Source organism: Lichenibacterium ramalinae (assembly GCF_004137085.1).
In the GTDB taxonomy this organism is placed as follows: Bacteria; Pseudomonadota; Alphaproteobacteria; order Rhizobiales; family Beijerinckiaceae; genus Lichenihabitans; species Lichenihabitans ramalinae.
The window spans coordinates 1-55,553 of the sequence record NZ_QYBC01000002.1; the positions used below are offsets into that span (position 1 = coordinate 1).

Genomic DNA, 55,553 nt, shown 5'->3' on the forward strand with positions numbered 1-55,553 from the left:
GGCTACGGGGTGCAGCGGGTCTACACGGACGACCGCTCGCTCGACGAGACGATGACGGTGCGCGACCGCGACGTCGTGCTGGTGCCGCGCGGATACCACCCCGTCGGGGCGGCGCACGGCTATACGCTCTTCTACCTCAACGTGATGGCGGGGCCGCGGCGCAGCTGGCGCTTCCACAACGACCCCGACCACGCCTGGCTCACGACGGCGTGACGCCTCACCCGGCGCTGGGGCGGCGCGTCGGCGCCGTCACGAAGGCGGCGTTGCCGTAGGCGCCGAAGACCACAGGCCGGGCCGTGACGCCGAGCGCGGAACGGATCTCGGCGAGGGCGCGGTGTTCGGCGGGGTGGATCACGCCGTCGGCCGGGATGATGGCGCGGCACAGGCGCACCAGCGCGGAGCAGATCCGCGTCCGCCCCGCGATGCGGGCCAGCTTCTCGCGCGCCATCTCGGCGCCCACCTCCGGGTCGAAGCGGAAGTTGGCCTCGTGGGTGGCGAGCTCGTCGAGCACGGCCGCGCGGTCGAAGGTCGCCAGGGCGGCATCCTCCTCCAACAGCGACAGGAACCGGCTGCGTTCGGCGACGGCCATCTCGCCGTCGGCGTGGGTGATGAGCGCGACGCCGGCGATCAGGGCATCCCGAAACGCCGGCTCGCGGAACTCCGCGGCATCGGCGGCGAGATCGGACGGCGGACGGGGGGAGCGGTAAGCCAACGAAACCTCCAAGGATCGACATGGGGGCTGGGCGAGGGCGCCGTCGTGGCGGGAGGCTGGCCCCGGACCCCGACGGAGCGGCGACGGGGGTTCGGAACCCCGCGTCTCGCGCAGACTGATCCGACATCACGCCGCCCGACGGTGCGGACGGCGCCAGAGGGGCCCGGTTCAGTGGGTCGAATCTGTCGCCGCCGGGCCGGCGGATCAAGATGGAAGCGGATTACATCTCGTCCATGCGGGCGGGCGTCACTGGCCGGACCAGATCTTCCGGTAGGCGTCGCGGTATCCGTTGGCCGGGTCGTAGAGGTTCTTGGGGCCGCCGTCGAAAGCGATGTTGGCCGCCGTGACGAGGTGGACGCCGCCGACGTAGCCCGACCAGGGTTGCTTGGCGAAGGCGCGGTTCAACTCGTCGACGAGTTGCCAGCCCTGCTCCTGCAGGGGCTCCGGCACGGTCGCGACCTGGTACTGCTGGGCGCGGATGCGCTGGAACGCCGATTCCGAGCCGTCGCCCGCCGAGATGTTGTGGGGCGCGTCGGTGCCGGCCTGGCCCGCCGCCGCGAGCGAGGCCGCCATGAAGTCATAGTAGAGGTCGTTCACCGCCAGCGAATAGGTCCATTTCGCGCCGAAGCGCTGCAGCAGCGACGTGGTCAGCTGCGGCATGCGCGTCGAGGCCTCGGTCATGGGCGAGTCTTCGAGGGTCAGCACCGTGCAGCCCGCGCATTTCTTGATGTCGGCCTCCATCATGCGGGCCTTGCCGATCGCCATCTCGTAGTTGGAATCGCCGAAGATCACCACGCCGGCCTTGCCGCCCGACTCCACGATGGCGAGGTCGGCCGCCGTCTGCGCGACATCGGAGATGCGGGTGTTGACGTTGGCGAACATGCCGGTCTTGGGGTCGGGGCCCGGCGCCACCGTGGCGTGCCAGCCCACATAGGGGATGCCGGCCTGTTTCAGCCCGTCGAGCGCGGCATTCTGCTCGATGGCGTCGAAGCCCCCCACCACGATGCCGTCGGGCTTCAGCGCGATGGCCTGGTTCAGCGCCGCCGTACGGGCCGAGATGTCGCCGCGGCCGTCGAGCACGCGAACCGTCCAGCCGATGGCCTTGCCGGCCTCCTCGACGCCGCGCGACACGCCCTCGGTGCCGCCGTTGCGCATGTCGCCCGCGAGGTAGATGACGGTCTTGCCCGGCACGGCCTTGGGGCCGGTGGTGGGGCCGTCCCAGGTGCCGGCCGCCTGGGTGGCCTTGGCGACCCGGGCCTTGGCGTCGGCCAGTTCGTCGGCGTGCGCGGCACTCGCCAGCACGGCCAGGGCGCAGGCGCCCCCGAGCAGAATCGTCCTCATGCGTGGTTTCCCCCTACGGCGCGCGCCGGTTCGGCGCGGCATCCGGATCTCGTGCCCGGTGGCCGGGAGGGTCGTGGTTCACAGGGTGGCTGTCAATGCGTCGCCCGCCACGGACCGCGGACCGCCGGGGTCTCGCGCGCCTTCGCCCGAGGCGGCGTCGAAGCGGCGTTGCGCGGCGGCGATCTCGGGGTGGTGCCGGTGCGCCCAGGCCCCCAGCGCCTCCACGGGCTCCCACAGGGAACGGCCGAGGCCCGTCAGCGCATAGTCGACGCGCGGCGGCATGGTGGCGAAGACCGTCCGGGTCACGAGGCCGTCCCGCTCCAGTCCCCGCAGCGTCAGGCTCAGCATCCGCTGCGAGATGCCGCCGATGTCGCGCTTGAGGTCGTTGAACCGCCGCGGGCCGGGCCCCAGCGCCCGCACGATGAGCACGCTCCACTTGTCGCCGACCCGGGCCAGCACGGGCGCCACCGCGGCGCAGGCCGGCGCATCGCGGCCGCCGCGCGGCGGCACGGTATCACGGCTGTCATCAGGTCCCATGAATGTGCCTCCTTGCGCGGGATTCCGCCCGCCAGCATAAGACTGCGGTTACGATCTGTAACCATGAGACACGCCATGAAGCTCCTCCACATCGACAGCTCCATCCTCGGCGACGCTTCCGTCAGCCGGGCTATCTCGGCCGCCATCGTCGCCTCGCTGAAGGCGGCCCACCCCGGCATCGCCGTCACCTACCGGGACCTCGGCGCGACGCCGATCCCGCATCTGTCGGGCGCCTATCTGGCCGGCCAGAGCGCCGACGTGAAGCACGACCAGGCCCTGCAGGAGGACGTCGCGCTCGGCGGCCAGGCGCTGGCCGAGTTCCTCGACGCCGACATCGTCGTGGTCGGGGCTCCGATGTACAATTTCGCCGTGCCGAGCCAGCTCAAGGCCTGGATCGACCGCATCCTCGTGGCCGGCAAGACCTTCCGCTACACCGCGTCGGGGGCCGAGGGCCTCGTCCACGGCAAGCGCGTCATCCTCGCGGTGTCGCGCGGCGGCATCTACGAGGGCACGGCGGCGGCGGCCGTCGAGCACCAGGAGTCCTGGCTCAAGGCGGTGTTGGGCTTCATCGGCGTCACCGACGTCGAGGTGATCCGCGCCGAAGGCATCGCCTACGGCCCGGAGCATCGCGAGAAGGCCCTCAAGGCCGCGCAGGACCAGGCCGCGGGCCTGAAGGCCGCGTGACGTCGCGGGTCCCGTCGTCGATGCAGCCCCTCGCCGAAGCGGCGTCCAGGGCTTAGAAGCGGGTCCGACGAATCCGCGCCGGCCGTCCGCGCCGGCGTGCAGCACGAGGCTCCGCATGCCCCCCTATCGCATCGCCGTGATCGGCATCGGCAAGATCGCCCGGGACGAACACCTGCCGTCCATCGCGCGCGACCCGCGGTTCACGCTGGCCGGCGTCGTGAGCGGCAGCGGCGCCAGCGTCCCGGGCGTGCCGACCTTCCGCGAGGCGGCGGCGCTCTATGCCGCCGTGCCGGACCTCGACGCCGTCGCGATCTGCACGCCGCCGGGCCCCCGCACCGCCCTGGTGCGCGAAGCGCTGGCGGCGGGCGTCCACGTCCTCATGGAGAAGCCCCCCACCCCCACGGTGGGCGAGCTGCGCGACCTCGCGGCCGTCGCCGAGCGGGCGAAGCGCGTGGTCTTCACCACTTGGCATTCGCAGTACAACGCGGCCGTCGAGGCCATGCGGGCGCGCCTCGCCGGGCAGAAGCTCGGGCGGCTGGCCATCACCTGGAAGGAGGACGTGCGCCGCTGGCACCCCGGCCAGGACTGGATCTGGCAATCGGCCGGCTTCGGGGTGTTCGACCCCGGCATCAACGCCCTGTCGATCCTGACCCGGATCATGCCGGAACCGGTCTTTGTCGACAGCGCCACGCTGCTCACCCCCGCCAACCGCGCCATGCCCATCGCGGCCACGATCGCCTTCACCAGCCCGGCCCTGGCCCCGGGCGGCACGCTGACGGCCGAATTCGACTGGCGCCAGACCGGCGAGCAGACCTGGGAGATCGCGGCCGACCTCGCGGGCGGCACGGCCCTGCGGCTGACCGGGGGCGGCACGACGCTCAGCGTCGACGGCACCGTGGTGGAGGACGCGCCCCGGCACGAATACGACCGGATCTACGCGCGTTTCGCCGACCTCCTCGCCGCCGGCACCAGCCTCGTCGACATGGCGCCCTTCGAGCTCGTCGCCGATGCCTTCATGGTGGGGCGGCGCGAGGCGGTCGAGCCCTTCCTGGATTGAGCGCCGGCCCGTGACGGTCGATGCCGACCACGAAGCGGGCGGACTCGCCCTCGCCATGCCGCTCGTGGCGCTGGCCGGCTGGGTGGACGCGCTCGGCGTCGTGCAGTGGCACGGGCTCTACGCGTCCTTCATGAGCGGCAATTCCACGGCGCTCGGGGCCGCCCCGACGGTCGGCGACTGGCATGCCGCCTGGGACGCCGGGCGGGCCGTGCTGGTCTTCGTCGCCGGGGCGGTGGCGGGCGAACTGATCGGCCCCGCCGCGCGGGCCTGGCGCGGCCCCGCCATCCTGGCTGCGGAAGCCGCCTGCCTGTGGCTCGCCGTCGCGGCCGAGCACGCCGGCTGGGGCCTGCCGGCGGTGGCGGGGGCGACGGGCCTCGCCATGGGGCTGCAGACCGCGGCGGTCCACAAGGTGGGCGGAACCGGCATCGCCCTCACCTACGTGACCGGGACGCTGGTGAGCCTCGGGCGCGGCATCGCGGCGGCGCTGCGCGGCACGGCACCCTGGCGCCGGGCCCTGCCCTTCGCGGGCTGCTGGCTGTCGCTCGTCGCGGGGGCGGCCGCGGGCGGGCTGGTGGCCCGCACGGCGCCCGGCGGGGCGCTCGGCATCGCGGCCGGGATCGCCACGGCCGCCGCGGTCCTGACGTCGGCCGGCGTGGCGGGGCGGCGCCGGGCACTGGCGTCGTGACTCCGGCGCAGGCCCCTGCGGCTCGGGCCCGCACGGCGTCAGCATCGTGCAGGGCACGATCGATGTCGCCGGGCGTGTCGCGGTGAGCGCCAGCGGCGCAGCGCTCGCCCATCGGGGCGCCGTCCATCCCGATGATTCCGTCGCGCTCGCGACGGCAGGATGGACATGGCGAGGCTCCTGTACCACTGTCCGGGCGCCGGAGCTCCGTCGGGGGAGCGCCCCGGGCCGATCCGTGGGCGACGGGTCGCGGCAGCCGGGGCGGCCGCCGCGCGGGACGCCGGAGGGACCGGCAGGACGGGGACGGCGCGTCCATCGTGACCGCGCCAGACGGTGAGCGGGCGGGCTGAGATATGTCAATGATGCTGACGTATTTTGCGGCACGGGAGACGGCCCTTGGCTGAGCCCGGCACCGGCCCGGAGCCCGCCGGTGAGGCTCCGCTCTTCGACCTGATCGAACTCTTCTTCTTCGCCTATCGCGACTTCACGGCCGATGCCGACCGGCAGCTCGAAGCGCTGCAGTTCGGACGGGCCCACCACAGGGTGCTGCATTTCGTGTACCGCAATCCGGGCCTGACGGTCGCGGCGCTGCTCGACATCCTCAAGATCACCAAGCAGAGCCTCAACCGCGTGATGAAGGACCTGACGGACGGCGGCTTCATCGAGGTGCGGACCGGCGTCAGCGACCGGCGCCGTCGCCTGCTGCAGGCCACGCCCGAAGGGTGCCGCCTCGCCCTCGACCTCGCCCGGCTGCATTCCGAGCGCTTCGAGCGGGCGCTGGCCCCCCTGCCCGACGCGGTGCGGCCCCAGGCCGTCGCCTTCCTGCTCGGCATGATCGACACGGCCGAGCGGCCGCAGGTCGAGGCCCTGGTCTGGGGGGCGCCACCGCCCGACCCCGATCGGCCCGCGGGGCGCGACGCCGGCCCGCACCGGCTCGGCGCCCGGGAGCAGGCGGCGTGAACGGCGCCTCGCTCGAGGAGCGCGCCGCCCCCCTGGCCGACGACGCCGCCCACCTCCTGCTGGTCGACGACGATCGCCGCATCCGGGAACTCCTGTCCCGGGTGCTCGGCAAGAACGGCTACCGCGTGACCCTGGCGGCCACGGCCGCCGAGGCCCGGGCGCAGTTGAAGTCCTTCGCCTTCGACCTGCTCGTCCTCGACGTCATGATGCCGGGCGAGACCGGCATCGCCCTCGCCGCCGACGTGCGCCGCACGTCGGAAGTGCCCATCCTGATGCTGACGGCGCTCGACGAGGCCGATGACCGCGTGCGCGGGCTCGAGGCCGGCGCCGACGACTATCTCGCCAAGCCCTACGAGCCGCGCGAGCTGCTGCTGCGGATCGCCTCGATCCTGCGGCGGGCCGCCCCCCGCCAGCCCAAGCCCGACGGCGTCGCGCGGTTCGGCCCCTTCGCGTTCCACCCCGAACGCGGCGAGCTGCGCCAGGGCGACGAGCCCATCCGCATCACCGACCGCGAGCGCGACATGCTGGCCATCCTCAGCGCGGCCGGCGGCGCCACCGTGTCGCGCGAGGACCTCGCCGGGCTCGCCGGCGCCGAAGGCGGCAACGAGCGCGCCGTGGACGTGCAGGTGAACCGCCTGCGCCGCAAGATCGAGAGCGACCCGGCCAACCCGGCCTTCCTGCAGACCGTGCGAGGGCTGGGCTATCGCCTCCTCCTCGATCCGTGACCTCCGGCCGACGCGCTTCTCGGACGGGACCGGCCCGGCGCCGGACCGCCCGGGGCCGCCCGCCGCCGAAGACCGCACCGAGCTCCCGGCTGCGGCCGCCGCCCCGCCCCGCGCCCGCCGGCGGCCGTGGTTCCGGGCCGTGCGGCTCATCGCCGACGCGCTGCCGAAGCGGCTCTATTCGCGGGCGCTGCTGATCCTCATCGTCCCCATGCTGCTGCTGCAATGCGTGGTGGCCTACTTCTTCATGGAGCGGCACTGGCAGTCGGTGACGTTCCGGCTGAGCCAGGCGCTGGTGCAGGACATCGCCGCCACCATCGACCTCTACCGCAGCCTGCCGGCGGGCGACCCGACGGAAGCCCTGGAGCGCATCGCGTCGAACCGGCTCGGGCTCGACGTCGACTTCCTGCCGCCCCAGCCGCTGCCGCCGGCCCTGCCCAAGCCCTTCCTGCAGCTGCTCGACCGCTCGCTGTCGAGCGAGATCCGCAAGCAGATCGGCCTGCCCTACTGGATCGACACGGTCGGGCGCTCGAACTTCATCGAGATCCGCATCCAGCTCGACACGGCGGTGCTGCGCGTCATCGCGCGCCGCTCGGCCGCCTATGCGTCGAACTCCTACATCTTCATCCTGTGGATGGTGGGCACGTCGCTGGTGCTGATCGTGATCGCCACGGCCTTCCTGCGCAACCAGATCCGGCCGATCCTGCGCCTCGCGGTGGCGGCCGAGAACCTCGGCAAGGGCCGGCTCATCGAATACCGGCCCAACGGCGCCACGGAAGTGCGGCGGGCCGGATACGCCTTCCTGGAGATGCGGCGGCGCATCGAGCGCGCCGTGGAACAGCGCACCACCATGCTGAACGGGGTCAGCCACGACCTTCGCACCGTTCTGACGCGCTTCAAGCTGTCGCTCGAACTCTTCGACGACGGGCCCGACGCCCAGGCCATGCACCGCGACATCGACGAGATGGGCCGCATGCTCGAAGCCTACCTCGCCTTCGCGCGGGGCGACGGCGGGGAATCCTCGGTGATGACCGACATGCGCGGGCTGATCGAGGAACTGCGGTCCGACGCCGAGCGCCACGGGCAGGCCACCACGGTCTCGGTCACGGGCGAGACCGGGGTGATCCTGCGCCCCGACAGTTTCAAGCGCTGCCTGTCCAACCTCGTGGGCAATGCCGGGCGCTACGGCTCCCGCACCGAGATCGTGGCGCGCCGCGACGACCGCTTCTTCACCATCCACGTCGACGACGACGGTCCCGGCATCCCGGCCGACAAGCGCGAGGACGTGTTCCGCCCCTTCTACCGGCTTGACGCGGCTCGCAACCAGGACCAGGGCGGCACGGGGCTGGGCCTCGCCATCGCGCGCGACATCGCGCGTTCGCACGGCGGCGACATCCAGCTCGGCGAAAGCCCGCTCGGCGGCCTGCGCGCCACCGTGCGGGTGCCCGTGTGACGGCAGCCCGTCGGCTCGCCACGCGTCCCGTGCCGGCGGCGACGCCACCTCACCCGCCCTCCTCCTCCGTCACGGCGCTTCGGGCCCGCTCAGCCCGAGGGAGGCGGGGGAGAAGCGGCGGAACCGGCCGCCGTGGGTCGAGGGCCGGGGACGCTTCCATCCTCGCCGGCCCCCCGGAGGGCGAGAAGTCCGGACAGGCCTAGCGCCACGGCGAGGACCACGCCGGACAAGGCCACGACGCCGTTCCAGCCCCCGTGCACAAAGGCCAGCCCCCCCGTCCAGCCGACGAGGCTCGAGCCCGTGTAGTAGCTGAAGAGGTAGAGGGAGGCGGCCTGGGCCCGGCCACCGCCGGCCGCGATGCCCACCCAGGCCGACGCCACCGTATGGGCGCCGTAGAACGCGAAGGTGAGCAGCGCCATGCCGAGCAGGATGACGACGACATTCGACGACAGGGTCAGCGCCGTGCCGGCCGCGAACAGCACCACCAGGGCGGGGAAGATGCGGCCGCGCCCGAGCCGGCCGGCGAGGTCGCCGACCCAGGCCGAGGAGGCGATGCCGACGAGGGCGATGGTGAAGATCAGGCCCACGGCGGTCTGGCTGAAGCCGTAGGGCGGCGCCATGAAGCGATAGCCGAGGTAGTTGTAGAGCGAGACGAAGACGCCGAGCAGCAGCATCCCTTCGAGGTAAAGAAGCACTTGCGTCGGATTGCGCAGGAGGCGCGCGAAGCCCGCCGCCAGGGCGCGCGGTCGCGGCGAGCCGCGACGGAAATGGCGCGACGGCGGCAGGGCGAGCACGAAGACGACGCTCGACAGCAGCGCCAGCGCCCCGATGACGAAGAGCCCCAGCCGCCAGGAGCCGAGATCGGTGAAGCCGCCCACGATCAGCCGGCCGGCCAGCGCCCCGAGCCCGGTCCCGCCGATGTAGAGGCCCATGGCGAGCCCGATGGAGCTGCGGTCCATCTCCTCGCCGACATAGGCCATGGCGGTGGCCGGCAGGCCGCTGAAGGCGATGCCGGCGAGCGCCCGGATCACCAGGAGGCTGGTCCAGTCCGGCGCGAAGGCCGAGCCGATCATCAGCGCCGACGAGGCGAACAGCGACAGCACCATGACGGGCTTGCGGCCGTAGACCTCCGACAGCGAACTCGCCACCAGCATGGCCACGGCGAGACACTGGGTCGTCGCCGACAGCGACAGGCTGGCGGTCGCGGCATTCACGCCGAAGTCGTGGCCCAGCACCGGCATGATGGGCTGGACGCAGTAGATCAGCGCGAAGGTGGTGAAGCCCGCCGCGAAGAGCGCCACGTTGGCGCGCACGAAGTCGCCGGTGCCTCGCTGGATGAAGCGTTCGACATCGTCGAGCGCTGCCGCCGCCGCTTGGGCCACGACGGCGAGATCGGGTTCGGATGGGGACATGCCGGCGTTCTGGGCCGCCCCGGGGTGCGTGGCAAGTCGGCGCCGGCCGCTCGCCCCCCACCTCGCCGCTGACGTCGACATCTGCTATTCTACGTCAGGCTCGATGCGAGCCGATGAGGAACGCCGCCGCATCGGCTCGTGACGCGGATCCTCGGACGGCGGTGCGGGGGGCGGCCGTGGATCCCACAGATTCGACCCTGATCGACGGCTTCTATGCAGCCGCCCTCGACGCCGATCTCTGGCCCGGCATCCTCGAGCGCCTGGCGGAAGCCTTCGGCGGGCGGCAGGCCACGCTCTATGCCCACGACCTTCGGCATCGCGGCTCCGACATCCAGGCGCAATGGGGCGTGGAGGCGGGGTTCGCTCGGTCCTACGTGGCCCATTTCGGCCAGGTGAACCCGTTCGTCGCGGGCGTCGCCCGGCTGGCCGTCGGGGTCTCGGCGGCGGCGGAGGACCTCGTCGCGGCCCGCCTCTACACGGAGTCCGAGTTCTTCCACGACTGGGTCCGCCCCCAAGGCTGCCGCGAGTTCCTGACCACGACCCTCGTCCGGGACGGCGGCGCCGTCACCGGCATCACGGTTCTCAGGGGCACGCGCGCCTTCTCGACGGAGGAGCGGCGCCGCTGGGACCTGCTCACGCCGCACGCGACCCGTGCCATGCAGGTCCACCGTCAGCTGCATCGCGCGAGGCTCCTGCGCGACGGGGCGCTCCAGGCCCTGGAGGCCCTGTCGGTCGGGGCGATCCTGGTCGACGAGCGGCCGCGGGTCCTGTTCGCGAACCGCTGGGCCGAGCGCTGCTGCGGCCGCGGCCGCGGGCTCGACATCCGGCAGGGATGGCTGCGCGGCGACACGCCGGCCGCGACCGAACGGCTCGCCGTCACGGTCCGCGCCGCCATCGCGAGCGCGGCGGAGCCCGTGCCGCGCCGCGGCGCCGTGCTCGTCATGCCCCGCGCCGCGGGTGCGGGCCTGCCGGTCCTGGTCAGCCCCCTCCAGGCGGGGATCCCGGCCGGCATCGACCGGCCGGTCGCGCTGGTCCTGGTCGGGGGGCCGCGCGGCCTGCGCGCCCGGCGCGAGGACGTCGCCCGGACCTTCGGCCTGACGCCGGCCGAGGCCGGAGTGCTCGTCGGGCTCGTCGACGGGCGATCGCTGTCCGACTATGCCGCGACGGCCGGCATCGCGGTCGAGACCGCTCGCAAGCACCTGCGGCACGTGCTGGCCAAGACCGGGACGGTCCGGCAGAGCGACGCGATCCGGCGGGTCCTCGAGGACCTGGTGCTGACCGCGGCATCGCCTTCGACGTCGGTGCTGGACGCGGGCGACGCGGATGGGTGAGGGCGGGGCGCGACCCGTCGCGCCGTCAGGGAACCGGCGGACGGTCGGCGACGCGAAGGTCGATCCATCGGTTCGGGCGAAACAGCATCGCGGCGGCGAACCACGGCAGGCTCGGGTGCGGGGCGCAGACGAGATGGACGTCCGCGGTCCCGACATCGACCACGATCGTCGGCGAACCGCACCAATCCACCGCGAGCCGCACCTCGTGGCGCCCCGCGCCGACGTCGCAGCGGAACGCCTCGCCCTGCCTCAGCGTCCCGATCCTGGTGTCGTCGACCAGGACCGAATAGATGCGGAGGCCGTCCGCGAAGGCGCGGCCCCGCGTGACCGTGATGCTCGCCATGGCTCCCCCTCCGGCAGGCGCTGGACCCCATCATGCCGCAACGAGCCGACGCCGGCCAATCCCGCCGAGGGCCGATCCGGCGCGGCCGACGCGGCGTCAGGACCCGTGACTGGACCGAACCTTCGCCCGAACGCCCCTGGCACCGTCGCGTGATCGCCGTCGGTTTCGAGGAAAGCGCAACCCTTTCACAAGGTGCTAGGCCCCCGGCCGGCTCTCCCCGCGCGGTGCGCGCCCGCGGGCGAGGGCCCGCAGCAGCAGCGCCACGGCCGCGGCGCCGAGCGCCAGGTCCAGCACCGACAGCGCGGCGCGGCCCTGCCACAGGCTGGCCGCCGCGAAAGCCGCCAGCGCGATATTGGTGACGAACACCCGGCCCAGCACTTCGCGCACGCCGCAGCCGCGCGCGGTGGCGACCTGGTAGAAGTGATGGCGGTGGGCTTCCCACACCCGGTCGCCGCGGCGCAGGCGCCACAGCAGCGTGAGGCCGCTGTCGGCGATGGGGTAGAGGACGAGCAGCACCGCAGCGACGAGGCCGCCGTGGCCGGCGAGATCGAACAGCGCATAGGCGGTCAGCAGCCCGACCGCGAGGCTGCCGACGTCGCCCAGGAACAGCCGGGCGACCGGCCTGTTGAAGGGCGCGAAGCCCAGCATCGCCCCGAGCAGGCACAGCGCCACCAGCCCGGCGGGGGCCGACAGCAGGCCGGCGAACCAGAACAGCGCCAGTGCGGCCGTGGCCGGGACGGCGTCGGCCACCGTCAGCCAGTCCATGCCGTCCATGAAATTGGTGAGGTTGACGAACCAGGCGCCGCCCACGACCAGCAACAGCCGCTCGGCGGCCAGCGGCAGCCAGGGCAGCACCCGGGCCCCTTCCGGAAGGGCCGAGACCGCGAGCCCCATGGCGATGAGCTGCAGGGCGAGGCGCGGCAGGGGCGGCAGCGGGTGGATGTCGTCGACCGTGCCGACGGCGCCGACCAGCAGGGCAGCCGCCAGCACGGTGGCGAGGCGGAGCGCGTCGCCGGGGCCGAGCGCGAGCGTCGAACCCGGCTCCGGCATCGCCGGGCCCCAGGCCGCGCCCCAGGCGGCGAGGGCCGCCGCGCCCGCCGCGGCGGCCGGCACGAGCGCCCCCAGCACGGCGATGCCGCCGCCCTGCGGGGTCGGGGTGCGGTGGGCGGACCGGGCGTTGGGGCGCGCCAGGGCGTAGCGCACCAGCAGCGGGTGGAGGAGGCGGACCAGGAGGGCGGCGCCGAGCGCCGTCGCCCCGACGAGGCCGAGCCCCGCCAGGACCGCCGCGACCCCGGGCGACGGGGCCGTCACGCGGCCGGCCCCGGCATCCGCCCAGGCCCCATCGAGACTTCCATCACGGCTCCCATGCATGTCGCGTCTTGTTGCCGTTCATCGATCGACCTTATATCAGCGCCAACCCCGCGACTGACCCAGAGCGCCCGATGCCCGGACATTTGTCCCCCCACCTCCGACGCCTCGAATCCGAGGCCATCCATATCATGCGTGAGGTGGTGGCCGAATTCCGCAAGCCGGTGATGCTGTATTCCATCGGCAAGGACTCGACCGCCATGCTGCATGTGGCGCAGAAGGCCTTCTACCCGGCGAAGCCGCCCTTCCCGCTGCTGCACGTCGACACGACCTGGAAGTTCCGCGAGATGATCGCGTTCCGGGACGAGGCCGCGAAACGGGCCGGCATGGAGCTCATCGTCCACATCAACCAGGACGGCGTCCGCCGCGGCATCTCGCCGGTCGCGTCGGGTTCGTCGGTCCACACCCAGGTGATGAAGACGGAAGGGCTGCGCCAGGCGCTCGACGAGCACGGGTTCGACGCCGCCTTCGGCGGGGCACGGCGCGACGAGGAGAAGAGCCGCGCCAAGGAGCGCATCTTCTCGCACCGGTCCGAGGCCCATGCCTGGGACCCCCGCAACCAGCGGCCGGAACTCTGGCACCTCTACAACACCCGCATCCGCCAGGGCGAGAGCATGCGGGTGTTCCCGCTGTCGAACTGGACCGAGTTCGACGTGTGGGACTACATCCAGGCCGAGGATATCCCGGTCGTGCCGCTGTACTTCGCCAAGGCACGCCCCGTTGTGCAGCGCGACGGCGCCCTCATCATGGTGGACGACGAGCGCCTGCCCCTGAAGAGCGGCGAGACGCCCGAGATGCGCCGGGTGCGCTTCCGCACGCTCGGCTGCTACCCGCTGACGGGCGCCGTCGAATCCGAGGCCGAGACGCTGGACGCCGTGCTGGCGGAGATGCGCGACTCGACCACGTCGGAGCGCCAGGGCCGGCTCATCGATTCGGACGAGGCCGGCTCTATGGAAAAGAAGAAGCGGGAAGGGTATTTCTGATGTCCGGCGACGCGAACCATTTCGCCCTCCCCACGCTGCGCTTCCTCACCTGCGGCTCGGTCGACGACGGCAAGTCGACGCTGATCGGACGCCTGCTCTACGAACAGAAGTCGATCTTCGACGACCAGCTCTCGGCGCTGGAGCGCGACTCCAAGAAGCACGGCACGGTCGGCGACGACATCGACTTCGCGCTGCTGGTGGACGGCCTCGAGGCCGAACGCGAGCAGGGCATCACCATCGACGTGGCCTACCGCTATTTTTCCACGAAGAAGCGCGCCTTCGTGGTGGCCGACACCCCGGGCCACGAGCAGTTCACCCGCAACATGGCGACGGGCGCCTCCAACGCCGACCTCGCCATCCTGCTGGTCGATGCGAGGAAAGGCCTGCTGCCGCAGACGCGCCGCCACGCCTACATCGTGTCGCTGCTCGGCATCCGCGACGTGGTGCTCGCCGTCAACAAGATCGACCTCGTCGGCCATGACCAGCACGTCTTCTCCGCCATCGTGCAGGACTTCGAAGCCTTCGCGGCGCGGCTCAACTTCCGCTCCGTCACGCCGATCCCCGTCTCGGCGCGCTACGGCGACAACCTGTCCGAGCCCTCGACCGCCATGCCCTGGTACACGGGGCCGACCCTGGTGGGCTTCCTCGAGACCGTGGAGGTGCGCGACGAGCGCGCCGCCGGCCCGTTCCGCCTGCCGGTCCAGTGGGTCAACCGGCCCGACCTCGACTTCCGCGGCTATGCCGGGACGATCGCGGGCGGGCGCGTGGCGCCGGGCGACGAGGTCGCGGTGTCGGCCTCGGGCCGCACGACCCGCGTCACCCGCGTGATCGCGTCCGGGGCGGAGGTCGAGGCCGCCGTCGCCGGCGATGCCGTGACGCTGACGCTCGCCGACGAGATCGACATCGCCCGCGGCGACCTGCTGGCCGACCCGAAGGCCCGCCCGCCCGTGGCGGACCAGTTTGCCGGCCACGTCATCTGGATGAGCGAGGAGCGCCTGCTGCCGGGCCGCTCCTACCTCATGAAGATGGCCACGAAGGTCGTGCCCGTCACGGTGACGGACCTGAAGCACCGGGTCGACATCAACTCGCTCGAACACAACGCGGCCAAGACGCTAGGCCTCAACGAGATCGGCTTCTGCAACTTCGCCGCCTCCTCGCCCATCGCCTTCGACCCCTACCGCGAGAACCGCGACACCGGCGCCTTCATCCTGATCGACCGCGCCACCAACGCCACGGCGGGGGCGGGCCTCGTCGACTTCGCGCTGCGCCGCGCCACCAACATCCACTACCAGGACCTCGCCGTCACCAAGCAGGCGCGCGCCGCCTTGAAGCACCAGAAGCCCGCCGTGCTGTGGTTCACCGGCCTGTCGGGCGCCGGCAAGTCGACCGTGGCCAATGCGGTCGAGACCAAGCTCCACGCCCGCGGCGTCCACACCGTGATGCTCGACGGCGACAACGTGCGCCACGGCCTCAACAAGGACCTCGGCTTCACCGACGCCGACCGGGTGGAGAACATCCGTCGGGTGGGCGAGGTGGCCAAGCTGATGGTGGAGGCCGGCACGGTGGCGCTCTGCTCCTTCATCTCGCCCTTCGCGGCGGAGCGCCGCATGGTGCGCGAGCTGCTGGAGCCGGGCGAGTTCGTCGAGGTCTTCGTCGACGCGCCGCTGGAGCGCTGCATCGCCCGCGACCCGAAGGGCCTCTACAAGCGGGCCCTGGCCGGCGAGATCCGCAACTTCACCGGCATCGACCAGCCCTACGAGCGGCCCGAGCAGGCCGAGATCGTGCTGGCGGCGGGCGACGCCACCCCCGATGCTCTCGCCGACGAGGTCATCGCCACCCTGGAAGAGCGCGGAATCATCCAGCGGTTCTGAGGAGGAACGCGCGACACCGGCCGGCCCCGCCACGGCGGGGCCGGCGCGGCACGCGGACGCAGCCCGGCGAGGCCACCCGCCACCGCGCCGCAGGGGCATTCACCAATTGTCGGACAAAGCGTGAGGGACTGCTAAACATCGTTTGACAGCGACGCCAACCGCCCCATTAATGCGCCCGTCCGAGCGGTGAACACGCCGCCGGGTTGGACGGATTCGACCGCGCGGACCTCCATTCGAGGCCGTTTGCCGCGGTTTTCGCAAGGGAGTGGAACGTGATCAACAGACGGACGTTTGCCGGCTTGGCGCTCGGCGCGATGGCCCTGTCCTCGACCGCACTGACGCCGGCCTACGCCGCCAAGGGCGACCTCATCGGCGTCGCCATGCCGACCAAGTCGTCGGCCCGCTGGATCGACGACGGCAACAACATGGTCAAGCAGCTCGAGGCCAAGGGCTACAAGACCGACCTGCAGTACGCCGACGACGACATCCCGAACCAGCTCGCCCAGATCGAGAACATGGTCACCAAGGGCGCCAAGGTGCTGGTGATCGCCTCCATCGACGGCACGACGCTGACCGACGTGCTGCAGAAAGCGCATGACGCCGGCGTGAAGGTCATCGCCTACGACCGCCTCATCAAGGGTTCGCCGAACGTCGACTATTACGCCACCTTCGACAACTTCAAGGTCGGCGTGCTGCAGGGCACCAGCATCATCGATTCGCTCGGCCTGAAGGACGGCAAGGGCCCGTTCAACATCGAGCTGTTCGGCGGCTCGCCGGACGACAACAACGCCTACTTCTTCTACGACGGCGCCCTGTCGGTGCTCGGGCCCTACATCAACTCGAAGAAGCTCGTCGTGCAGAGCGGCCAGACCGGCATGAGCAAGGTTTCGACCCTGCGCTGGGACCCGGCCGTGGCGCAGTCCCGCATGGATAACCTGCTCTCCGCCTACTACACCAACAAGAAGGTGGACGCGGTCCTGTCCCCCTACGACGGCCTGTCGATCGGCATCCTGTCCTCGCTGAAGGGCGTGGGCTACGGCTCCGGCGACATGAAGTACCCGGTCGTGACCGGCCAGGACGCCGAAGTCCAGTCGGTGAAGTCGATCATCTCCGGCGAGCAGACCTCGACGATCTACAAGGACACCCGCGAACTCGCCAAGGTCGTGGTATCCATGGTGGACGCGCTGCAGAACGGCTCGCAGCCCGAGATCAACGACACCAAAACCTACGACAACGGCAAGAAGGTGGTCCCCTCCTACCTGCTGAACCCGGTCCTCGTCACCAAGGCGAACTGGAAGTCGGTCCTGGTCGACGGCGGCTACTACAAGCCCGCCCAGCTCGGCCAGTAAGACCAGCCACGGGCCCGCGCGGCGCCACCGCGCGGGTTTTCCGGAGCGCCTTCGCCTCGGCGAATGCGCTCCGACGCCGATCGGAGGCTCGGACCGGCATGGCCCGTCCCGCCGACCTCCCCGGGGACAGGCTCGCGCCGAAGTTGCGCGACCGAGATCGACCGGTTAGCCTCAGCCACAAACTCGCCGACGAGCAGCGGACACAAGTGACAGCATGAGCGCGATCCTGGAAATGCGAGGGATCACCAAGACCTTCCCGGGCGTGAAGGCGCTCGACAACGTCAACCTCGTCGTGCAGCCCGGTGAGATCCACGCCATCTGCGGGGAGAACGGCGCCGGCAAGTCGACGCTGATGAAGGTCCTCTCCGGGGTCTACCCGCACGGGTCCTACACGGGCGACATCCTCTACGAGGGCAAGACGGTCTCGTTCCGCGACATCTCGGAATCCGAGCACCTCGGCATCATCATCATCCACCAGGAGCTGGCGCTGGTGCCGCTGCTGTCCATCGCCGAGAACATGTTCCTCGGCAACGAGACGGCGCGCTTCGGCATCATCGACTGGGACCGGGCCTTCGCCCGCACCCGCGAACTGCTGGCCCTGGTGGGGCTCGACGAGAATCCCGAAACGCTGATCACCAACCTCGGCATCGGCAAGCAGCAGCTGGTCGAGATCGCCAAGGCGCTCGCCAAGAAGGTGAAGCTGCTGATCCTCGACGAGCCCACGGCGTCGCTGAACGAGAGCGACAGCGAGAAGCTCCTCAACCTGCTGCTCGGCTTCAAGAAGCAGGGCATGTCGTCGATCATCATCTCGCACAAGCTCAACGAGATCTCGAAGGTCGCCGACCAGATCACGATCATCCGGGACGGCACGTCGGTCGAGACGCTCGACTGCCGGCGCGACGCCATCACCGAGGACCGCATCATCAAGGGGATGGTGGGCCGCGACATGGAAAGCCGCTACCCGCCGCGCGAGCCCAAGATCGGCGGTCCGCTGCTCGAGATCCGCAACTGGAACGCCTTCCACCACGTCCATGCCGACCGGGCGGTCTGCCGCAACATCAACCTGACGGTGCGACGGGGCGAGATCGTCGGCGTCGCCGGCCTGATGGGCGCGGGCCGCACGGAACTCGCCATGAGCGTCTTCGGCCGCTCCTACGGGCAGAACATCTCCGGCGAGGTCCTGCTCGACGGCAAGCCCGTGGACGTGTCGACTATCACCAAGGCCATCGCGGCCGGCATCGCCTACGTCACCGAGGATCGCAAGCAGCTCGGCCTCGTGCTCGACGAGAACATCACCAAGAACACCACGCTGGCCAACCTGCCCGGCGTCTCCAAGGCCATGGTGATCGATTCGGACCGGGAATTCGTCGTCGCCAGCGACTACCGCTCCAAGCTGAACATCCGCTCCTTCGGCGTCGAGCAGCAGGCCGTCAACCTCAGCGGCGGCAACCAGCAGAAGGTCGTGCTCAGCAAGTGGCTGTTCACCCGGCCCGAGGTGCTGATCCTCGACGAGCCGACCCGCGGCATCGACGTCGGCGCCAAATACGAGATCTATGCCATCATCAACGCGCTCGCCGAGGAGGGCAAAGGCGTGCTGATGATCTCGTCGGAGATGCCCGAGCTGCTCGGCATGTGCGACAGGATCTACGTCATGAACGAGGGCCGCTTCGTGGGCGAGTTCCCGGGGCGCGAGGCGACCCAGGAAACCATCATGCGCGCCATCATGCGATCGAAGGAACTCAACTGATGAGCTCAGTCAACGTCCCGGGCGGGATCGACCCCGCGAACGTCGCTCATCCCACGCCCGGTTCCCTGCCGCCCGCCAAGACCGGGACGGGATCGGGCCTGCGCCAGATGTTGGCCAAGGGCAACTTCCGCGACTACGGGCTGATGATCGCCCTCGTGATCATCATGCTGTTCTTCGAATACACGACCGACGGCGTGCTGTTCCAGCCGCTGAACCTCACCAACCTGATCCTGCAGAACAGCTACGTCGTCGTCATGGCGCTCGGCATGCTGCTGATCATCGTGGCGGGCCACATCGACCTGTCGGTCGGCTCCATCGTCGGCTTCGTCGGCGCGCTGGCCGCCGTGTTGATGGTCAACTACCACGTCGACTATGTGTCGGCGACGCTCCTGTGCCTCGTCGTGGGCGGGCTGGTGGGCGCCAGCCAGGGCTATTTCGTCGCCTATTTCGGCATCCCGAGCTTCATCGTCACGCTGGCCGGCATGCTGGTCTTCCGCGGCCTGACGCTGTCGGTGCTGAACGGCGCCTCGGTCGGCCCCTTCCCGGACGTGTTCCAGCTGCTGGCCAAGGGCTTCTTCCCCAACTTCGCCGGTCCCTACACGTCGGTGATCGTCGCCTTCGCCATCTGCGCGGTCTTCGTCGCCACGAGCCTGCGCCGCCGCATGGTCCAGCAGTCGCACGGCGCCCTCACCGAGAGCTTGAACGGCTTCCTGCTGCGCAACGGCCTGCTGGCGCTGGTGTTGCTCGTCTTCGCCTACCAGATGGGCTCCTATCGCGGCCTGCCCAACGTCCTCATCATCATGACGGTGTTGATCCTGCTCTACCGCTTCGTCACCAACAAGACGACGATCGGCCGGCGGATCTACGCGCTCGGCGGCAACGTCAAGGCCGCCCGCCTGTCCGGAATCAAGACCGATCGCCTGACCTTCCTGACCTTCGCCAACATGGGCGTGCTGGCGGGCCTCGCCGGCATGATCTTCGCCGCCCGGCTCAACACCGCGACGCCCAAGGGCGGCCTCGGCTTCGAGCTCGACGTGATCGCGGCCTGCTTCATCGGCGGCGCCTCGGCCTCGGGCGGCGTCGGCAAGGTGACGGGCGTGGTCATCGGCGCCTTCATCATCGGCGTCATGAACAACGGCATGTCGATCCTGGGCATCGGCATCGACTATCAGCAGGTCATCAAGGGGCTGGTTCTGCTCGGCGCCGTCTGCCTCGACGTCTACAACAAGAAGGCGGCGGCCTGACGGTCGTGGCGAAGAGGCGATCGTCGTGCTGTCGCTGACGATCGCCGGGTTCCGAACACCCGCCCGTCAGGGGTGAGGGCAGAGCGCCGGCATCCCGGCCCGGCCCCCGCCCATCCCGGCGGGGGCCGGATCCGGCGTCAGTCCCGCCGGATCAGCCGCGCCGCGAAGAACCCGTCGAGACCGTCCAGCCGCGACGGCTCCAGCCGGGCCAGGTGGCACGGCAGCGTCCTGAGTTCACCCAGCGCCGTGACGCTGGCGGCGAGGCCGCCGATCTCGTCCGGCGTGATGGGGGAGCGGACGAGGTCGGGGTTGCGGCGCAGCACGGCGGCGATCTGCGCCTCCCCCTCTTCCGGCTCGATCGAGCAGGTGCAGTAGACGAGGCGCCCACCGGGCCGCAGCAGCGAGGCTGCCCGATCCAACATGCGTCCCTGGAGCGCCGACAGTGTGGTGATGTCGGAGGCGCGCTTGGTCCAGCCGACGTCGGGGTGCCGGCGCATGGTGCCGGTGGCGGTGCAGGGCGCGTCGAGCAATATGGCGTCGAAAGGCTGGGCCGAATAGGCCGTGACGTCGGCGACCTCGGTCTCGGCGGCGAGGCCGAGCCGTTCGAGGTTGGTGGAGAAGCGCTTCAGACGCTCGGCGGAGCGATCGACGGCCGTGACGGTGGCGCCCGTGATGCAGAGCTGCGCGGTCTTGCCGCCCGGCGCCGCGCAGAGGTCGGCGACCCGCTCCCCGGGTTCGGCGGCGAGAAGCCGGGCCGGCAGGGCAGCGGCGGCATCCTGCACCCACCAGGCCCCCTCGTCGTAGCCCGGCAGGTCGGGCACCGGTGTCGCGGCGCGCAGGCGGATCGAGCCCGTCGCCAAGAGGTCGCCGTCGAGGCGTTCGGCCCAGCCCGCCGGATCGGACTTCACCGTGATGTCGAGCGGCACCTCGGCCCGGTTGGCCTGCGCGATGGCGGCCGCGGTCTCGTCGCCGTAGGTGCGGCGCCAGCGTGTCGCCAGCCAGGTCGGCGTGTCGACGAAGGGATCGTCGCTCTCATGCTCGTCGCGCTGGCGGGCGACGTTGCGCGCCACGGCATTGGCCAGGGCCGCGAAGGCCTGGCTCGCCGGGTCGAGGCGCACGGCCTGCACGCAGGCATTGACGGCGGCGTGATCGGGGACGTCGAGGAACAGGATCTGGGCAGCCGTGACGACCAGGATCCACTCGAGCTGCCCGCTCTTCTTGGGCAGCCCCTTCTCGAGCAACCGCCCCAGGAATCGGCGCAGCGTCCCCAGCCGCCTCAGCGACACGACCACGATGGACCGGGCCAGGGCCTTGTCGCGGTCTTCGAGCGGGACGACGAAGCGCGGGTTCTGCACGGCGGCCGCCAGGGCCTCGTCGAGCCCCCGCGCGTTGGTGACGATGTCGCTCAGCGCCGCGGCGGCGGCGAGGCGCGGCGCCAGGCCCGGCGGCAGCTCGACCGGGGGAGCCGGAGACCTCATGCCGGGCTTGGACCGCAGGGCGCGCCCGGTCGGCGGGGACGGCGCCATGGATCAGGCGCTCCGGCCAGGGGAGGACAGGCGGGCGGCCAACGGGGCCGCGTTCGTCAGGGGCATGGAGGGCCTTCCAACCGTATCGCTTCGGCCGCATGGCCGAAGGGCCTTCGGCCACCTAGATAGGGAGTCCGGGGCAATAACTCGGATCGTGTAAATTGCCCGTCAAAGGTGGTGGAAGCGTGATGGCCGACGACTATCCTGTAACTTCGTCGTCCCGGGACGACGCCGCCGAAGCGCCGGATGCCGGCGCGGCCCCGAAGACAGCGGCGGCGGCCCGGGCGCTCGCCGAAGCTGAAGCGCGGCGCCTGGAGCGGCGGCGCGCCGAACAACCGCGTCCCCGGGAGATCGACGGACGGCAAGGACCCGAGCCGGTCCGCTACGGCGACTGGGAGAACAAGGGCATCGCGTCGGACTTCTGAATCGCGCCGCGTCCCGGCGCCCGAGGGTGCCGGGACTGGATGTGCGGCTCAAACGTCGCGGCTGCCCGGCGACAGGGTCTCGCCGGCCTTGCCCACGACGGTCTTGGCCTGGTCGCCCACGTCCTTGACGAAGCCGTGCAGGTTGTCCGAGGCCGAGTGGCGGACGTTGTCGACGGCCTCGCCCGCGACGGCGCGCAGACCGTCGAACTCGTGGCGGGCGGCGTCTGCCGCGGTGTCGCGCAGACGGTGGGCGGTGCTGCCCATCAGGCTGTCCTCGGTCTCGGTCATCGGCAGCGCCGCACCGATGGCGGCCCCGACGGCCAGGCCGATGGCTCCGAGGATGAGGGGCTGTTCCTCCAGCAGGTTGGACAGCTTGGACTTCACCTCGCGACGATCGTGCGGGAGATAGCGGGACAGGTTCTGCATGGCGTCACCGGCTTGCGAGGTTGTCGAGGAATAGGCGTCCGCCGCCTGCCGCTGCAGCGCGGCGCCGCCGGTTGCGAGGGTCGCGGCGGGGCGTCGGTCGTCGCCGGCCGCCCGGCCGGGCGCCGGCTGGAAGGTCGACGGGTTGCGCAGTTGCGGCGGGCGGGCGAGGGGCGGCGCGGACGGGATCGGCGCGATCGGCCGCGGCCCGACGCCCCGCATGGCGGCAGCATCCGAAGCCTTCGGCGCGTCCGAACTCTTGGTGAAGGCCCGAAGGATCAGGGCCGAGCCGGCCGCGATCAGCGCGGCCGGAATCGGATATTGCTTGGCCACGGCCAGGACGTTGTCGGCGACGGTGGAGGCGCCGACCCGCGCGTTGGAGACCACCTCCTCCATCACGTTCTCGGGCCGAAGGTTGTTGCGCAACTGCTCCAGGGTGGAGGCGAGGTGGGCGCGGGTGTCCTCCGCCTCGTGGGCGACCTCGCTGGACGATTGCCGACCGATGTCGCCGCTCATTTCACCTGCTCCTTCACGACGCCGGCATCCTTGCCGAGTTGGTCGATCGATTGTTTGGGCATGAGGTTGTCGGTCGAGAGGCGGTTCAGCGCCACGTAGAGCGCGATGGCCCCGATCACGGCGATGGCCCCGCCGACGACGAAATAGGCCAGCCAGTAGATCACGCCGAGGTAGATGACGAGCTGCACGAGGCCGAACAGGATGATGAACAGCCCGGCCAGCATCAGCACGGCCGCCACCAGCAGGACGATGACGGCCTTGATGGCGAGGGAGAGCTTCTCGGAGATCTCCGTGCGGACGAGGCGGATCTCCGTCTCGAACAGTGTCGTCATCTGCGACAGGGCGTCGGCGAAAAGGGACGGCGTCGACGGACGCCCCTGTGGTTCGACGGTCATGGGTCGGTCCCCTTTTCGCGCCGTCAGACCTGGTGGCCGCCGTAGACCGACGTGTCGTCGATCATCGGCGCGTCGCTCTTGAAGAAGCGGGCGAGCACGAAGCCCGCCAGCACGGCGCCGCCGAAGAAGGCCACGGGCTGCCGCCGGCCGAAATCCGCCACGGTGGCGAAGACGTCGCCGATGTCGCGCGAGCGCACGTCGTCGGCGATGCGGTCGACGTTGTCGGCGGCGCTGCGCACCAGGCGCGCCATGTGGGGATTGGTCTTGTCGAGATCCTCGGCGGCGGAATGGGCCGCCTTGGCGACGCCGGCGATCCGGTCGGCGCCCGCCGCCTTCTGCTGGTCGACGATCTCGTTCAGCCGTGCCCGGGCCTGCTCTGCGATGGAGGCGGCCGCGCCCTTGGCCTGGTCGGCCGCCTGGGCGGCCTGGTCGCGGAAGTTGGACGCCGTGTCGCCGGCCTCGGCGGACCCGCCCTGTCCGTAACGGTCCGACACGCTGTCGGCCGCGGATTTGGCGCTCGACGCCGCGTCGCGGCGGAGGCCCTGGAACCGGGCGTTCAGCTCGTCCTTGGCGCGGGCCGCGTGGGCGCCGAAGCCTTCGGTCGGATCGGTCTCGTATGGGTCAGCCATGGCATCCTCCAGCCAACGGGGGCCGGGGACGCATCCCGCGCCGGCTCCACCCCCATGTCGGCGAGCCAACGTGGCGAAAGAGGGCGCGGTTCCGCCGCATTTCCAGGGGCTTCGGAAAAGCCCCCCGCGGCCGTCAGGGCATCATCACCACGGGGGTGCCGACCGACACGCGGTCGAACAGGTCGACGATGTCCCGGTTGTACATGCGGATGCAGCCGAAGGAGGCGGCGGTGCCGATCGTGGTCGGGCGGTTGGTGCCGTGGATGGCATATTCGCCGCCCGTGAGGGTGAGGGCCCGCATGCCCATCGGGTTGCGCGACGATCCGCCGGGAATGTAGTCGGGGAGCCAGGGCTCGGCGCGCTTCACCTCGGCCGGGGGAGCCCAGGCGGGGTTGCGGTACTTGCCGTCGATCGACACCGTGCCGCGCCACTGCTTGCCGGACTTGCCGACCGCCACCGGGTAGGAGATGGGCGAGCCGTCCTCGGTCACGAGGTAGAGGCGGCGCTGCGATTGGCTGATCACCACGGTGCCGGGCGCGTAGCCGGTCGGGCCCTCGTAGCCGGCGGCGCGGGCCGGTGACACGGCGCCGTAGAGCACCGCCAGGGCCGCGACGACGATGCTGCAGGCGAGCAGCAGGTGGGTGACGACGGGCCCGCGGCGGCCCTGGAGCCGGCTGTCGAACCCGGCGCGACGGGTGAATTCCATGGTGACACGCTCCCTCGCCGGTCCCGTCCGGCCGTCGGGGCAAACTGGCGCCCCGGGCCTGAACGGTGGGTTACGGATCCGGCCGGGCGCCGCCCCATGCACCGGAAGGGTGAACGGTTAAGCGCGCCCCCGGATCCCGCGCGGCGCCACGATGGGACGCCCGCTCCGCATCGTCGGCGCGTCGGACCGACGCTCGGCCCCTGCGCTCAGCGCCGGTTGGCCACGAGGTCGTCGACCACGGAAGGGTCGGCCAGCGTCGAGGTGTCGCCCAGCGCCCCGAGTTCGTTCTCGGCGATCTTGCGCAGGATGCGGCGCATGATCTTGCCCGAGCGCGTCTTCGGCAGGCCGGGCGCGAACTGGATCACGTCCGGAGACGCGATGGGCCCGATCTCCTGGCGGACATGGGCGACGAGCTGCTTGCGGAGCCCTTCCGTCGGCTCCACCCCCGCCATCAGCGTGACATAGGCGTAGATGCCCTGCCCCTTCACGTCATGGGGGTAGCCCACCACGGCGGCCTCCGACACGGTGTCGTGGGCCACGAGGGCGCTTTCCACCTCGGCGGTACCCATCCGGTGGCCCGACACGTTGATGACGTCGTCGACCCGGCCGGTGATCCAGTGATAGCCGTCGGCGTCGCGCCGGCAGCCGTCGCCGGTGAAATACTTGCCGGGGTAGGCGGAGAAGTAGGTCTCCTCGAACCGCTTGTGGTCGCCGTAGACGGTGCGCATCTGGCCCGGCCAGCTGTCGGCGATGACGAGGTTGCCCTCGCAGGCCCCCTCCAGCACCTTGGCCTCGGCGTCGACGATCTCGGGCCGCACGCCGAAGAAGGGCCGCGTGGCGGAGCCGGGCTTCAGCCGGGTGGCGCCCGGCAGCGGCGAGATGAGGATGCCGCCGGTCTCGGTCTGCCACCAGGTGTCGACGATCGGGCAGCGCCCTTCGCCGACGACGCGGTGGTACCATTCCCAGGCCTCGGGGTTGATGGGCTCGCCCACCGAGCCGAGCAGGCGCAGGCTCGCCCGGCTGGTGCGCCGCACCGGCTCGTCCCCCGCCCCCATCAGGGCGCGGATGGCGGTGGGCGCCGTGTAGAGGATCGTCACCTTGTGCTTGTCGACCACCTCCCACAGGCGCGACACGCTGGGGTAGTTGGGCACGCCCTCGAACATCAGCGTGGTGGCGCCGTTGGCGAGCGGCCCGTAGACGATGTAGCTGTGGCCCGTCACCCAGCCGACGTCCGCCGTGCACCAGTAGACGTCGTCGTCGTGCAGGTCGAAGACGTATTGGTGGGTCATGGCCGCGTAGACCAGGTAGCCGGCGGTGGTGTGCAGCACGCCCTTGGGCTGGCCGGTGGAGCCCGACGTGTAGAGGATGAAGAGCGGCGCCTCGGCCTCCATCTCCTCGGCCGGGCAGTCGGCACCGACCTCGGCGGCGAGGTCGTGGTAGTAGGCGTCGCGGCCCGCCACCATGGCGACGTCAGCGCCGGTGCGCTTCACCACGACGACGCGCTCGACGGTGCCGGCCTTCTCGATCGCGGCGTCGACGTTCTTCTTCAGCGGCACGATGCGGCCGCCGCGCAGCGCTTCGTCCGCCGTGACGACGACGCGCGAGTCGCAGCCCGTGATGCGCCCCGCCAGAGCGTCGGGCGAGAAGCCGCCGAAGACCACGGAATGCATGGCGCCGATCCTGGCGCAGGCCAGCATGGCGAAGGCGGCCTCGGGGATCATCGGCATGTAGATGGTGACGCGGTCGCCCTTGGCGACGCCCTGCGCCTTCAGCACGTTGGCGAAGCGGCACACCTCGGCGTGGAGTTCGCGGTAGGTGATGCGGCGCGAATCCTTGGGGTCGTCGCCCTCCCACAGGATCGCGACCTTGTCGCCGCGTTCGGCGAGGTGCCGGTCGATGCAGTTCAGCGACACGTTGGTGGTGCCGTCCTGGAACCAGGCGATGGAGACGGCGCCGGGCGCGAAGGACGTGTCCTTGACGCGGGTGAAGGGCTTGATCCAATCGATCCGCATGCCGTGTTCGCCCCAGAACCCCGTCGGGTCCTTCAGCGAACGGGCATACATCTCGTCGTAGCGATGCGACCCGATCAGCGCACGTTTCTTGAAGGTCTCCGGCACATCGTGAATGTGCACGCTCTGAGACATGACGCTCCCTCCGACCCGCTTGCCGTCCCGACGGGCCTCTTCGGGCCGTCTCGGGAAAGCTTACAAAGTGAGACGGGCCGTCACAAGGGCGGGCGAGCGGACGGAGGGGGCGGGCGGACCGCGCCCGGTCGCCGCCCCGCCCCACACGCGAGGGTTGCGACGCTCAGGAACAATCCTTGGCGACGCGGTCGAGCGCCTGGCCGAGCCCGTTGAGCGAATACGAATCCACCGCGACCGCCCCCTTGCTGCTCGGCGCCTTCACGAGGAGACGGCCGTGCTTCTTCATCACGCCGATCATCTGGCCTTCCTGCGCGGAATCCTTCATCCAGGCATTCTGCCCCTTGGTGACGAGGTCGAAGTTGGTGGTGCCGACCTCGGCGCGGGCGTCGCCGCTGCCCTCCTTGAGCGGCAGGCCCATGATGACCGACACTTCGTTGCGCACGTGCTCGCCGGGGCGGGTCGAGATGAAGATGTAGCCTTGGTCGCGCTTGAGCGAGGCCGGCGTGCGCTCCTTGGGCTGGGCCAGCGCGTAGCAGATCTTGCTCTTCGGGCCCTGGGCCTCGTAGGTGCCCCAGTCCCCATAGGAGGCGACGAGTGTCGGCTTGGCGGACAGCGCGTCCTTCTTGGCTTCGGCCGGCTTGTCGTCCGCCTTGGCGGCCTGGGCGGCGGCCGGCTTCCGGTGGTGGCTGGCCGCCGCGGCGGGCGATGCGGCGGCGAGGCAGAGGGCACCCGACACCGACAGGGCGAGGCCCAGGACGGAGGCGCCCGCGACGGTCGAGCGGCCCTGTTCCTTCAACACACGGATCATGGAAGTTACCCCTTCGCGGTCGGCCACGTCCGGGCCCCAGGTCAGATATGGCGCGCCCGCCCCCGTGGCCGGCGCCTCCGGGCGGCATGTCGCAGCGGTCGTCTGTCCGGGACACCCGTCACGCCTGGACCCTAGCGCGTGATGCGTAAAGATTTACCTTCCCTCTCTTGGGCACCGGTCGCGGCGAAATTCGGGTGAGGTGTTGCTTTTTCGCGCCGCCGGTCGCGGCACGGTCGGGCGGCCTCGACAGGTGCGGCCCGGCAGGGCAGCATCGCCGTGGCCGGCACCCTCGGCGCCGGCCGGGCGACACCGGTCGCGGCACGGCTCCTGCAGGCCGGCCCCGACCCCGCGGAGCGAGCGCATTGGACCTGAACGGCATCGACGAGGTTGTGGAGCGCCCGAACCGCGGCGACATGGCGGGCTGGCGCCCGGGAGATGCGTGGCTCGGCGGCGGCACCTGGCTGTTCTCGGAGCCGCAGCCCCGGGTGACGCGCCTCCTCGACGTCACGGGTTTCGGCTGGGCACCCATCACGGCGACGGAGGCCGGGGTGACGCTGGCCGCGACATGCCGCATCGCCGAGCTCGAACGCTTCGTCGCCCCGCCCGACTGGGGCGCCGCCGCGCTGGTGTCGCGGTGCTGCCGGGCGCTGCTCGGCTCCTTCAAGGTGTGGAACGGCGCCACCGTGGGCGGCAACATCTGCCTCGCCCTGCCGGCCGGCCCGATGACGGCGCTGGCGGCGGCCCTCGACGGCACGGGCCTGGTCTGGTCCGCCACGGGGGAACGGGCGCTGCCCATCGTCGACCTCGTCACCGGCCCCGGCGAGACGGCGCTGCGACCCGGCGACCTCCTGCGCTCGATCCACCTTCCGGCGGCGGCCCTGCGCCGAAGGGCGGCGTTCCGGCAGATTTCCCTCACTCCGCAGGGGCGTTCGGGCGCGCTGCTGATCGGCACGCGCGACGCGGACGGCACGCTCCGCCTCACCGTCACGGGCGCGACCGTCCGGCCGCTCGTCTTCGCCTATGCGGCGCCACCGGCGCCCGGCGCCGTTCTCGGCGACCTCGCAGCCCTGCCCGACGCCCTCGTCTTCGACGACGTGCACGGCCGCCGCGCCTGGCGCCGCGTCGTCATGGCACATCTCGCGGGCGAGATCCTCGACGAACTGGATGCGCCATGAGCTTCACCGTCAACGGCACCGCATCCGCCGAGGAGCCCCGGCCCGGCCAATGCCTGCGCACCTTCCTGCGCGGCCTCGGATGGTTCGGCGTCAAGAAGGGCTGCGACGCCGGCGATTGCGGCGCCTGCACGGTGTGGCTCGACGGGGAGCCGGTGCACTCGTGCATCACGCCCGCCTTCCGCGCGCGCGGCCGCAGCGTCACGACCGTGGAAGGGTTGGCGCAGGGCGGCGCGCTGCATCCCGTGCAGCAGGCCTTCCTCGATGCCCAGGGGTTCCAGTGCGGCTTCTGCACGGCCGGCATGATCATGACGGCGGCGGCGCTGGACGGGGACCAGCGCCGCGACCTGCCGGCCGCCCTCAAGGGCAACCTGTGCCGCTGCACGGGCTACCGGGCCGTGGCGGACGCGATCGACGGCACCGTCCACGCCGACGGGGCGCGCAACCTCGGCGCCCCGGCCGGCCCCGCCGTGGTGACGGGCGCGGCCCGCTTCACCGCCGATGTGCCGCCCGAAGGCGTGCTCGCCGGCCTGCTCCACGCCAAGCTGCTGCGCTCGCCCCACGCCCATGCGCGGATCGTCTCGATCGACAGCGGGGCCGCCCTCGCCGTGCCGGGCGTGGTGGCGGTGCTGACCCACGCCGATGCGCCCGAGGTCCTGTTCTCGACCGGCCGCCACGAGCTCGACACGGACGACCCCTTCGACACCCGGGTGTTCGATCCCGTGGTGCGCTTCCGCGGCCAGCGCGTGGCGCTCGTCGTGGCCGACAGCGAAGCCGCGGCCGAGGCGGGCTGCCGCGCCCTCGCCGTCGCCTACGAGGTGCTGCCCGCCGTCTTCGACCCCGAAGCCGCCATGGCGCCCGGCGCGCCCCGGCTCCACGCCGACAAGCCCGGGGACGCCGGCATCCACGACCCCCTCCGCAACGTCGTGGCGGAGTTCCATTCCGAGATCGGCGACACGGCGGCCGGCTTCGCGGCGGCCGACGCCGTGCACGAGGCCACCTACCGGGCGCAGCGCGTGCAGCACGCCCATCTCGAGACGCATTGCGCCATCGCCTGGCTCGACCCGGATGGGCGCCTCACCGTTCGGACCAGCACGCAGGTGCCGTTCCTCACGCGGCGCGCCCTGGCGCAGGTGCTGGGGCTCGCGCCCGAGCGCGTCCGGGTGCTGTGCGGGCGCGTCGGCGGCGGCTTCGGCGGCAAGCAGGAGATGCTGGTCGAGGACGTGGTGGCGCTCGCGGCCCTGCGCACCGGCCGGCCCGTGAAGCTCGAACTGACGCGCGAGGAGCAGTTCACCGCGACCACGACCCGGCATCCCATGGCGGTCGCCGTGAAGCTCGGCGCGCGGCGGGACGGGCGGCTGACCGCCGTCGCGCTCCGGGCCGTGTCCAACACCGGGGCCTACGGCAACCACGCCGGGGGCGTGCTGCACCACGGCTGCGGCGAATCCATCGCCGTCTACAACATCCCGGCCAAGAAGGTCGACGGCTACGCCGTCTACACCAACACGGTGCCGGCCGGGGCCTTCCGGGGCTACGGCCTCAGCCAGCTCATCTTCGCGGTGGAATCCGCCATCGACGAACTCGCCCGCCGCCTCGGGATCGACCCGGTCGCGATGCGGCGCCTCAACGCCATCCGGCCCGGCGACCCGATGGTCGGCACCTCGACCGACCAGGGCGACGTCGCCTACGGGTCCTACGGGCTCGACCAGTGCCTCGACCTCGTCGAGGGAGCGCTCGAACGCGGCCCCGCCCTGGCGCCGCCGCCCGGGAACTGGGCGACGGGCCGCGGCGTGGCGCTGTCCATGATCCACACGATCCCGCCGCGCGGCCATTTCGCCGATGCCCGCATCGCGCTGCGGCCCGACGGAGGCTTCGCCCTCACGGTCGGCACGGCCGAGTTCGGCAACGGCTCGACGACGACCCACGTGCAGATCGCGGCCGGCGTCCTCGGGGCCGCGCCGGCCGACATCGCCGTGCACCAGTCCGACACGGACGGGGGCGGGCACGACACCGGCGCCTACGGCTCGACCGGTCTGGTCGTGGCGGGCCGGGCCGTCGAACGCGCCGCCGAAGCGCTGCGCGGGCGGATCCTCGCCGCGGCGGCGGCGCGCCTGGGCGGAAACCCGGAAGCCTGGCGGCTCGCGCCCGGCCTCGCCACGGACGGCACGCACCGGCTGCCCCTGGCGGAAGTGGCGGCGGCGGAACCCGCCCTGGAGGGCCATGGGCGCTTCGACGGCACGCCGCGCTCGATCGCCTTCAACGTCCAGGGGTTCCGGGTGGCGGTGCACCGCGTCACGGGCGCGATCCGCATCCTGCAGAGCGTCCAAGCGGCCGATGCCGGCCATGTGGTCAACCCCATGCAGTGCCGCGGCCAGGTCGAGGGTGGCGTCGCCCAGGCGATCGGGGCGGCGCTCTACGAGCACCTCGACATCGACGCCGAGGGACGGGTGACGACGCCGGTCTTCCGTGCCTACCACATCCCGGCCTTCGCCGACGTGCCGGTGACGGAGGTGCTGTTCGCCCAGACGCATGACGCGCTGGGGCCGCTCGGCGCCAAATCCATGAGCGAGAGCCCGTTCAACCCGGTGGCGCCCGCCCTCGCCAATGCCGTGCGGGACGCGACCGGCGTGCGCTTCGCCGAGCTGCCGCTGGCGGCGGACCGGATCCATGCCGCGGTCGCGGCTGCCGCCGGCCGGTGAGGCCGGCCGGCGGCAGCGCCCTACCCCATGTTCTCCTTCACCTTCTCGACCAGGCCCTTGAGCGAGAAGGGCTTGGCCAGGAAGTCGTAGACGGCGCCTTCGGGCAGGTTGCGGCGGAAGGCGTCGTCGGCATAGCCCGACACGAAGATGACCTTGATGTCGATGCCGCGCTTGCGCAGCTCGCCGAACATCGTCGGCCCATCCATCTCGGGCATCACCACGTCGGACACGATGAGGTCGATGCTCTGGTCGGGTTCGAGCACGATCTCCAGCGCTTCCGCGCCCGAGGACGCCTCGATCACGGTGTAGCCGCGCGACGTCAGCGCCCGCGCCCCGAAGGCCCGCACGGCGTCCTCGTCCTCGACGAGCAGGATGGTGCCCCGGCCGGTGAGGTCGCTGGAGACGGCCTTGACGGGCTCCTTCCTGGCCGGCTCCTCCACCGGCGCGGGCCGGTGCCGCGGCAGGAAGATGCGGAAGGCCGTGCCGCGGCCCATCACCGAATCGCAGAAGATGAAGCCGCCGGTCTGCTTGATGATGCCGTAGACCATGGATAGGCCGAGGCCGGTGCCCTTGCCGACCTCCTTGGTGGTGAAGAAGGGCTCGAAGATCTTGGGCAGCACGTCGGGCGGGATGCCCGATCCTGAATCCTCGATCTCGATCAGCACGTAGTCGGCCGGCGTCAGGGTCTTCTCGCCGAAGGCCGCCACTTCGGGCTCGGGCACGTTGCGGGTCCGCACCGTGATGCGGCCACCCTCCGGCATGGCATCGCGGCTGTTGACGACGAGGTTGATCACCACCTGTTCGAGCTGGTTCACGTCGGCGCGCACCAGCCACAGGTCGCGGCCATGCACGACGTCGATCTCGATCTTCTCGCCGACGAGGCGGCGCATCATGTTCTGCAGCTCGGCCACGACGTCGCCGAGCTGCAGATCCACGGGCTGCAGCGTTTGCCGCCGCGAGAAGGCCAGGAGCTGGCGCACGAGGCCCGCCGCCCGGTTGGCGTTCTGCCGGATCTGCATGATGTCCTGGAAGGACGGATCCGTCGGCCGGTGGTTCGACAGCAGCAGGTCCGAATAGCCGATGATGGCGGTGAGGACGTTGTTGAAGTCGTGGGCGACGCCGCCGGCGAGCTGGCCGACGGCCTGCATCTTCTGCGCCTGGGCGAAGCTTTCCTGCAGGGTGCGCTGCTCGGTCGTGTCGAGGGCGAAGATGTCCACCGTCGACCCTTCGCCGCCCCGCGCCTCGTTGCCCGACACGAAGAGCCGCACGGAGCGGTCCGTCGTGCCGCCGAGGGTGGCGTCGATCGCCGGGATGTCGCCCCGGCCTTCGGAGGCCGCCGCCACCGCGGCCCGCAGCGCCGCCTGGTCGGCGTCGGACACGCCCGCATAGACCGAGCGGGCCCGGTCGCCGCCGCGGAGCGCGTCGCCGAAGAGCCGCACGAAGGCGGCGTTGGAGCGCAGGATGGCGCCCGAGCCGTCGAGGGAGGCGATGGCCATCGGCGTCGAGTTGAAGAAGCGGGCGAACCGCACCTCTGCGGCGCGCAGGTCCTCGGCGGGCTCCTCGCCGGGCGCCCGGCTGATCACCAGCGTGCGGGACGGGCCCGGCATGCGGTCCTCGGCGAAGGCGATGCGGTGCAGCAGGCGCACCGGCAGGCTCTGGCCGCCGCGGCGCCTGAGGTCGACGTCGAACTGCTCGGTCTTGACCTCGCTCGGCGCGCCCGGCACGGCCGACAGCATGGCGGCGCCGTCCCCCGCCATGATGTCGCCGAGCGTCAGCCCGCCCGAGCCGACCTGGGCGAGGTCGTAGTCGAGCCATTCGGCCAGCGTGGCGTTCAGGTAGGACAGACGTCCGTCCGGGTCGGCCGAGAAGAAACCCGCCGGCGCATGGTCGAGGAAGTCGATGGCGTGCTGGAGTTCCTGGAACACGTTCTCGTGGCGTTCCCGCTCGCGCGTGACGTCGGCGACGCTCCACAGCACGGCGCGCTTGCGGCCGGTGCGGTCGAGCGGACGGACCTTGACGCGGTACCAGCCCACGGCCGTCACGCCGTCGAGCGCCGGGGACAGGCGGATCTCCTCGGCGGCGGTGCGGTGGTCGCGGGCGGCCTGGGCCAGCCGGTAGACGGCTTCCGAGATCTCGGCCGGGCCGGAGAAGAGCCGCTCCACGGGCCGGATCTGCGTGGCGTCCGAGGCCCCCGACATGCCGAGATAGGTTTCGTTGGCATAGAGGACGCGCGCGTCCCCCTCGGTGACCAGCAGGCCCTCGCCGCTCGAATCGGCGATGAGCTTGGTGAGGTCGTTGCGGGCCGCCTGCCCGGCGAACTGCAGCACCCCGACGGCATAGAAGAACAGCGAGCTGAGGCCCACGATGGCCAGCAGGGCCAGGAGGCCGAGCGTGAAGCGGCCGGCCTGCTCCTGGGGCAGGACCGAATAGGAGCCGGCAGCCGCCACCAGCAGCACGGCGATGACCAGCACCAGCAGCGGGCTGCCGGCACGCTCGGTCCGGTCGACGGCCGAAAGGGGCGTGTCGGTCATGCCCGACCCTGAAGCTGGCCCGGATCGACGCCCGGGATGCCGCCCACGGGCCGGCGACGCGGCGCGGCAAAGCCGCGCCCCGAATCGCGGCACGCTGACAAGACCGGCCGAATCCCGCTATGGGCATGCCTGGGCGGCACCGCCCCGCCAGGCCCGGCCGTCTCGGAGGAGACCCGGGCGCCCGGCGAAGCGGTCCTGCCGCCCGGAACCTGTCGCGCCTTGCCGGAGGCGCCGGGGGCCATCGCACCCGGGCTGGACCTCACCCCGTTAACCATTGATTAACCTTATTGAAGCGCACCTCGCACCTCGTGCTACAGTTCAGCACTTGAGTGGGGCCTGTGTCGAGAGGCGAACGGTAGCATGCAGTCTTTGACCAGTTTTTACGAGGAGAACAAGCTGCTGGCCGGGTTCGCGGCGGCGGCGGCGGCCATCCTCGTCCTTGCCGTGGTCTTTCTGCTTCGCCGGCTGCTGTTCGGCCGCGGACTTCGCACCGCCACCAACGGCCGCGCGCGGCAGCCCCGGCTGGGCATCGTGGACGCCTACGAGCTCGACCGGCAGCGGCAGCTCGTGCTGGTGCGGCGGGACAACGTCGAGCATCTCATCATGATCGGCGGACCCACCGACGTGGTGATCGAATCGGCCATCGTCAGGAACCAGGCCGCCGCGTCCCCGCGCGACAAGGACCCGGCCGGGCCTTTGGTCGGCAATGTGACGGCCCCGTCGGCCCTCGCCGCCACGGCCGGCCCACCCTCGCTTCCGGCAGGCAACCAGCCGGCCGCTCTGCCGCCCGTCGCGGCCCGCACCGAGCCCGTCATGTCGGCGCGCAACGAGCCCAGCCCGCCGGCCCGCGCCGAACAGGCGGGACCGGTGCGGACCGAGCCGTCGCTGGGTGCGGCGACGCCCATGCCCTCGCCGGTGGTGGAGCGCGCGCCGGCCGACCGCGCGCCGCAGCGGCCGCTTGCGGTACCGGACCCCGCCGCGCCGCCCACGCCGGCGTCGCAGAACCCGGGCGACGTGTCGCCGGCCCGCCCCGCCCCACCCCGTCCCGCGAGCCTGCCGCCGCGGCCGGCCACGCCGGCTCCGGGTGCCAGCCAGGCTGCCGGACCGGGCGCGGGCCAGGGTCCGAGCCAAGGTCCGAATCAGGGTGCGAATCAGGGCGCCGGCTCCACGCCGGAGCGGGTGGCCCGCCCGCCCCTGCCCCCGCGTCCCGCCGTGCAGCGGCCCCCGCTTCCGCCCCGTCCCAGCCTGGCGGCCAGCCTGCCGCCGCGCCCGCCCCGGCCCCTGCCGGCCCGGACCGACGCCGGTCGACCCGAACAGCCCAGGGTGGAGGGGGCAAGAGTGGACGCGGCAAGAGTGGACGCGCCACGCGTCGATGCCGTCAGGGTCGATGGGCCCCGGGTCGACGCGCCGCGGGCCGACGCGCCGCGGGCCGATGGCATGAGGGTCGAGGCGCCGCGGGTCGACGGGCCCAGGATCGACACGCCGGCCGCGACTGTTCCGCGGCCGCTCGAGCCCGCCCAGGTCCGAGCAGAGCCAGCCCAGGTTCGTGCGGAACCGGCCCCGAAGAGCCTCGAGACGCTGGAGTCGCTCGAGGAGGAGATGGCCAAGCTGCTCGGGCGCCCGGCGCCGCGCCGCGAGGGCTGAGCCGTCCGGGGCGCGGCGCCGGGCCCGGCGCCGTCAGTCGCGGGCCGTCCGGCCCTCCGTCAGCGCCTGCCAGCGGCGCACCAGACCGAAGGCACGGTTGAGACCCCGTGTCATGGGGCGTTCGACGTACCGGTAGGTGGCGAAGGCCAGGGCGATGGCGCCGAAGAAGCAGGCGGCGCCATAGAGCGGTGCCGGGACGTCGGCCACGGTGATGAACCGCCCGACGACCGCCGCGAGGGCGACGAAATACGCGTAGTGGACGAGGTAGAGCGCGTAGGACGCGTCGCCGAGCGCCTCGAAGGCGTGCCGCAGCGGACCGGCGCGGCGTGGTCGATACAGGGCCGCCGCCGCGACGACGGCCAGCGCCGGCGGCCCCCAGACGAAGCCCCGGTAGGGCAGCCAGTCATCCACGGATCCGATGGTGAGCGCGAAGGTGGCGAAGCCGGCCAGGGCCAGCAGAAGCGCCGGTGCGGCGCCGATCCGTATCCCCCTGCCATAGGCTTCCGCCAGGGCGAGGCCGAGGATGAACTCGACGATGTTGGTGTTGGCCCAGCGGTCGATCGGCCAGGGCAGCGACAGCACGAGCCCCGACGTCACCAGAAGGGCGAAGCCGGCTACCAGGGCCCACAGCGCCACCCCGCGCCGCAACGGCAGGACGGCTGTGAAGCAGGCGTAGAAGAACATCTCGAAGTTGAGCGTCCAACCCTGGGCGTAGAGCGGGAAGTCGCCGCCGTCGCCATGCGGGTAGAACAGGAACGCGTAGGACGCCGCGAACCACCGCGCCGTCTCTGCCGTCACGCCGTTCCGGCCGGCGCCGATCAGCGTCACCGCCACGAAGACGGTGGTGACGAGCCAGTAGAGCGGGACCAGCCGCACGGCCCGGCGGGCGAGGAACAGGCCTGGGGCTCCCGGCCGGCCGAAGGCCGCCGCCGTGGAATGCACCATGATGAAGCCCGAGATGACGAAGAAGATGTCGACCCCGGCCGAACCCGCCCCGACGTCGGGGAAGGAGCCGGGAAAGCCACGATCCCCGAACTCGTTGCCGATATGGTAGATCAGCACCATCACGGCGGCGATGCCGCGCAGGATCTGGATGTTCGACAGGTGGCGCGGGGGGGCGGCCACGCCGTCCGTCCCCTCCGCTCGGGCGCCGCCGGCCGGCCCGGACCGGGCTGGCGACGGGCCGGTCAAAACGTCGGCATGCCGGCCGGTAGGGGGACGTCGCCGCGATCGCCGCCGGGCACCACGGGCGGAATGCCCCAGCCGGGCGGGTCGACGACGTCGGAACCCGGGCGCGACGACCCACCCTGGGGGTCGACCGCATCGTCGCCGCCTGCGGGAGGGAAGGACGGGACGGCGCCCGGCACGGCCGGGTCGGCGGGATCGTTCGGGTCGTCCTTCGGCTTCGGCTTGTAGTCGGGGGGGAGGTCGGTCGGCATCGAAGGCTCCTCGATCGGTGAGTCTGACCTGGGACAACGTGCCGGGCCGGCTCCGGTGCCACGCCGGTTCGTCAACGTGCGGGCGAGACCGTGCCGCGCGGCTTCGACCCCCGCAGGTCGAGGTGCAGGTCTCCGCCCCTCAAGAGGCCGAGGGCCTGGTCCGACAGCGCCCGGCACGGGGCCGACAGCAGGTGTCGCTTGGATAGAATGCAGGCGAGGTCGTGGTCCTTGGCGGTCAGGGCCTTGGGACAAAGGCGCACCCCTTCGGCCAGGCACTGCATGGCCGACAGCCGGAGCTGCGGCGGGATGGCGATGGGAGGGCGCGCCGCCGCGGGCGAGGCCCCGAGCATTCCGAGCAGAAGCGTCGCCGGCAACCGCACCGGCGTGCGGGACCAGAACCGCCTGGCGCGAACCGCCACATGGAGAGCCGGGGTGGCGCGAGCGGCCATCCGGATCAGTCCTTGAGCTTCGCGGGCCGCCGGTGCTCCGGCATGATCTCCCGCAGGTGGCCGTGAACGAGCTCCGCGCTGAAAGGCTTGGCGATGAAGCACACGCCGTCCGGCAGGTCTCCGGGTCCGGGCCGGCGGCGGCCCGACGCGATGACGACCGTGATGCCCGGCCACCGTGCCGCGACCTCGCGGGCCAGCCCGAAGCCGTCCCGCGTGCCCGGCATATCGACGTCGGAGAACAGCAGCGCGATGGTGGCGTGGTGCCGGCCGAGGACCGACAGGGCGCTGTCGACGTCCTCGGCGTCGAGCGTCAGGAACCCCGCATCCTCCAGCATGGCCACGACATCCATGCGCAACATGGCGTCGTCGTCCACGACGAGGGCGGTCAGGGGTGAAGCGTCGTGGACATCGGTCATGCACCAGGAATGCGCGTTGAAGGCGGAAGTTGCGCGCGACTTATCCTAGATCAATGCGGGTGCAGCGGCACCGGCACGGGACGGCGACACCGCGCGTTGCCGTGCAGGCACGTCGGGTCCTGTCGTCGTGGCGCAGGTTCGGTCGACGCCCCTGCGCACGGCCGGGCATGAGATCTGGCGCGTGCCGGCCGCGGCATCACGGATGCTCGGGAGCCCTCGACGCGGAGGCCGACCCCCCGGTCGTCGTGCGACACTCGCGCGCCGACCGCACGGGTCCGGAAACCAATCGGCCCCGAAGCGCCTTCTCGAAGACGCGGCCGTTCGATGCGCCGGCGGCCGCTGCGGGGGCGTTGGCGGTGCCGCAGCGGCCGCCGCGCCCTCCTCGGCGGGGGGCCGTCCGGGAAGCCCGGCCCCGCGGTGGCGGCAGGGGGATTTGCATCGGAACCATGCCAGGCGAAGCCCCGACCTTTCCACCGATCATCAGGCGGGTCCGTTCCACGGGAACGGCCGAACTCCTGAGACGGCAGTCCGTGCTGGCCGGGTTCGGCGAACTGGCGCTGCGGTCCGAAAGTCTCGACGAGATCCTCACGGAAGCCTGCCGCCTCGTCGGCCAAGCGCTCGGCACCGACCTCGCGGAGGTCCTGGAACTGCAGGCGGATGGCCGGGACGTGCTGGTCAGGGCCGGGGTGGGCTGGAAGCCGGGCGTCGTCGGCCACGCGCGCGTCTCCCTCGCCGAAAACACGTCAGAGGCCCATGCCCTCATGACCGGCAAGCCCACGATCTCGCCGGACATCGATGCCGAGACGCGGTTCCGATACCCCGCTTTCCTCGTCGAACACGGGGTCAAGGCCGTCGTGTACGTCACCATCATCGGCGGCAAGGGCAAGCCGCCCTTCGGCCTGCTCCAGGTCGGCAGCCGGGCCAAGCGACGCTTCACCGACGACGACACGCTGTTCCTGAGGAGCTGTGCCAACCTCATCGCGGCCGCGGCCGAACGCCTCGACACGATCGTCGACCTGCGCGACGCCCAGGTGCACCTGCGCAAGGGCATGGACCAGCGGGAGGTGGCGCTCGACACGGGGCTGATCGGCTTCTTCGAATGGGACGTCGGACGCGCCGCCCTCAAGGGGGATTGGCGTTTCGCCGCCTTCTTCGGTCTCGATCCCGAGGCCGTCGCCCGCGGCCTGCCGTTGAGCGACTACCTCGACTGCCTCCATCCGGCCGACCGTGCCGGCGTCAGGGTGGTCGATGCCGACGGGCTGGCGCGCGCCCAGGACTACGTCCGCCAGGTCCGCCTCGCCCTCGCCGGGGGTGAGATCCGGTGGCTGCTGGTGCGGGGTCGCGCCGGCACGCTCGCGGACGGCAGGCCCCTCAACATCATCGGCACGGCGGTCGACATCTCGGCCAGCAAGGTGGCGGACCTCCGGCTGCGGCAGAGCCAGGAGCGCTTCCGCGGCTTCGCCGAACACTCGTCCGACACCTTGTGGATCAGCGACGCCGAGGGCCGGTCGCTCGACTACCTGTCCCCGGCCTTCACCCGGATGTTCGGGGAGTCCCGCGATGCCGTGCTGTCCGACCTGGCGCGCTGGCGCGCCCTCGCCCATCCGGACGATCGCGGTGCCGTCCGGCGCAGTGCCGCCCGGGTGATGGCGGGCGAAGCCGCCGCCGTCGAACACTACCGCGTGATCCGGCCCGTCGACGGCGCCCTGCGCTGGATCAGGGACACCGCCTTCGCGATCCGCGACGAGGACGGGGCGCGTCTCCATGTCGCCGGCGTGGCCCAGGACATCACCGACATCGCCCAGGCCCAGGCCGAGCTGGCCGGCAGCGAGCACCGGTTCCGCACGCTGGTCGAGAACGTGCCCCTCTTCGTGTGGCGGGCCGGGCGCGACGGCTGGACCTGGTGCTCCCCGCAATGGCAGGACTACACCGGTCAGACGCCCGAACAGTCCCGCACCTGGGGCTGGATGGCGGCAGTCCACCCGGAAGATCGTGCCGGCGTGCGCGACGCCTTCCTGGCCACGGATCCGACCGGCGGGCTCGCCTGCGAACACCGCATCCGGCGCGCATCGGACGGCGTCTATCGCTGGCACCAGGCACGGTGCGTCCCGGTGCTGGGGGCGGCGGAGCCGGAAGGCCGGGGCGGCGCCGTCCTGGAATGGCTCGGCACCACGACCGACATCGACGACCTGAAACGCCTGCAGGGCCAGCAACAGGTGCTGCTGGCCGAACTGCAGCACCGCACCCGCAATCTCCTGGCGGTGGTGCGCAGCATCGCCAACCGCAGCTTCAGCGCGCTTCCGGGGCGCCGGGAGTTCGACACGCGCCTCGCCGCCATCGGCCGCGTCCAGGGCTTCCTCAGCCGCAAGCGAGGCTGGTCGGTCTCCATCGAGGAACTGATCCGGGCGGAACTCGACGCCCACGTCGAAGGCGACCTCGGGCGGGTGTCGCTCGACGGCCCCAGGCTGGACCTGCCCGGCACCATCGTGCAGCCCTTGGCGCTCGCCCTGCACGAACTCTTCACCAACGCCGTCAAATACGGCGCCTTCGTGCATCCGGAGGGGCGGCTGTCGGTGACCTGGGCCATCGCGCAGGGCTCCGGCGAGAACCGCGTGGTGCTGGACTGGCGGGAGTGGGGCGTCGCCATCGCGGAGCAGCCGCTGCGCCAGGGCTACGGTCGCGAGCTGATCGAACGGGCCCTGCCCTACCAGCTCCGGGCCGAGACACGCCTCACCTTCACGCCCGACGGCGTCCATTGCACGCTGGCGGTGCCCATCGCCGCCGAAGACGCGGAGGCGCGCTGATGACCTGCACCGACGCGACCGTGCTGGCCGGCCGCCGCATCCTGGTGGTCGAGGACGAATATTTCATCGCCCAGGACCTGCAGATGCTGCTGCAGGAGATCGGGGCCGAACCGGTGGGGCCGGTGCCGACGCTGCAGCAGGCGCTGGACCTCGCCGGCCGCACCCCGGCGCTCGACGGGGCCATCCTCGACGTCAACCTCGGCGGCGAGATGGTGTGGCCCTTGGTCGACCTGCTGCGCGAGCGCGGCATCCGCATCGTGCTGGCGACGGGCTACAGCGACCTCGTCATCCCCAGCCCCTATGCCGACCTGCCCCGCTGCGAGAAGCCCACGAAGTCGCGCGACCTGCTGCGCCACCTCGGCAGCTGAGCGCCGGAACAGGGATGCACGGCGCGGGCTTGTAGGGCAGGGTCGGCGACGACCGCCCCAGGCCGGGGAGCCCGGCCCGCGCGCCGTCGCCCCCTTCAACGACGCCACCCTCCTGCCGGACCCATCATGACCGAGGCCAAGCCAGACGCCAGGACCCACCTGCCCGATGCCGAGCCCTTGCGGGTCGCGGCGCTCGATCCCGAAGGGCTGGCCATCCTGTCGGCCCATCTCCAGGACGCCGACGTGCGGGTCGGCGACATGGCCTTCCTCCCCGAAGCCAAGCGCTTCGTCCTCGCCGTCGCCCGCTTCGACTGGTTCGCCGCCGCCCGCGGGCGTTGCGAGCGCTGCGGCACGGGCCTTCACTTCGAGCGCGTGATGCGCGTGCGCCGGGCCGGCTTCGAGCAGGATCCCGATGCCGTGCTCACGCTTCTCGCCATCTCGTTCATGCCCACCGAATCCCCGGCCGGCACCGTGATGCTGCACTTTTCGGACGACGGCGCAGTGCGGCTCGACGTCGAGTGCCTCGAAGCGGTGCTGTCCGACATCGGCCCGCGCTGGCGCTGCGGCAACCCGCCGGACCGCGACGGCGTACCCGGGAAGGCACAGGAGGCCTGATCCGGGCCGTCGGCGGCCTATTGCCGGGTTTTTGTTGCATATCGGCAACGATGCGGGAGTCGGTTTCAAGCTAGCGTGAGGCGTCGTGGGCCCGTCGCCGGGCGGGCCCTCACGGGCCGGCGGGGTCGCCGGCCACCATTCGCTAGCGCCCATGCCCCCTTCGAGTTCAAGACCGATCGACGATCCTGCCGCGGACGCCGCCCTCCTGCTGATCCGCCTGGGCCTGCTCGTCCTGGCCTTCGCGGTGCCGCTGAGTGCCGTCATCTCGCGGCGCGCCCTCTACACGCTGCTCCCGATCGGCGGCGGCCTGCTCATCGTCGCGGCCTCGCTCCTGCCCCGTCCGCCGGTGAAGCGCCGCCTCGCCGGCGCCCTGACCACGGCGGCCGGCCTCGGCGCCCTGGTGCTGCTGGCCTGGAGCGCCGCCTCTATCATCTGGACGCCGTTTCCCGCCGAAGCCGCCCAGCGCTGGCTGAAGGAGGGCGGCACCATCATGGCGGTCGGGCTGGTGATGGCTCTGCTGCCGGAGCGGACCCGGACCTCGAACCTCTACCTGTTCCCGCTCGGCCTCGTCCCGGCCGGGATCGCGACGGCGGTCTTCGGCCTCGTCGGCGCGCAGCGGCTCAGCCAGTTCCCCGATGCCGACGGCACGCTCGAGCGCGCCGTCGTCAGCCTCGTCGTCCTGGTCTGGCCGGCGCTCGGCGCGCTCGCGGTGCGCGAGCGCTGGACGTCAGCGGCCCTGCTGGTGATCGGCATCACGCTCAGCGCCATGGCGGCGTGGACGCCCGTGGCGCTGACGGGCCTGGCGCTCGGCGCCGTCGCCTTCGCGGGCGCGACGCTGTCGCCCCGGCGGGCCGGCGTGGTGTTCGGGGCGGCGGCCGGGGCCGTGCTCCTGTTCGCGCCGGGCATCCCCTTCGTGTTCGAGCCGCTGTTCGACAGGCTCGGCACCATCACGGGCGGCCGGCTGCCGGAATTCGCCGAGATGGCCCGCGGTCTCCACGTCTGGGCCGACCTCGTCGCGTCGGACCGGCTGCGGCTCGTCACCGGCCACGGCTTGGACCTCGCGACGCGCGGGGCCGTGGTGGGCTACCTGCCGCCCGAGATCCCGCGGAGCCTCGCCTTCGAGATCTGGTACGACCTCGGCCTCGTCGGCGCCGCCGCCGCGGCACTGCTGGCCTTCGGCGGCTTCGTCCTGGCGGGCCGGACCGCCGTCGCGGTCGCCCCCTTCCTCATCGCCGAGATCGTGTCCGGCCTCACCTTCGCGCTGTGGGGGCTCGACACGACGGAACTCTGGTGGGTCACCACCCTGTCGGTCGGCGCGCTGGCCTTCGCGGTTGTCATCCGCGGCCAATATCGCACCGAGCGGCCTCACGCGCAGGTGGTGCCGCGGGTCGAACCGCTCCCGCCCCGCCGCGCCGCCTCGTAGGGCCTGCGATCGCGTTCGCCGTTCAGCCATGGCGCCTGCCAGCGCCGGCCCGCCACACGCCGAAGACGAACTCCGCCGTGCAGGTCGTCAGGCGATGCGGCGCGCGCGATCGCCGAACTGCGTGGCGAAGAACGAGTGGTAGGAGCCGCGGCGCGCCATCAGCTCGTCGTGGGTGCCGAACTCCACGGCCCGGCCGTTCTCGATCACGCAGATGCGGTCGGCATCCACGATCGTCTGCAGGCGGTGCGCCACCACGATGGTGGTGCGGCCGACCCTCAAGGCGTCCAGCGCCTTCTGGACCTCGCGCTCGCTCTCGGAATCGAGCGCCGCCGTGGGCTCGTCGAGCAGGATGATGGTGGCCTTCTTCAGGAAGGCGCGCGCGATGGCGATGCGCTGGCGCTGGCCGCCCGACAGCTTCGCGCCCTGCTCGCCGACCTCGGTATCGAAGCCGCGGTCGAAACCCATGATGAAATCGTAGGCGTGGGCGCGCCGTGCCGCATCCACGATCTCGGCCTCGTCGGCACCGGGCCGCCCGAGCGCGATGTTGTCGCGGACGGAGCCGCGGAACAGGAACACGTCCTGCGCCACGAAGGCGATGGCGTCGCGCAGCGAGCGCGTGTTGACGGTCGTGACGTCCTGCCCGTCGATCAGCACCTGGCCGGATTCGGGCTCGTAGAGGCGCTGCACCAGGCTGATGATGGTGGATTTGCCCCCGCCCGAGGGCCCGACCAGGGCCGTGGTCCGGTCGGGCTCGGCCAGGAGGTCGATGGCGTCGAGCACGCGCTCGCCCTGCCGGTAGGAGAAGGACACGCCTTCGAGCGCGATGCGGCCCGGGCCCGGCAGGAGGTCCGGCCGCGTCGCGTCGCGGGCGTCGGGCAGCGGCTCGTCGAGCAGGTCGTAGACGAGCCGGGCTCCGACGAGGCTGTTCTGCAGGTCGAGGTTCAGCCGTCCCAGGCGCTTGGCGGGCTCGTAGGCCGACAGCAGCGCCCCCATGAAGGCGAAGAAGGAGCCGGGGTCGCTGTGCGCTACCGCCACCTTCCAGCCGCCGTAGAGGATGATGATCGAGACCGCGACGCCGCCCAGCGTTTCCGACACCGGGCTCGACAGCGCGATGCCGACCGCCATGCGGTTCGCCGCCTTCTCGACCTCGCTGATCGCGCCCGCCATGCGGGCCCGCATCACCCCCTCGAGGTTGAAGCTCTTGATGATGCGGATGCCCTGGGCGGTCTCGCCCATGTGCTTCATGATCTCGGCGGAGCCGTCGAAGGAGCGGCGTGCGGCGCGGCGCACCTTCTTCATCAGGCGGCTCAGCATCAGCACGCCGACGGGCGCGATCGACAGCGCGATCAGCGACATCAGCGGGTCGTTGTACACCATCACGCCCGCGAGGCCGACGACGGTGAGCACGTCGCGGCCGGCGGAGTTGATGACGAACTGCACGGCATCGCGTGCGCCGTTGGCCGCCATGGCGAGCCGCGCCATCAGTTCGCTCGAATGCCGGTCCGAGAAGAAGCGCACCGGCTGGTGCAGCAGGTGGTCGTAGACGCGCCGCTGCAGCGCCGCCACGATGCGGTTGCCGGCGCGCGACATCAGGATGAGCTGGCCGCAGGTGGCGAGGCCGCGGATCACGTAGAGGATCGCCACCGCGACGGCGAGGTTGCGCAGCGTCTTGAAGGCGCCGGGCTCGGCGACGTTCATGCCCGTCATGCCGTTGACCACGGGGCGCAGCAGCGCGACGGAGCCGACGCTGGCGGCGGCGCTGACGGCCATGAGGACCAGGGCCGCCGCGTAGCTGCCGGCATGGGCGCGGGCGTGTTCGGCCATCAGCCGCCGCACCAGCGGGAAGGTCCGGCCGCCCTCGTCTGCAGCGGCCGTCGTGTTCTGCGCCATGGGTCTCCTCGGGTCCCGCCGGGGCACCGGGGGATGGGCGGACAGGGTCCGGGCCGCCCCGCGGCGGACCCTCGCGCTTCCTTAGACCATCCGGCGCGGAGGGGCCAACGGCGTCGACGGGACGTCGAGAGCCGCTCGTCCGGCGGACCGCGCGGCATCGTCCCGCCGCGGGCAACGACGCGGCCATTCGGGCGTTGATGCGCGACGTTTCCGCGCGCCGGCTCGCCCGACACGCAACTCATCGAAGGATCCCCTCCCATGTCGCTCCGGGCTCTGACCGTCGCGGTCGCATTCGGCACAATGGCTCCCACCCTCGCCATCGCGGCGCCACCCGCCGTCGCGACGGCCCCCGTGGCGGAGCCCGCGGCCGCGGCTGCGGCGGCGACCACCTCCGACCCCGCCGGCGCCCATGCCGCCATCGCGCAGGCGCAGGAGCGGTTGGCCGAAATCGACGCCACCATCACGGTGATGCAGGACCAGGCCGACAAGGCCGACGCGGCCGCCCGCCAGAAGGCCCGCGACGCCGTCGCGGCCCTGAAGGGCATCCGCGACACCTACAAGAAGGAGGTCGACGAGGTCGCGGCGCGCGGGCGGCAGATGACGGCCGACCAGCTGGCCGTGGCCCGCGCCGCCCTCACGGCACCCTGGACGCAGTTCGAGCAGGCCCTCGACCAGGACGTCCGCGGCCTCAAGCTCGACGTGGCGCAGCGCAAGGCGATCGTCGAGGCGCGCATCAAGGCCGAACAGACCTATTGGCAGGACGTGATCGCCGACCTGCAGGCCACCGCCGCCAACCTCACCGCCGAGCAGCGGGCCGCCATCGACGCGCGGGTCGCCGCCGTGCGGGCCCATGCCGAGGCCGCCAAGGCCCGTCTCACCCGGCTCGGCCGTGCCGGCCAGACGGCCTGGTCGGCCCTGAAGCAGGGCCTCGTCAACTCGCGTCAGGTCTTCGACGAGACCTATCGCGGCACGCGCTGAGGCGCATCACCCGGCCGGGCGGGCGAAGGCATCGCGCAAAAGGTCGGCGAGCCCGGCGACGGCGGGCGGGGCAGGCCCTGCCCCGCCCAGCAACGAGATGGCGAAGGCGGGAAGCTCAGGCAGGCCCGCCGCCGGAGGCAGCACGTCGAGCCCCGGCGGGATGGCCGACGCCAGCCAGGCCGAGACCGCGAGGTCGGCCCGGACCATGGCGGCGGTCGCATCGAGGCTGCCGCCCTCGAACTGCGTCCGCCAGGGCCGGCCGTCCGCTTCGAGTGCCGCCAGGACGGCGGGCCGGAACGCGCAGGTCTCCGCGACGAGCGAGACCGGCAGCGGCCGGCGCTCGTGCGCCTGTCCGCCACGGGCCCCGGTCCAGACCAGACGATCGATCGCCAGGCACTCGCCGGGTTCGCCGTCCCACGGCGACTCGACGAGCGCGAGGTCGAGCCGACCGGCGTCGATCGCCGTCGCCAGGTCCGGGGAGGCCCCACAATGCAGCGAGAGGTCGATGCGCGGCCAGGCCGCCGCATGGGCCTTGAGGACCGGTGCCAGGCGGGCCCCGGCGAGGTCGTGCGGCACGCCGAGCCGCACGGTACCCTCGGCAGCGCTGCCGCCGAGGTCGGCCCAGACGGAATCGTTGAGGGCGACGAGCCGGCGCGCCTGCGCGAGGAGGCGTTCGCCGGCGGGCGTCGGCCGGAGGCCGCTTCGGGCGCGGTCGAGCAGGGCTCGCCCGGCCAGGGCCTCGAGCCGGGCGATCTGCTGGCTGACGGCGCCCTGGGTGAGGTGCAGGGTCTCGGCCGCCGCCGTCATGCTCCCCCGGTCGGCCGCGGTGGCGAAGGCGCGGAGCAGGGCTATATCGAGGTTGCGGGTCATCGCTCTATCATGAACCCTGATGGACCTCATCACCAACATTAGTTTTGCAGGCGGAACCGCGGGGTTTAGCTCGAAGCTCCCCCAGCGAGGTGCCGCCATGACTGTCCCGCCCCTGCTCGCCCTGATGGGCTTCGTCCTCGTCGCGACGCTCAGTCCCGGCGGCGCCACCACGCTGGCGACGGCGTCTGGCGCGAACTTCGGCCTGCGTCGCTCGCTCCCGCTCATCGCCGGCATTGCCATGGGCCTGGCCTCGATGGCGGCTGCGGCGGCGGCGGGCCTCGCCGGGCTGCTGCTCGCCGCCCCCGCCCTGCAGGTCGCCTTGAAGGCGAGCGGCACGGCCTACCTCCTGTGGCTCGCCTGGCAGGTCGGGCGGCGCAGCGCCCCACGCGGACCGGGCGGCGGCGCGCGCCCGCAGAGCTTCGTCGACGGCCTCTGGATGCTGTGGCACAATCCCAAGGGCTGGGCCATGACGATGGGGGCGGCGGCCTCCTTCGCGGGTCTGGCGGAGGGGCCGGCGCGCCTCGGCCTGCTGCTCGGCGCCGCCTTCGGCGTCTCGGCGGCGCTGTCCCTGTCGCTCTGGTGCTGCGCGGGGCTCGTCCTCGGCCGAAGCTTGCGGACCACGGCCCAATGGCGGATCCTCAACGCGGCCCTGGGAAGCCTCCTGGCCCTGTCGGTGCTGCCGATCTGGCTTTGAGGCAGTATCGGCTTTGTCGGAGGCGCCTTGGCGGCTCGGAGCCGATGCGACGGCTCTCGATCCGGAGCTGGAACGTCTTCGCCGACGGCGAAAGCGCTTTGGGAGTTGTCACGCAGCCTGGACGGTGGCTCCGCTGGGGCCGTTCTCGGAGCCCGGGCAGGCGATATGCGAAGAGAGTGGCCGATCCACGCTCGCGCCGGCCGACGCTGCGAGCGCCGAACAGGGCCCGGCCCCTGCGGGGTGGCGGCCTCCATGGTGCATCGTGCACTCTAACCCTGCGGAAGCTGCCCGATGATCCCGACGCTCGACCTCGAAGCCGCCTGCGAGGCCCTCACCGATCACTGGTCGCCCAAGGTGGTGGGGCGGGTGAACGACCAATACGTCAAGGTCGCCAAGCTGCTCGGCCAACTCGTTTGGCACCGGCACGAGGCCGAGGACGAGTTGTTCCAGGTGATACGGGGTCGGCTGCGGATCCAGTTCGAGGGCGGCAGCGAGGCCGTGATCGGGCCCGGACAGGTGTGCATCGTGCCGCGCGGCACCATGCACAACCCGGTCGCCGACGAGGAATGCTGGATCATGCTCGTCGAAACCGTGACGACGCTCCACACGGGCGGCATCCCGACCGCGAGAACCCGCTCGATCGACGAGCAGCTCGCCTGATCGCGCGGGCGGGGCACCACGCGCCGCGTTGACGCCCGTGGGCCCTTCGGGTCTGGTGCGGCACCACCGGACCCGAGGATCTCCATGACCGACCCCGACAGCATCGGCCTCGATGCCGGCCTCGCCGCCGACGCGACGGCCTGGCGCCGCGACATCCACCGCAACCCCGAAACGCTCTACGACGTGCAGCGCACGGCCGGCCTGGTGGCCGAGAAGCTGCGCGCCTTCGGCTGCGACGAGGTCGTGACCGGCCTCGGGCGGACGGGGGTGGTGGGGGTGATCCAGGGCAAGGGCAAGGGCGGGGCGAAGCGAACCATCGGCCTGCGGGCCGACATGGACGCGCTGCCGATCGCCGAGCAGACCAACCTGCCCTACGCCTCACAGGTGCCGGGCAAGATGCACGCCTGCGGCCACGACGGCCACACCGCCATGCTGCTCGGGGCCGCGCGGCGGCTCTGCGAGACGCGGGACTTCGACGGCACGGCCGTATGCGTGTTCCAGCCCGCCGAGGAGGGTGGCGCCGGCGCACGCGCCATGATCCAGGACGGGCTGATGACCCGCTTCGGCATCGACGAGGTCTACGGCATGCACAACCTGCCGGGCCTTCCCGTGGGCCGCTTCGCGCTGCGTCCCGGGCCCATCATGGCGGCAGCCGACCGGTTCGAGATCGAGGTCGAGGGCCGGGGCGGCCACGCCGCCCAGCCCCACCTCACCGTGGATCCCGTGCTGGTGGGCGCCCACATCGTCACCCTGGCCCAGAGCATCGTGGCGCGCAGCGTCGACCCTCTGGAGGCCTGCGTGGTGTCCGTCACGGTGTTCCAGGCCGGCTCGGCGCAGAACGCCATCCCGCAGACCGCCAAGCTCGCCGGCACGACCCGCACGCTCACGGCCGAGATGCGCGACCTCGCCGAGGCGCGGCTGAAGGCCATCGCCGAAAGCGTGGCGGCCGCGCACGGCGCCCGCGCCACCCTGCGCTACAACCGGGGCTACCCGGTGACGCGCAACGATCCCGCCAGGGCCAGGCTCGCCGAGCGGGCGGCCGTCGCGGTGGCGGGGGCCGACGGTGTCGACGCGACGATCGCCCCCATCATGGGGGCGGAGGACTTCTCCTACATGCTGGAAGCCAGGCCCGGAGCCTTCGTGTTCATCGGCAACGGCGACAGCGCGGGGCTTCATCACCCGGGCTACGACTTCAACGATGCCGCCATCCCGCACGGGATCCGCTACTGGGTGGCGCTGGTGGAAGGGGCTCGGGCGGCCTGACCGGGCCGGGGCGCGTCAGTGCACCCGGGCCAGCATCCCGGCGACGCGCTCCACCATGTCCTCCGGCCGCCACGGCTTGCTGAGGAAGGCCGCGCAGGGCGGAAGCTTGCGCGGGTCGACCAGCGGGCCGCCGGAGGTGATGAGCACGGGAACGCCCGGCCACAGATGCGCCAGGATGGCGACGAGGTCGAGCCCGTTGATGTCGCCCGGCATCTGCACGTCGGTCAGGACGAGGGCGGCCTCGCCGCCGTGCTCGCGCAGGTAGGGTAGAGCCGCATCGGCCGAGTCGAACTCCACTACGATGAAGCCGTTCTCCTCGAGTTCACACACCGCGAGATCCCGCACGAGGAACTCGTCCTCGACGATCACGACGGTCCGTCCGGACCAGGAGTTGTGAATCTGTGCCATGGTCTTCGAACGGCAGGGACTTCCGCAAGTTCCGCTCAATTTGATGCGTTCGATCAACCATGCTTTATCACTGGTGAAGAGGTGCCCTTGCTGATGCTGGCCGACGCGCTCGCGGCGTTCCGCGAGATCCTGAGCCCGCCGTTCCGCGCGGCCCTCGCCAAGGTGTTGGGCCTGACGCTGCTCATCCTGGTCGGCGCCGTGGCGCTGCTCGACCACGGGCTGCTGCTGCTCGTCACCCTGCCCTATCCCTGGCTGTCGACGCTGCTGTCGATCCTGGCCGGGCTCGGGCTGCTGGTGGGATCGGTGTTCCTGGTCGCGCCGGTGTCGTCGGTGGTGGCGGGCTTCTTCATCGACGACCTCGCCGAACTCGTCGAGCGGGACCTCGATCCCACGGCGCCGCCCGGCCGCCCGCTGCGCATCGTCCCCGCCCTGGTGCTGTCGGTGCGGTTCGGCGCCCTGCAGCTGGCCGTCACGCTGCTGGCCCTCCTGCTGCTGCTGGTGCCGGGCGTCAACGCGGTGGCGTTCATCGGCGCCAATGCCTACCTGCTCGGGCGCCAATACTATGAATTCGTGGCGCTGCGCCACCTGCCGCCGGCGGAAGCCGAGGCGCTCCGCCGACGCCACGCCGGGCGCATCTTCCTCGCCGGCCTCGTCCTGGCCGCCATGGTCTCGGTGCCGGTGCTGAACCTCATCACGCCGCTGTTCGGCGCCGCCTTCATGGTGCGGGTGTTCAAGCGCCTGCCCGGGGCGGCGGCGGGCGGCCGCCGCTACGAGGCCCAGTTGACGGCGAAGTCGCCGTAGAGGGTGAGGCCGCCGCAGGCATAGAGCGTCTGGCCCGTCACGTAGCGGGCCTCGTCCGATGCCAGGAAGGCGAAGAGGGTGGCGATCTCCTCGGCCTCGGCGGCGCGGCCCATGGGAATGTGGGCCTCGACGGCGGCACGGGCCGCGGCGTCGCCGGTCCAGGCGGCGTTCATGTCGGTGGCGACGGCGCCGGGGCCGACCGCGTTGACCCGGATGCCGCGCGCCGCGAACTCGAGCGCCAGCGTCCGGGTGAGGTTGCCGAGGCCCCCTTTCGCCACCGAATAGGCGGCGTAGCCCGGCTTCGGCACGATCTCGTGCACGCTGGTCGTGTTGATGATGGTGCCCTTCGGGCCGTCCTGGCCGAGGAACATCGTCAGCGCGGCCCGGGAACACAGGGCCGGGCCGATGAGGTCGACGCCGACGACGCGCAGGAAGGCGGCCTCGTCGAAGCTGTCCCCGGGCGTCTCGACCTGCATGCCGGCATTGTTGACGAGGATGTGGAGCCCGGCGCCGCGCGCCGCGACCGCGGCGAACATGCGGGCCACGGCGGCGGGGTCGGCGACGTCGGCCTCGATCGCCTTGTGGGCGCGGGCGGGATGGCCTTCGGCGGCGGTCGCGGCATGGAGCGCCGCGACGGTGGCGGCGGCGCCCTCGGCATCCCGGAGGTGGTTCACCAGCACGGTGGCGCCTTCGCGGGCGAACAGCTCCGCCACGGCGCGGCCGATGCCCCGCGAGCCGCCCGTCACCAACGCGACCCGGTTCTCCAGGCGATGGGCGTTCCTCGTCATGATGTTCTCCCGATCGAAGCCTGTCGACAGGCTCGCATTCCAGACCTGGCGTGGATCGACGACAGCGTCACGCGCTAGACCACGTGGTCGGGCGCCAGCGCGCAGGCGGTGGTCTCGTCGACCTCGACCTGCAGCGTGGCATGGCCGATGCCGAAGCGCTCGCGCAAGCCCGAACAGCAGTCCATCAGGGCCCTGTCGCCCGGATGGCCGCCCGGCATCACGAGGTGGACGGTGAGGGCCGTGTCGGTGGTGGAGATCGGCCAGATGTGGAGGTCGTGCAGCGCCGCGACGCCAGGCCGACCCGCGAGGTAGCGGCGCACCGCCTCGGGCTCGATGCCGGGCGGCACCGCGCCCATCGCCATCCTGGTGCTGTCGCCCAGCAGGCTCCAGGTGCCGTAGACGATGACGGCGTTGACGGCGAGGCTCACGGCGGGGTCGAGCCACAGCCAGCCCGTGACGAGGATCAGCAGGCCCGCCAGCACGACGCCCACCGAGACCAGGGCGTCGGCCAGCATGTGGGTGAAGGCGCCGCGCATGTTGAGGTCGCCCTTGCTGCCGGCGGCGAAGAGCCAGGCGCAGGCGCCGTTCACCACGATGCCGGCGGCCGCCACGCCCATCACGGTCCAGGCCGCGACGGGCTCGGGATGGGCGAAGCGCGTGAGCGCTTCCCAGGACAGGCCGCCGATGACGACCAGCAGGAAGACGGCGTTGAACAGCGCCGCCAGGATCGACGAGGAGCCGAAGCCGTAGGTGAAGCGCCGGCTCGGCGCCCGCCGCGTCAGCGCATGGGCGCCGCCCGCCACGATGAGGCCGAGCACGTCCGACAGGTTGTGGCCGGCATCGGCCAGGAGCGCCACCGAATGGGAGGCGAGGCCGAACACCACCTCCGCCACGACGAAGGCGGCGTTGAGCGCAATGCCGAGCAGGAAGGCACGGCCGAAGGAGGCCGGCGCATGCACGTGGCCGTGACCGTGCCCATGCCCATGATGGGCGTGACCGTGGGAGGCGTGATCGTGGCCGTGGTGATCGTGGTCGTGGTGATCGTGGTCGTGGCCGTGGTGATCGTGGTCGTGGTCGGCTTGGCGATCCGCTTGGGGCTGCACCGTTCTGGATCTCCTGTCGCGGCGGGTCCCCTCCCTTATCAGGCTTCGCGCCGGAACGGATCCCTCGCACCCGCGAGGGCCGCCCCCGGCCGCGCGAAACATCGCCCGCCGGGGTGAGGCGGGCGGGGAAAAGCGCTATGTCGGGATCCGTGACCCGGGAGGACCTTCGACATGCCGAACGACGCTTCCACAGGGGCGGGCCCGCTCCGGACCCTCGACCGCCGCGCCGTGATCGCCGGCCTTCTCGCCGTCGCCGTCACGCGCCCGGCGGCCGCGGCCGCGGCCGAGGATGCGCTGGCGGCGCTCGAAGCCCGTCACGGCGGCCGGCTCGGCGTCTTCGCGCTCGACACCGGCACGGGACGCAGCCTGGCCCACCGTGCCGACGAGCGCTTCCTCATGTGCTCGACCACCAAGTTCGCCTCCGTGGCGGCCCTGCTGGCCCGGGTCGACGCCGGCACCGAACGGCGGGACCGGCGCGTCGCCTACGGGGCCGCCGATGTCGCCGTCGGCTACGCGCCCGACACCAAGGCCCATCTCGCCGAGGGCGGCATGGACGTCGAGGCCCTGTGCCGCGCCGCGATGGTGCACAGCGACAACGGCGCCGCCAACCTGGTCCTGGCGAGCCTCGGCGGGCCGGACGCCGTCACGCGCTTCGTGCGCGGGCTGGGGGACGGCGTCACACGGTTCGACCGCACCGAGCCGACGCTGAACCGCACCGACGGGCCCCTCGACACCACGACCCCGCGGGCCTTTGCGGGGACGCTGCGCGCCGTGCTGCTCGGCGAAGCCCTGGCGCCGGCGTCGCGCAGCCTGCTCGAGGGCTGGATGGTGGCCTGCGAAACGGGGCGGGCGCGCATCCGCGCCGGGGTGCCGGCGGGCTGGACGGTCGGCGACAAGACCGGCACGGCCGGCCCCAACGCCGGCGATGTCGCGCTGCTGCGCCCGCCGGGGCGGGCGCCGATCGTGGTGGCGGCCTATTGCGACGCGCCGAAGCTCGCCGACGCCGAACGCGAGGCCGTGCTGAAGGCGGTCGGCACGGCCGTGTCGGCCCTGCCGGCCTGAGCGGCGTCCGCGCCGGTCCGCTCCGGTGGACAAGCGTGCCGCCATCCGTCATTGAGCCCCGCGCGGGGGAAACGTCATGGAACGGCTGCAGGTGATCGAGGGCGGGGCGGAGGACGTGGCCGCCGCCATGCGCGAGATCGGCCGGGCGGCACGGCGCGCCCAGCGCATCCTCAGCGCCGCCGCGGCCGGGACCGTGAACCGGGCCCTCGTGGCGGCCGCCGATGCCGTGCGTCGCGACGCTTCGGCGATCCTCGACGCCAACGCCCGCGACATCGCCGAGGCGCGCGACCTGACGTCCGCCACGCGCGACCGGTTGACGCTCGACCCCGACCGCATCAAGGCCGTGGCGCGCAGCCTGGAGGAGATCGCGGAACTGCCCTGCCCCGTGGGCCGCGTGCTGGCGCGGTTCGACCGCCCGAACGGCCTCGTCATCGAACGGGTCTCGACGCCCCTCGGCGTCGTCGGCGTGATCTACGAGAGCCGCCCCAACGTCACGGCCGACGCCGGCGCGCTGTGCCTGAAGAGCGGCAACGCCTCCGTGCTGCGCGGCGGCTCGGAAAGCTTCCACTCGACGCGCGCCCTGCACGCCTGCCTGGTGCGGGGCCTCGAAGCCGCCGGCCTGCCGGCCGCCGCCATCTCGCTCGTGCCGACGCGCCACCGCGACGCCGTGGGCGAGATGCTGAAGGGGCTCGACGGCAACCTCGACGTGCTGGTGCCGCGCGGCGGCAAGGCGCTGGTGGCGCGCGTGCAGGCCGAGGCACGGGTCCCGGTCTTCGCCCACCTCGAGGGGCTCGTGCACCTCTACGTCGACGCCGCCGCCGATCCCGACATGGCCGAACAGGTCCTGGTGAACTCCAAGCTGCGCCGCACCGGCGTCTGCGGCGCCGTTGAAACGCTGCTGGTCCACGCCAGCCATGCCGAAACGCTGCTGCCCCGGCTCGTCAAGGCCCTGCTCGACCGCGGCTGCGCGGTGCGGGGCGACGCCGCCACCCTGAAGGCCGACCCCCGGGTGACGCCCGCCGAGGAGGCGGACTGGCGCACCGAATACCTCGACGGCATCATCTCGGCCCGGGTCGTGCCGGACCTCGATGCCGCCGTCGACCACATCGAGACCTACGGCTCGCACCACACCGACGGCATCGTGACGGCGGACCTCGCCGCCGCCGCCACCTTCATGGCCGAGGTCGATTCCGCCATCGTGGTGCACAATGCATCGACGCAATTCGCCGACGGCGGCGAGTTCGGCTTCGGCGGCGAGATCGGCATCGCCACGGGCCGCATGCACGCCCGCGGTCCCGTCGGCCTCGAACAGCTCTGCTCCTTCAAGTACCGGGTGCGCGGCGAGGGGCAGACCCGGCCGTGAGTCCAGCCGCGGGGCCGCGGTCCCCGGGCGGTCGCAACCTTCCAGCCTGGGCGCCGGGCCTGCGCGTCGGCCTCTTCGGCGGCAGCTTCAACCCACCGCACGACGGCCACCGCCTCGTCAGCACGACGGCGCTTCGCCGCCTCGCGCTCGACCGCGTCTGGTGGGTGGTGACGCCCGGCAACCCGCTGAAGCGGCACGACGGCCTGGCGGACCTCGACACCCGCATCGCGGCGGCCCGCGCCGTGGCAGACCATCCCGATATCGCCGTGACGGGCCTCGAGGCCGGCATCGGCATGCGCTACACGGTGGACACGGTCCGCTACCTGCAGCGACGCTGCCCGGGCGTGCGGTTCGTGTGGATCATGGGGGCCGACAACCTGATGCAGCTGCCGCGCTGGCGGCGGTGGCGCGACCTCGTCGACCTCGTGCCGATCGCCGTGGTGGACCGGCCGGGCAGCACGCTGCGGTCGCTCAACGGGCGCGCCGCCGCCGTGCTGGCGCCGGGGCGGCTGCGCGAAACGGAAGCGCAGCTCCTCGCCGACCGGCACCCGCCGGCCTTCGTCTACCTGCACGGTCCGCGCTCGTCGGCCTCGTCGACGGCGTTGCGCGATGCGGGCCGGGGCCTCCTGTGACCGAATTTCCGACGCCGCGTTAAGCTTCCGTCAACCAGTCCCGTCCCACCGTCATGCGTCCCGCGGCCCCGACCGGCGTCACCCCCCGCGGCCCCCGACGATGGGAAACGGAC

General features: G+C 72.0%; 52 protein-coding genes. 29 read left to right on the forward strand and 23 right to left on the reverse strand.

All coding sequences use genetic code 11. From position 1 onward, the window contains the following. Nucleotides 1-213: 5-deoxy-glucuronate isomerase (locus tag D3272_RS02260; protein WP_207210108.1), on the forward strand; the 213-nt coding region annotated here is incomplete at its 5' end. 4 nt (nucleotides 214-217) lie between these two features. On the opposite strand, the gene D3272_RS02265 is transcribed toward D3272_RS02260, so the two are convergent. The 3 genes from D3272_RS02265 to D3272_RS02275 all read right to left on the reverse strand — a co-directional run bounded on the left by D3272_RS02265 (nucleotide 218) and on the right by D3272_RS02275 (nucleotide 2,590). Continuing rightward, nucleotides 218-712: a tellurite resistance TerB family protein gene (locus D3272_RS02265; protein ID WP_165361182.1), complete on the reverse strand. Its 495-nt coding sequence runs from the start codon at nucleotides 710-712 to the stop codon at nucleotides 218-220. A gap of 246 nt (nucleotides 713-958) precedes the next feature. Then, complete coding sequence (locus tag D3272_RS02270; protein ID WP_129217476.1) at nucleotides 959-2,053, reverse strand: substrate-binding domain-containing protein; 1,095 nt, start codon at nucleotides 2,051-2,053, stop codon at nucleotides 959-961. 78 nt (nucleotides 2,054-2,131) lie between these two features. Next, a complete protein-coding gene (locus D3272_RS02275; protein ID WP_129217477.1) occupies nucleotides 2,132-2,590 on the reverse strand; it encodes a winged helix-turn-helix transcriptional regulator in 459 nt (152 codons plus the stop codon). Between the two features lie 75 nt (nucleotides 2,591-2,665). Here D3272_RS02275 and D3272_RS02280 point away from each other — a divergent pair, with 75 nt between their 5' ends. The 6 genes from D3272_RS02280 to D3272_RS02305 all read left to right on the forward strand — a co-directional run bounded on the left by D3272_RS02280 (nucleotide 2,666) and on the right by D3272_RS02305 (nucleotide 8,148). Further along, entirely contained in the window at nucleotides 2,666-3,274 is a 609-nt protein-coding gene (locus tag D3272_RS02280) for an FMN-dependent NADH-azoreductase (RefSeq protein WP_129217478.1), read from the forward strand. A gap of 115 nt (nucleotides 3,275-3,389) precedes the next feature. Continuing rightward, on the forward strand, nucleotides 3,390-4,331 hold the full coding sequence (locus tag D3272_RS02285; protein WP_129217479.1) for a Gfo/Idh/MocA family protein: 942 nt from the start codon (nucleotides 3,390-3,392) through the stop codon (nucleotides 4,329-4,331). Between the two features lie 10 nt (nucleotides 4,332-4,341). Next, nucleotides 4,342-5,016 (forward strand): YoaK family protein, encoded by a 675-nt coding sequence (locus tag D3272_RS02290; protein WP_245496339.1) that lies wholly within the window; start codon nucleotides 4,342-4,344, stop codon nucleotides 5,014-5,016. Nucleotides 5,017-5,409: 393 nt separating this feature from the next. Beyond that, entirely contained in the window at nucleotides 5,410-5,973 is a 564-nt protein-coding gene (locus tag D3272_RS02295; protein ID WP_245496340.1) for a MarR family winged helix-turn-helix transcriptional regulator, read from the forward strand. Next, a complete protein-coding gene (locus tag D3272_RS02300) occupies nucleotides 5,970-6,698 on the forward strand; it encodes a response regulator (protein ID WP_129217482.1) in 729 nt (242 codons plus the stop codon). Before D3272_RS02295 ends, D3272_RS02300 begins: the two co-directional genes overlap by 4 nt. A 139-nt stretch (nucleotides 6,699-6,837) precedes the next feature. Continuing rightward, nucleotides 6,838-8,148, forward strand: coding sequence for an ATP-binding protein (locus tag D3272_RS02305; protein WP_245496341.1), 1,311 nt, complete (start codon nucleotides 6,838-6,840; stop codon nucleotides 8,146-8,148). An 89-nt stretch (nucleotides 8,149-8,237) separates the two neighbouring features. Here D3272_RS02305 and D3272_RS02310 read toward each other — a convergent pair whose 3' ends face one another. Beyond that, entirely contained in the window at nucleotides 8,238-9,560 is a 1,323-nt protein-coding gene (locus tag D3272_RS02310) for an MFS transporter (RefSeq protein ID WP_129217483.1), read from the reverse strand. A gap of 176 nt (nucleotides 9,561-9,736) precedes the next feature. Here D3272_RS02310 and D3272_RS27110 point away from each other — a divergent pair, with 176 nt between their 5' ends. Next, nucleotides 9,737-10,891: a helix-turn-helix transcriptional regulator gene (locus tag D3272_RS27110; protein WP_165361183.1), complete on the forward strand. Its 1,155-nt coding sequence runs from the start codon at nucleotides 9,737-9,739 to the stop codon at nucleotides 10,889-10,891. A 25-nt stretch (nucleotides 10,892-10,916) separates the two neighbouring features. Here the strand turns inward: D3272_RS27110 and D3272_RS02320 are convergent, their stop codons facing one another. Together D3272_RS02320 and D3272_RS02325 are read right to left on the reverse strand one after the other, a co-directional pair. Next, nucleotides 10,917-11,234: a hypothetical protein gene (locus tag D3272_RS02320; RefSeq protein WP_129217484.1), complete on the reverse strand. Its 318-nt coding sequence runs from the start codon at nucleotides 11,232-11,234 to the stop codon at nucleotides 10,917-10,919. A gap of 195 nt (nucleotides 11,235-11,429) precedes the next feature. Continuing rightward, nucleotides 11,430-12,545, reverse strand: coding sequence for an MraY family glycosyltransferase (locus tag D3272_RS02325; RefSeq protein WP_245496342.1), 1,116 nt, complete (start codon nucleotides 12,543-12,545; stop codon nucleotides 11,430-11,432). 131 nt (nucleotides 12,546-12,676) lie between these two features. On the opposite strand from D3272_RS02325, the gene cysD reads away from it, so the two are divergent. The 5 genes from cysD (at nucleotide 12,677) to mmsB (ending at nucleotide 19,796) form a co-directional block, all read left to right on the forward strand. Continuing rightward, a complete protein-coding gene (gene cysD / locus D3272_RS02330) occupies nucleotides 12,677-13,585 on the forward strand; it encodes a sulfate adenylyltransferase subunit CysD (RefSeq protein WP_129217486.1) in 909 nt (302 codons plus the stop codon). Then, entirely contained in the window at nucleotides 13,585-15,456 is a 1,872-nt protein-coding gene (gene cysN / locus D3272_RS02335) for a sulfate adenylyltransferase subunit CysN (protein WP_129217487.1), read from the forward strand. Before cysD ends, cysN begins: the two co-directional genes overlap by 1 nt. 314 nt (nucleotides 15,457-15,770) lie before the next feature. After that, on the forward strand, nucleotides 15,771-16,805 hold the full coding sequence (chvE, locus tag D3272_RS02340; protein ID WP_129217877.1) for a multiple monosaccharide ABC transporter substrate-binding protein: 1,035 nt from the start codon (nucleotides 15,771-15,773) through the stop codon (nucleotides 16,803-16,805). Between the two features lie 214 nt (nucleotides 16,806-17,019). Continuing rightward, nucleotides 17,020-18,552, forward strand: a complete 1,533-nt coding sequence (mmsA, locus tag D3272_RS02345; RefSeq protein WP_129217488.1) for a multiple monosaccharide ABC transporter ATP-binding protein — start codon at nucleotides 17,020-17,022, stop codon at nucleotides 18,550-18,552. Between the two features lie 107 nt (nucleotides 18,553-18,659). Beyond that, nucleotides 18,660-19,796: a multiple monosaccharide ABC transporter permease gene (mmsB, locus tag D3272_RS02350; protein WP_129217878.1), complete on the forward strand. Its 1,137-nt coding sequence runs from the start codon at nucleotides 18,660-18,662 to the stop codon at nucleotides 19,794-19,796. A 137-nt stretch (nucleotides 19,797-19,933) separates the two neighbouring features. Here mmsB and D3272_RS02355 read toward each other — a convergent pair whose 3' ends face one another. After that, nucleotides 19,934-21,322, reverse strand: coding sequence for an RsmB/NOP family class I SAM-dependent RNA methyltransferase (locus tag D3272_RS02355; protein ID WP_129217489.1), 1,389 nt, complete (start codon nucleotides 21,320-21,322; stop codon nucleotides 19,934-19,936). Nucleotides 21,323-21,510: 188 nt separating this feature from the next. Here D3272_RS02355 and D3272_RS02360 point away from each other — a divergent pair, with 188 nt between their 5' ends. Beyond that, the gene (locus tag D3272_RS02360) at nucleotides 21,511-21,747 is read left to right on the forward strand and encodes a DUF1674 domain-containing protein (protein ID WP_129217490.1); all 237 of its coding nucleotides are present in this window, start codon (nucleotides 21,511-21,513) and stop codon (nucleotides 21,745-21,747) included. A gap of 48 nt (nucleotides 21,748-21,795) precedes the next feature. Here D3272_RS02360 and D3272_RS02365 read toward each other — a convergent pair whose 3' ends face one another. The 6 genes from D3272_RS02365 to D3272_RS02390 form a co-directional block, all read right to left on the reverse strand. Continuing rightward, nucleotides 21,796-22,686 carry a DUF3618 domain-containing protein gene (locus D3272_RS02365; protein WP_129217491.1) on the reverse strand — a complete coding sequence of 297 codons (891 nt, stop codon included), beginning with the start codon at nucleotides 22,684-22,686 and terminating at the stop codon, nucleotides 21,796-21,798. Continuing rightward, the gene (locus D3272_RS02370) at nucleotides 22,683-23,081 is read right to left on the reverse strand and encodes a phage holin family protein (protein ID WP_129217492.1); all 399 of its coding nucleotides are present in this window, start codon (nucleotides 23,079-23,081) and stop codon (nucleotides 22,683-22,685) included. Before D3272_RS02370 ends, D3272_RS02365 begins: the two co-directional genes overlap by 4 nt. Nucleotides 23,082-23,104: 23 nt before the next feature. Next, nucleotides 23,105-23,710, reverse strand: a complete 606-nt coding sequence (locus D3272_RS02375) for a hypothetical protein (protein ID WP_129217493.1) — start codon at nucleotides 23,708-23,710, stop codon at nucleotides 23,105-23,107. 133 nt (nucleotides 23,711-23,843) lie between these two features. Then, nucleotides 23,844-24,416, reverse strand: coding sequence for a L,D-transpeptidase family protein (locus D3272_RS02380; RefSeq protein WP_129217494.1), 573 nt, complete (start codon nucleotides 24,414-24,416; stop codon nucleotides 23,844-23,846). A 206-nt stretch (nucleotides 24,417-24,622) separates the two neighbouring features. Continuing rightward, complete coding sequence (acs, locus tag D3272_RS02385; RefSeq protein ID WP_129217495.1) at nucleotides 24,623-26,560, reverse strand: acetate--CoA ligase; 1,938 nt, start codon at nucleotides 26,558-26,560, stop codon at nucleotides 24,623-24,625. Between the two features lie 163 nt (nucleotides 26,561-26,723). Then, nucleotides 26,724-27,368, reverse strand: coding sequence for an invasion associated locus B family protein (locus D3272_RS02390; RefSeq protein ID WP_129217496.1), 645 nt, complete (start codon nucleotides 27,366-27,368; stop codon nucleotides 26,724-26,726). 362 nt (nucleotides 27,369-27,730) lie between these two features. Between D3272_RS02390 and D3272_RS02395 the strand changes: the two genes are divergently transcribed. Together D3272_RS02395 and D3272_RS02400 are read left to right on the forward strand one after the other, a co-directional pair. Further along, nucleotides 27,731-28,543, forward strand: a complete 813-nt coding sequence (locus D3272_RS02395; protein ID WP_129217497.1) for an FAD binding domain-containing protein — start codon at nucleotides 27,731-27,733, stop codon at nucleotides 28,541-28,543. Beyond that, entirely contained in the window at nucleotides 28,540-31,239 is a 2,700-nt protein-coding gene (locus D3272_RS02400; RefSeq protein WP_129217498.1) for a molybdopterin-dependent oxidoreductase, read from the forward strand. Before D3272_RS02395 ends, D3272_RS02400 begins: the two co-directional genes overlap by 4 nt. Nucleotides 31,240-31,259: 20 nt before the next feature. Here the strand turns inward: D3272_RS02400 and cckA are convergent, their stop codons facing one another. Continuing rightward, nucleotides 31,260-33,770, reverse strand: coding sequence for a cell cycle histidine kinase CckA (cckA, locus tag D3272_RS02405; protein ID WP_129217499.1), 2,511 nt, complete (start codon nucleotides 33,768-33,770; stop codon nucleotides 31,260-31,262). Nucleotides 33,771-34,130: 360 nt separating this feature from the next. Between cckA and D3272_RS27820 the strand changes: the two genes are divergently transcribed. Beyond that, nucleotides 34,131-35,414: a flagellar biosynthetic protein FliO gene (locus D3272_RS27820; RefSeq protein ID WP_245496343.1), complete on the forward strand. Its 1,284-nt coding sequence runs from the start codon at nucleotides 34,131-34,133 to the stop codon at nucleotides 35,412-35,414. A 33-nt stretch (nucleotides 35,415-35,447) separates the two neighbouring features. On the opposite strand, the gene D3272_RS02415 is transcribed toward D3272_RS27820, so the two are convergent. From D3272_RS02415 to D3272_RS02430, 4 genes are all read right to left on the reverse strand, one after another. Further along, nucleotides 35,448-36,539 carry an acyltransferase family protein gene (locus D3272_RS02415; RefSeq protein ID WP_129217500.1) on the reverse strand — a complete coding sequence of 364 codons (1,092 nt, stop codon included), beginning with the start codon at nucleotides 36,537-36,539 and terminating at the stop codon, nucleotides 35,448-35,450. Between the two features lie 62 nt (nucleotides 36,540-36,601). Continuing rightward, a complete protein-coding gene (locus D3272_RS02420; protein WP_129217501.1) occupies nucleotides 36,602-36,853 on the reverse strand; it encodes a hypothetical protein in 252 nt (83 codons plus the stop codon). 71 nt (nucleotides 36,854-36,924) lie between these two features. Next, entirely contained in the window at nucleotides 36,925-37,302 is a 378-nt protein-coding gene (locus D3272_RS02425; protein WP_129217502.1) for a hypothetical protein, read from the reverse strand. Between the two features lie 5 nt (nucleotides 37,303-37,307). Then, nucleotides 37,308-37,718, reverse strand: a complete 411-nt coding sequence (locus D3272_RS02430) for a response regulator (RefSeq protein WP_129217503.1) — start codon at nucleotides 37,716-37,718, stop codon at nucleotides 37,308-37,310. A 530-nt stretch (nucleotides 37,719-38,248) separates the two neighbouring features. On the opposite strand from D3272_RS02430, the gene D3272_RS02435 reads away from it, so the two are divergent. From D3272_RS02435 to D3272_RS02450, 4 genes are all read left to right on the forward strand, one after another. Then, nucleotides 38,249-40,522 carry a PAS domain-containing protein gene (locus D3272_RS02435; RefSeq protein WP_165361184.1) on the forward strand — a complete coding sequence of 758 codons (2,274 nt, stop codon included), beginning with the start codon at nucleotides 38,249-38,251 and terminating at the stop codon, nucleotides 40,520-40,522. After that, complete coding sequence (locus tag D3272_RS02440; protein WP_129217505.1) at nucleotides 40,522-40,890, forward strand: response regulator; 369 nt, start codon at nucleotides 40,522-40,524, stop codon at nucleotides 40,888-40,890. Before D3272_RS02435 ends, D3272_RS02440 begins: the two co-directional genes overlap by 1 nt. Before the next feature lie 126 nt (nucleotides 40,891-41,016). Next, nucleotides 41,017-41,505, forward strand: coding sequence for a DUF2948 family protein (locus D3272_RS02445; RefSeq protein ID WP_207210110.1), 489 nt, complete (start codon nucleotides 41,017-41,019; stop codon nucleotides 41,503-41,505). A 151-nt stretch (nucleotides 41,506-41,656) separates the two neighbouring features. Continuing rightward, nucleotides 41,657-42,928, forward strand: a complete 1,272-nt coding sequence (locus tag D3272_RS02450; RefSeq protein WP_129217506.1) for a hypothetical protein — start codon at nucleotides 41,657-41,659, stop codon at nucleotides 42,926-42,928. Nucleotides 42,929-43,015: 87 nt separating this feature from the next. Here the strand turns inward: D3272_RS02450 and D3272_RS02455 are convergent, their stop codons facing one another. Beyond that, nucleotides 43,016-44,818, reverse strand: coding sequence for an ABC transporter ATP-binding protein (locus tag D3272_RS02455; protein WP_129217507.1), 1,803 nt, complete (start codon nucleotides 44,816-44,818; stop codon nucleotides 43,016-43,018). 258 nt (nucleotides 44,819-45,076) lie between these two features. Between D3272_RS02455 and D3272_RS02460 the strand changes: the two genes are divergently transcribed. Then, nucleotides 45,077-45,796, forward strand: a complete 720-nt coding sequence (locus tag D3272_RS02460) for a sll1863 family stress response protein (protein ID WP_129217508.1) — start codon at nucleotides 45,077-45,079, stop codon at nucleotides 45,794-45,796. Between the two features lie 6 nt (nucleotides 45,797-45,802). Here D3272_RS02460 and D3272_RS02465 read toward each other — a convergent pair whose 3' ends face one another. Beyond that, nucleotides 45,803-46,666, reverse strand: a complete 864-nt coding sequence (locus D3272_RS02465; RefSeq protein ID WP_129217509.1) for a LysR family transcriptional regulator — start codon at nucleotides 46,664-46,666, stop codon at nucleotides 45,803-45,805. A 97-nt stretch (nucleotides 46,667-46,763) separates the two neighbouring features. Between D3272_RS02465 and D3272_RS02470 the strand changes: the two genes are divergently transcribed. From D3272_RS02470 to D3272_RS02480, 3 genes are all read left to right on the forward strand, one after another. Beyond that, nucleotides 46,764-47,360 (forward strand): LysE family translocator, encoded by a 597-nt coding sequence (locus tag D3272_RS02470; RefSeq protein WP_129217510.1) that lies wholly within the window; start codon nucleotides 46,764-46,766, stop codon nucleotides 47,358-47,360. A 291-nt stretch (nucleotides 47,361-47,651) separates the two neighbouring features. Further along, nucleotides 47,652-48,020 carry a cupin domain-containing protein gene (locus tag D3272_RS02475; RefSeq protein WP_129217511.1) on the forward strand — a complete coding sequence of 123 codons (369 nt, stop codon included), beginning with the start codon at nucleotides 47,652-47,654 and terminating at the stop codon, nucleotides 48,018-48,020. Between the two features lie 84 nt (nucleotides 48,021-48,104). After that, on the forward strand, nucleotides 48,105-49,283 hold the full coding sequence (locus tag D3272_RS02480) for a M20 aminoacylase family protein (RefSeq protein ID WP_129217512.1): 1,179 nt from the start codon (nucleotides 48,105-48,107) through the stop codon (nucleotides 49,281-49,283). A 15-nt stretch (nucleotides 49,284-49,298) separates the two neighbouring features. On the opposite strand, the gene D3272_RS02485 is transcribed toward D3272_RS02480, so the two are convergent. Further along, on the reverse strand, nucleotides 49,299-49,691 hold the full coding sequence (locus D3272_RS02485; RefSeq protein WP_129217513.1) for a response regulator: 393 nt from the start codon (nucleotides 49,689-49,691) through the stop codon (nucleotides 49,299-49,301). Nucleotides 49,692-49,784: 93 nt separating this feature from the next. On the opposite strand from D3272_RS02485, the gene D3272_RS02490 reads away from it, so the two are divergent. Then, on the forward strand, nucleotides 49,785-50,492 hold the full coding sequence (locus D3272_RS02490; protein WP_129217880.1) for a sulfate transporter family protein: 708 nt from the start codon (nucleotides 49,785-49,787) through the stop codon (nucleotides 50,490-50,492). Here D3272_RS02490 and D3272_RS02495 read toward each other — a convergent pair. After that, complete coding sequence (locus tag D3272_RS02495; RefSeq protein WP_129217514.1) at nucleotides 50,459-51,280, reverse strand: SDR family oxidoreductase; 822 nt, start codon at nucleotides 51,278-51,280, stop codon at nucleotides 50,459-50,461. The two genes, D3272_RS02490 and D3272_RS02495, sit on opposite strands and share 34 nt — an antisense overlap. 74 nt (nucleotides 51,281-51,354) lie before the next feature. Next, nucleotides 51,355-52,383, reverse strand: coding sequence for a cation diffusion facilitator family transporter (locus D3272_RS02500; protein ID WP_245496344.1), 1,029 nt, complete (start codon nucleotides 52,381-52,383; stop codon nucleotides 51,355-51,357). Between the two features lie 171 nt (nucleotides 52,384-52,554). Here D3272_RS02500 and bla point away from each other — a divergent pair, with 171 nt between their 5' ends. From bla to D3272_RS02515, 3 genes are all read left to right on the forward strand, one after another. Further along, complete coding sequence (gene bla, locus D3272_RS02505; RefSeq protein ID WP_129217516.1) at nucleotides 52,555-53,445, forward strand: class A beta-lactamase; 891 nt, start codon at nucleotides 52,555-52,557, stop codon at nucleotides 53,443-53,445. Between the two features lie 76 nt (nucleotides 53,446-53,521). Next, the gene (locus tag D3272_RS02510; RefSeq protein WP_129217517.1) at nucleotides 53,522-54,808 is read left to right on the forward strand and encodes a glutamate-5-semialdehyde dehydrogenase; all 1,287 of its coding nucleotides are present in this window, start codon (nucleotides 53,522-53,524) and stop codon (nucleotides 54,806-54,808) included. Continuing rightward, the gene (locus D3272_RS02515; protein WP_129217518.1) at nucleotides 54,805-55,440 is read left to right on the forward strand and encodes a nicotinate-nucleotide adenylyltransferase; all 636 of its coding nucleotides are present in this window, start codon (nucleotides 54,805-54,807) and stop codon (nucleotides 55,438-55,440) included. The genes D3272_RS02510 and D3272_RS02515 overlap by 4 nt, the downstream gene beginning before the upstream one ends. Nucleotides 55,441-55,553: the final 113 nt, after the last annotated feature.

Excerpts from the sequence above, each read along its gene's own strand:
- D3272_RS02270 (WP_129217476.1), bottom strand. The coding sequence starts at position 2,053 with ATGAGGACGATTCTGCTCGGGGGCGCCTGCGCCCTGGCCGTGCTGGCG.
- D3272_RS02275 (WP_129217477.1), bottom strand. The coding sequence starts at position 2,590 with ATGGGACCTGATGACAGCCGTGATACCGTGCCGCCGCGCGGCGGCCGC.
- D3272_RS02280 (WP_129217478.1), top strand. The coding sequence starts at position 2,666 with ATGAAGCTCCTCCACATCGACAGCTCCATCCTCGGCGACGCTTCCGTC.
- D3272_RS02285 (WP_129217479.1), top strand. The coding sequence starts at position 3,390 with ATGCCCCCCTATCGCATCGCCGTGATCGGCATCGGCAAGATCGCCCGG.
- D3272_RS02310 (WP_129217483.1), bottom strand. The coding sequence starts at position 9,560 with ATGTCCCCATCCGAACCCGATCTCGCCGTCGTGGCCCAAGCGGCGGCG.
- D3272_RS02320 (WP_129217484.1), bottom strand. The coding sequence starts at position 11,234 with ATGGCGAGCATCACGGTCACGCGGGGCCGCGCCTTCGCGGACGGCCTC.
- cysD (WP_129217486.1), top strand. The coding sequence starts at position 12,677 with ATGCCCGGACATTTGTCCCCCCACCTCCGACGCCTCGAATCCGAGGCC.
- cysN (WP_129217487.1), top strand. The coding sequence starts at position 13,585 with ATGTCCGGCGACGCGAACCATTTCGCCCTCCCCACGCTGCGCTTCCTC.
- chvE (WP_129217877.1), top strand. The coding sequence starts at position 15,771 with ATGGCCCTGTCCTCGACCGCACTGACGCCGGCCTACGCCGCCAAGGGC.
- mmsA (WP_129217488.1), top strand. The coding sequence starts at position 17,020 with ATGAGCGCGATCCTGGAAATGCGAGGGATCACCAAGACCTTCCCGGGC.
- mmsB (WP_129217878.1), top strand. The coding sequence starts at position 18,660 with ATGTTGGCCAAGGGCAACTTCCGCGACTACGGGCTGATGATCGCCCTC.
- D3272_RS02355 (WP_129217489.1), bottom strand. The coding sequence starts at position 21,322 with ATGGCGCCGTCCCCGCCGACCGGGCGCGCCCTGCGGTCCAAGCCCGGC.
- D3272_RS02360 (WP_129217490.1), top strand. The coding sequence starts at position 21,511 with ATGGCCGACGACTATCCTGTAACTTCGTCGTCCCGGGACGACGCCGCC.
- D3272_RS02365 (WP_129217491.1), bottom strand. The coding sequence starts at position 22,686 with ATGAGCGGCGACATCGGTCGGCAATCGTCCAGCGAGGTCGCCCACGAG.
- D3272_RS02370 (WP_129217492.1), bottom strand. The coding sequence starts at position 23,081 with ATGACCGTCGAACCACAGGGGCGTCCGTCGACGCCGTCCCTTTTCGCC.
- D3272_RS02375 (WP_129217493.1), bottom strand. The coding sequence starts at position 23,710 with ATGGCTGACCCATACGAGACCGATCCGACCGAAGGCTTCGGCGCCCAC.
- D3272_RS02380 (WP_129217494.1), bottom strand. The coding sequence starts at position 24,416 with ATGGAATTCACCCGTCGCGCCGGGTTCGACAGCCGGCTCCAGGGCCGC.
- acs (WP_129217495.1), bottom strand. The coding sequence starts at position 26,560 with ATGTCTCAGAGCGTGCACATTCACGATGTGCCGGAGACCTTCAAGAAA.
- D3272_RS02390 (WP_129217496.1), bottom strand. The coding sequence starts at position 27,368 with ATGATCCGTGTGTTGAAGGAACAGGGCCGCTCGACCGTCGCGGGCGCC.
- D3272_RS02400 (WP_129217498.1), top strand. The coding sequence starts at position 28,540 with ATGAGCTTCACCGTCAACGGCACCGCATCCGCCGAGGAGCCCCGGCCC.
- cckA (WP_129217499.1), bottom strand. The coding sequence starts at position 33,770 with ATGACCGACACGCCCCTTTCGGCCGTCGACCGGACCGAGCGTGCCGGC.
- D3272_RS27820 (WP_245496343.1), top strand. The coding sequence starts at position 34,131 with ATGCAGTCTTTGACCAGTTTTTACGAGGAGAACAAGCTGCTGGCCGGG.
- D3272_RS02420 (WP_129217501.1), bottom strand. The coding sequence starts at position 36,853 with ATGCCGACCGACCTCCCCCCCGACTACAAGCCGAAGCCGAAGGACGAC.
- D3272_RS02425 (WP_129217502.1), bottom strand. The coding sequence starts at position 37,302 with ATGGCCGCTCGCGCCACCCCGGCTCTCCATGTGGCGGTTCGCGCCAGG.
- D3272_RS02430 (WP_129217503.1), bottom strand. The coding sequence starts at position 37,718 with ATGACCGATGTCCACGACGCTTCACCCCTGACCGCCCTCGTCGTGGAC.
- D3272_RS02440 (WP_129217505.1), top strand. The coding sequence starts at position 40,522 with ATGACCTGCACCGACGCGACCGTGCTGGCCGGCCGCCGCATCCTGGTG.
- D3272_RS02445 (WP_207210110.1), top strand. The coding sequence starts at position 41,017 with ATGACCGAGGCCAAGCCAGACGCCAGGACCCACCTGCCCGATGCCGAG.
- D3272_RS02450 (WP_129217506.1), top strand. The coding sequence starts at position 41,657 with ATGCCCCCTTCGAGTTCAAGACCGATCGACGATCCTGCCGCGGACGCC.
- D3272_RS02455 (WP_129217507.1), bottom strand. The coding sequence starts at position 44,818 with ATGGCGCAGAACACGACGGCCGCTGCAGACGAGGGCGGCCGGACCTTC.
- D3272_RS02460 (WP_129217508.1), top strand. The coding sequence starts at position 45,077 with ATGTCGCTCCGGGCTCTGACCGTCGCGGTCGCATTCGGCACAATGGCT.
- D3272_RS02465 (WP_129217509.1), bottom strand. The coding sequence starts at position 46,666 with ATGACCCGCAACCTCGATATAGCCCTGCTCCGCGCCTTCGCCACCGCG.
- D3272_RS02470 (WP_129217510.1), top strand. The coding sequence starts at position 46,764 with ATGACTGTCCCGCCCCTGCTCGCCCTGATGGGCTTCGTCCTCGTCGCG.
- D3272_RS02475 (WP_129217511.1), top strand. The coding sequence starts at position 47,652 with ATGATCCCGACGCTCGACCTCGAAGCCGCCTGCGAGGCCCTCACCGAT.
- D3272_RS02480 (WP_129217512.1), top strand. The coding sequence starts at position 48,105 with ATGACCGACCCCGACAGCATCGGCCTCGATGCCGGCCTCGCCGCCGAC.
- D3272_RS02485 (WP_129217513.1), bottom strand. The coding sequence starts at position 49,691 with ATGGCACAGATTCACAACTCCTGGTCCGGACGGACCGTCGTGATCGTC.
- D3272_RS02490 (WP_129217880.1), top strand. The coding sequence starts at position 49,785 with ATGCTGGCCGACGCGCTCGCGGCGTTCCGCGAGATCCTGAGCCCGCCG.
- D3272_RS02495 (WP_129217514.1), bottom strand. The coding sequence starts at position 51,280 with ATGACGAGGAACGCCCATCGCCTGGAGAACCGGGTCGCGTTGGTGACG.
- bla (WP_129217516.1), top strand. The coding sequence starts at position 52,555 with ATGCCGAACGACGCTTCCACAGGGGCGGGCCCGCTCCGGACCCTCGAC.
- D3272_RS02510 (WP_129217517.1), top strand. The coding sequence starts at position 53,522 with ATGGAACGGCTGCAGGTGATCGAGGGCGGGGCGGAGGACGTGGCCGCC.